Source organism: Actinosynnema sp. CA-299493 (assembly GCF_050946825.1).
In the GTDB taxonomy this organism is placed as follows: Bacteria; Actinomycetota; Actinomycetes; order Mycobacteriales; family Pseudonocardiaceae; genus Actinosynnema.
The window spans coordinates 4118356-4176026 of record NZ_CP191993.1; the positions used below are offsets into that span (position 1 = coordinate 4118356).

The 57671-nt window shown below is 73.8% G+C and carries 5 protein-coding genes (2 of these 5 only partly in view); all 5 read left to right on the forward strand.

The annotated features are described in order from the left end of the window. On the forward strand, positions 1-7040 hold the 3' portion of the coding sequence (locus ACQPYE_RS17630; RefSeq protein WP_498722422.1) for an SDR family NAD(P)-dependent oxidoreductase. 11542 nt of this gene lie to the left of the window's left edge; the window shows 7040 of its 18582 coding nt (coding positions 11543-18582); its start codon lies off the left edge, out of view; the stop codon is at positions 7038-7040. A 60-nt stretch (positions 7041-7100) separates the two neighbouring features. After that, entirely contained in the window at positions 7101-22955 is a 15855-nt protein-coding gene (locus ACQPYE_RS17635) for a type I polyketide synthase (protein ID WP_498722935.1), read from the forward strand. Positions 22956-22992: 37 nt separating this feature from the next. Next, a complete protein-coding gene (locus tag ACQPYE_RS17640) occupies positions 22993-31899 on the forward strand; it encodes a type I polyketide synthase (protein ID WP_498722936.1) in 8907 nt (2968 codons plus the stop codon). 53 nt (positions 31900-31952) lie between these two features. Then, complete coding sequence (locus tag ACQPYE_RS17645; protein WP_498722423.1) at positions 31953-45293, forward strand: type I polyketide synthase; 13341 nt, start codon at positions 31953-31955, stop codon at positions 45291-45293. 273 nt (positions 45294-45566) lie between these two features. Continuing rightward, positions 45567-57671 carry the 5' portion of an SDR family NAD(P)-dependent oxidoreductase gene (locus ACQPYE_RS17650; protein WP_498722424.1) on the forward strand. It continues 2514 nt past the right edge of the window, so 12105 of the gene's 14619 nt are visible here — the first part of the coding sequence; the start codon lies at positions 45567-45569; the stop codon falls past the right edge of the window.

Consider the following 57671-nt stretch of genomic DNA (forward strand, 5'->3'; position numbering starts at 1 on the left):
TGCCGCTGTACTCCACTCTGACCGGTGAGGTGGAGGACGGGTCGGCGTTGGATGCGGACTACTGGTTCCGCAACCTGCGTTCGACGGTCGGCTTCGCGGACGCGGTGGAAAGTCTGGTGGGCAACGGTTTCGGTGTGTTCGTGGAGTGTTCGCCGCACCCGTTGCTGACGATGGCGGTGCAGGAGCAGGCCGAGGACGTGATCGCGGTCGGCTCCCTGCGCCGTGACGACGGCGGGCTGAACCGGATGCTGCTGTCCCTGGGCGAGACCGTCGTGCGCGGTGTCGCCCCGAGGTGGCCGGATGTGATCCCCGGCGGTCGGCGGATCGACCTGCCCACCTACGCCTTCCAATCGACCCGTCACTGGCCCTCGCCGAAGCCGGTCTCCGGTGACGTCACGGCAGCCGGGCTCACCGCGCCGGACCACCCGATGCTCGGGGCGGTCGCGGTCCTCGCCGGTGACCGGGGGGCGTTGCTCACCGGCCGGCTGGCGCTGGACACCCACCCGTGGCTGGCGGACCACGTCGTGTCCGGCCGGGTCGTCGTGCCCGGCACGGCGCTGCTCGACATCGCGCTGCACGCCGCCGGGAAGGTGCGCGCCCCGGCGCTGGCCGAACTGACGTTCAACACGCCGCTGGTGCTGCCCGAGCACGGCGCGGTGCACGTCCAGGTCTCCGTTGACGAACACGGCTCCCTGCAGGTCCACTCCCGTGCGGCGGACGTCGCGGACGGCACGCCGTGGACCCTCCACGCGACCGGTTCTCTCGATGACCGGGCCGACACCGTGACCCACGACCTCGCGGTCTGGCCGCCGGTGGACGCCGAAGAACTGCCGCTGGACTCGCTGCACGACGACCTGGTCCGCGCCGGCCTGGTGTACGGGCCGGCGTTCCGAGGGCTGCGCCGGGTGTGGCGGCGCGGCGACGAGGTGTTCGCCGAAGCCAGGCTCCCCGTCGAGGCGGACGCCTTCGGCCTGCACCCCGCGCTGCTCGACGCCGCGCTGCACGCGGCGGGCCTCGGCGCGTTCGTCCCCGCCGGGGAGGATGCGTGGCTGCCGTTCTCGTGGCAGCGGGTGACCCTGCGCGCGACGGGCGCCGACCGGCTCCGGGTGCGGCTGGCGCCCGCTGGGGACCACGCCTTCAGCGTGCTGGCCGTCGGCGAGGACGGCACGCCGGTGCTCGCCGCGGAGTCGCTGGCCCTGCGCCCGCTGGGTGTGCTGCCGGTGGCCGCCCCGGATCCGCTGTTCCGGCTCGACTGGGTGCCGGCGCCGCGTCGCACACCGGTGCGCTCCTTCACCACCGCCGACCTCGGTGAGGCGATCAGCGGCGCGACCGCCGTGGTGCGGTGCCCCGACGAGGACGACGCGGTCGCCCGCGTGGCCGGGCTGCTGGCCGACCGGCTCGCCACCGACACGCGCCTGGTCCTGCTGGTCGACGCGACCACCGAGGCCGGCGCCGCCGTGGCGGGCCTCGCCCGGTCCGCCGCCGCCGAGCACCCGGGCCGCGTCTCGGTCGTGGACGCGGGAGCCTTCGACGCGCTCGACACCGAGGTGTTGGGACAGGCGCTCGCGGCCGACGAGCCGTGGGTGCGGGTCCGTGACGGCGCGGTCGAGCTGCCCCGCCTGGCGGTTCACCCCGAAAACGGGGCACGGCAGGTGTTCTCCGCGCGGGACCGCGTGCTGATCACCGGTGGGACCGGGACGCTCGGCGCCGCGCTGGCCCGGCACCTGGTGACCGCGCACGGCGTGCGTGAACTGGTGCTCACCAGTCGTCGGGGTCCGGCGGCGCCGGGTGCCGGTGCGCTGGCCGCCGAGCTGGCCGGGCACGGCGCCACAGCGCACGTGCTCGCCTGCGACGTGGCCGACCGCGACGCGGTGGCGCGGCTGCTCCGCGAGCACCCGGTGACGGCCGTCGTGCACGCGGCGGGCGTCCTGGACGATGGTGTGGTCACCGCCCTCACCCCCGAGCGCATCAGGGCCGTGTGGGCGCCGAAGGTCGAGGCCGCGCGGCACCTGGACGAGCTGACCCGCGATCACGACCTGTCGGCGTTCGTGGTGTTCTCCGCCGCGGCGGGCCTGTTCGGCAACGCGGGGCAGGGCGCCTACGCCGCCGCCAACTCCGCGCTGGACGCGCTGGTCGCGCGCCGGCACGCGGCCGGGCTGCCCGGCCTGTCGCTGGCCTGGGGCCTGTGGGAGTCGGCCAGCGGGATGACCGGCCACCTCGCCGACCGCGACCGGCGCAGGCTCGCCAGGTCCGGGGTGCGGCCGGTGCCCACCGACGTCGCCCTCGACCTGTTCGACCGCGCGCTGGCCGGTGACGAACCCCTGCTGGCGCCTGTGGGGCTGGACCTGCCCGTGATCCGCGCGTCGGCGCTGTCGGAGGGCGTGCACCCGCTGCTGCGGGGTTTGGTCCCGCCTCCGCCGCCCCGCGTCCCCGCCGCCCCGTCCGCCCCGTCCGACGGACGCGAACTGCTCGACCTCGTCCGGCAGCACGTCGCCGCCGTCCTCGGCCACGCCTCGGCCGACGCGGTGGACGACGACCGCGCGTTCAAGGACCTGGGGTTCGACTCGCTGACGGCGGTGGAGCTGCGCAACCGGCTCGCCGCGGCCACCGGGCTGCGGCTGCCCGCGACCCTGGTCTTCGACCACCCGACCCCGCGTGCGCTGGCGGACCTGCTGGCCACCGGGCTCACCGGCCCGGCGCCCGCTCCCGCGCCGGTCCACTCGTCCGAGCCGATCGCCATCGTCGCCATGTCCTGCCGCTACCCCGGCGGGGTCGACGACCCCGAGCAGCTCTGGCGGCTCGTGGCGGACGGCACCGACGCGCTGTCCGGTTTCCCCGCAGACCGGGGTTGGCGGGTGCGCGGCGACTACTCGCAGGTCGGCGGCTTCCTGCAGGACGGAACCGGGTTTGACGCCGAGCTGTTCGGCATCAGCCCCCGCGAGGCGCTGGCGATGGACCCGCAGCAGCGCGTCCTGCTGGAGATCGCGTGGGAGGCGTTCGAACGGGCCGGGATGGACCCCCGGTCGCTGCGCGGCAGCCGCACCGGTGTGTTCGCCGGCGTGATGTACTCCGACTACGCCTCCAGGCTGACCGAGGTGCCGGAGGACCTCGCCGGGTACCTCGCCACCGGCAGTTCCCCCAGCGTCGTGTCCGGCCGCTTGGCCTACGCCTTCGGCCTGGAGGGGCCGACGGTCACCGTGGACACCGCGTGCTCGTCGTCGCTGGTCGCGCTGCACCTGGCCGCGCAGGCGCTGCGCGCGGGGGAGTGCGACCTGGCCCTGGCGGGCGGCGCGACCGTGCTGTCCACCCCGCAGGTGTTCGAGGAGTTCTCGCGGCAGCGCGGGCTCGCGTCGGACGGGCGGTGCAAGTCGTTCGCCGCCGCCGCCGACGGCACCGGGTTCGGCGAGGGCGCCGGGCTGCTGGTGCTGGAACGGCTGTCCGAGGCGCAGCGGCTCGGGCACCCCGTGCTGGCCGTGGTGCGCGGCTCCGCGATCAACTCCGATGGCGCGTCCAACGGCCTCACCGCCCCGAACGGCCCTTCGCAGCAGAGGGTGATCATGGCGGCCCTGTCCGTCGCGGGTCTGCGGCCGTCCGATGTGGATGTGGTGGAGGCGCACGGTACGGGTACGACCCTGGGTGATCCGATTGAGGCGCAGGCGTTGCTGGCTACTTATGGTCAGGAGCGCGAGGTGCCGTTGTTGTTGGGGTCGGTGAAGTCGAACATCGGGCATACGCAGGCTGCTGCGGGTGTTGCTGGTGTGATCAAGATGGTGCAGGCGATGCGGTACGGGACCGCGCCGCGCACGTTGCACGTGGACGAGCCGTCACCGCACGTCGACTGGACGCAGGGAGAGGTGCGGCTGCTCGCGGAGACGACCCCCTGGCCGGAAGTGGACCGGCCGCGTCGGGCGGGCGTGTCGTCGTTCGGCATCAGCGGCACCAACGCGCACGTGGTCCTGGAGCAAGCCCCGGTCCCCGCCGTCCCGCCGAGCACCGCCGAGGCGCCGGTCCTGGCGTGGCCGGTGTCCGGTCGCACCGAGGGCGCGGTTCGCGACCAGGCCGCCCGGCTCGCCGCCTTCGCCGCCGAAACCCCGGACCTGGTGGACGCCGGGTTCTCCCTGGCCACCACCAGGGCCGCCTTGGAGCACCGGGTCGTGGTGACCGCGCCGGACCGCGACGCGCTGGTCACGGCGCTGCGCCGGGTGGCCGACGGTGGCCCGGTCGGCGAAGCGACCACCGGCCGGACGGCGTTCCTGTTCACGGGTCAGGGTTCGCAGCGGGTGGGCATGGGTCGTGGGCTGGCCGAGGTGTTCCCGGTGTTCGCCGAGGCGTGGGCTGAGGTGTTGTCGTACTTCCCGGCGGAGGTGCGGGAGGTCTTGTCCTCCGATGACGTGCGGATTGACGAGACGGAGTTCGCCCAGCCGGGGTTGTTCGCGGTTGAAGTCGCGCTGTCGCGGTTGTTCGCGTCGTGGGGTGTGACGCCCGATGTGGTGGTCGGCCACTCGATCGGTGAAGTCGCCGCTGCCCACGTCGCGGGTGTGTTCTCGTTGGAGGACGCGTGCCGTGTGGTGGTGGCGCGTGGTGCGTTGATGCAAGCGCTGCCCACCGGTGGGGCGATGGTCGCCGTGGAAGCGTCCGAGGATGAGCTTTCGCTGTCCCAGGGTGTGTCGTTGGCGGCGGTGAACGGTCCGCGTTCGGTGGTGCTGTCCGGCGACGAGGAGCCGGTGCTCGCGTTGGCGGCGGAGTTCGCTTCTCAAGGGCGCAAGACCAAGCGGCTCACCGTGAGCCACGCGTTCCACTCGGCGCGCATGGACGCCATGTCGGACGACTTCCGGGCTGTGGTGGAGTCGGTGACCTTCGTCGAGCCTCAGGTGACCTTCGTGTCCACAGTGGATGAAGGGGCGATCACGGACCCGGAGTACTGGGTTCGGAATGTTCGGCAGACGGTGCGGTTCGCGGATGCCATTGCCCGGTTGCAGGGTGTGGCGCGGTGCGTGGAGATCGGGCCGGACGGCGTGCTGACCGCCGTGGTCAGGACCGCCGCGGACCTGGACTGCGTCGCGACCCTGCGGGCGGACCGGGACGAGGCGACGACCGCCGTCACGGCTCTCGGCGCGGTCCACGCCGGTGGCGGCTCGGTGGACTGGCACGCGTTCTACGCCGGTGCGCGGACCGTCGAACTGCCCACCTACGCGTTCCAGCACACCCGCTACTGGCTCGACGCCACCCCGACCGCGCGGCGGGACGACTGGCGGCACGGGATCACCTGGCTGCCCGTGGACCTGCCCGCCGGTCCGGCGGACCTCGGGCACGTGGTCGTCCTCGGCAGGCACCGGGCGGCCGCAGCCCTGGCGGCGCGCGGCGCACGCGTGGTGGACCCGGTCGGGCACCGCGCGCTGTCCGACGAGCTGGCCAAGGCCGACGCGGACGGTCGGACCGCGGTGCTGGCCGTCGTGGACCACCCGGCCGCCGTCGCGGACCTGCTGCGGGCGCACCGCGCCGTCGACGCCACCACGAAGGTCTGGGTGCTGACCAGCGGCGCTGTCGCGGTGGACGCGACCGAACGACCCGGCCCGGCGGGCGCCGCGGTGTGGGGCGCGGGCCGTGCCGCCGCGCTGGAGCACCCCGACGTGTGGGGCGGGCTGGTCGACCTGTCCGCCGACACCGACGAACTGCCCGCCTCGGTCCTCGCGTGCGGTGAGGACCAGGTCGCGGTCCGGGCGTCCGGGGTGTTCGCCCGTCGCCTGGTCCGGACCGCCGGCCAGGGCGCGGTGTGGCAGCCGAGGGGAACCGTGCTGGTCACCGGCGGCACCGGCGCCCTCGGCGCGCAGGTCGCCCGCTGGGCCGCGACCGCCGGCGCCCGGCGACTGGTGCTGACCGGCCGACGCGGTCCGGACGCACCCGGTGCGGTCGCCCTGCGCGACGAGCTGGTCGGTGCCGGGGTCGAGGTCGTCGTGGTGGCGGTGGACGTCGCCGACCGGTCCGCGATGGCGGACCTGGTCGACCGCTACCCGCCGGACGCCGTCGTGCACACCGCGGGATCGGCCGCACGCCTGCCGCTGCTGGACGCCGACCCGGCGCACTTCGACGAACTGCGCCGCGCCAAGGTGGAGGGGGCTCACGTGCTCGACCAGGTGACCAGGGGCCGTGACCTCGACGCCTTCGTGCTGTTCTCGTCGGTCTCGGGGGTGTGGGGCAGCGGCGGCCAGGCCGCCTACGCCGCCGCGAACGCCGAGCTCGACGCGCTGGCCGAGCGGCGTCGCGCGAACGGGCTGCCCGCCGTGTCGATCGCCTGGGGACCCTGGGCCGGCGCGGGCATGGCCGGCGGTGACGCCGGAGCGGACCTGGCCCGCCGCGGCCTGCGGCCCATGCCGGCGGCCGACGCGCTCGCCGCGCTGGCCGCGAACGCCACCGCCCGCGGTGCCGTCGTGGTCGCCGACGTGGACTGGGCGAGGTTCTCGGCCACGTTCACCACCGGCCGCCCCAGCCCGCTGCTGGTCGGCCTGGTCCCGGCGCAGGACGAGCCCGCCGAAGGGCCCGGGACGGCGCTCGCCGACCGGCTCACCGCGCTGCCCGCCGCCGAACGGCAGCCGCACCTGGTGCGGCTGGTGCGCGGCCTGGCCGCCGAGGTGCTCGGGCACGGCTCGTCCGACGCGGTGCCGGCCGGGCGTTCCTTCCGCGACCTGGGTTTCGACTCCCTGAGCGCGGTGGAGCTGCGCGACCGGCTCGGCCGCGCCACCGGGCTGGCGCTGCCCGCGACGGTCGTGTTCGACCACCCCACGGCGACCGCCCTGGCCGCCCGGTTGCTCGCCGACCTGCTGCCCGACGACCTCCCGGACGGCGAGGAGGCCCGGTTGCACCGCGCCATCGCCGCCATCCCGCTGGACCGGCTGCGCGAGGCCGGCTTGCTGGACACCCTGCTCGACCTGGCCGGCCACCGACGACCGGACGACGACCCCGACGACGTGGATCCGGACTCCATCGACGAGATGGACGCGGACCGGCTCATCCAGCTCGCGCTGGACCACTCGGACTCCTGACACCGCCCGGACCTCCTGGAGCTCATGATGACCACGTCGAACGACAAGCTCGTCGAGGCGCTGCGGTCCTCCGTCAAGGAGACCGAGCGGCTGCGCAAGCACAACCGCGCGTTGCAGGCCAAGGCGTCCGAGCCGGTGGCGATCGTGTCGATGGCCTGCCGCTTCCCCGGCGGCGTCGCCTCACCGGAAGACCTCTGGGAGCTGCTGAGCAGCGGCGGCGACGCGGTGTCGGCGTTCCCGACCGATCGCGGCTGGGACCTCGGCGCGCTGTACGACCCGGACCCGGACCACCCGGGCACCTCGTACGCGCGCAGCGGCGCCTTCCTGGACGACGTGGCGGGGTTCGACGCGGACCTGTTCGGCATCAACCCGCGCGAGGCGCTGGCGATGGACCCCCAGCACCGCCTGCTGCTGGAGACCTCGTGGGAGGTCTTCGAACGCGCCGGGCTCGACGCGGAGGCGCTGCGCGGCAGCCGCACGGGCGTCTACGTCGGCACCAACGTGAACGACTACCCCGAGGTGCTGCGCGGCACCTCGGAGGACCTGGGCGGCTACATCGCCACCGGCAACGCGGCGAGCGTGGTGTCCGGCCGGCTGGCCTACACGTTCGGGCTGGAAGGCCCGGCGGTCTCGGTGGACACCGCCTGCTCGGCATCCCTCGTGGCCCTGCACCTGGCGGCGCAGGCGCTGCGGTCGGGGGAGTGCGACCTGGCCCTGGCGGGCGGCGTCACGGTGATGTCCAGCCCCGCCGCGTTCGTGGAGTTCTCCCGGCAGCGGGGTCTCGCCGCCGACGGCCGGTGCAAGCCGTTCGCGACCGGCGCGGACGGCACGGGCTGGGGCGAGGGCGTCGGCCTGCTGCTGGTGGAGCGGCTCTCGGACGCCCGCCGCAACGGCCACCAGGTGCTGGCCGTGGTGCGCGGCTCCGCGGTGAACCAGGACGGCGCGTCGAACGGGTTGACCGCGCCCAACGGACCCGCCCAGCAGCGGGTCATCCGCGCCGCGCTGGCCAACGCACGCCTGAGCGCCGCCGACGTCGACGTGGTGGAGGCGCACGGCACCGGCACCACCCTGGGCGATCCGATCGAGGCGCAGGCGCTGATCGCGACCTACGGGCAGGACCGCGAACGGCCGTTGCTGCTGGGCGCGGTGAAGTCCAACATCGGCCACACCCAGGCCGCTGCGGGCGTCGCGGGCGTGATCAAGGCAGTGCTGGCGATGCGGCACGGCGTGCTGCCCAAGACCCTGCACCTGGACGAGCCCAGCCCCCGCGTCGAGTGGTCCGCGGGCGCGGTGGAGCTGATCACCGACACCATGCCGTGGCCCGACTCCGGGCGCGAACGCCGTGCCGGTGTGTCGTCGTTCGGCATGAGCGGCACCAACGCGCACGTCATCCTGGAACAGGCGCCCGAGGACGCCGCCGAACCCACGCCGCACGAACCCGCGCCCGACGCCGGACCCGTCCTGCCGTGGTTCCTCTCCGCCGCCACGCCGGAGGCCCTGCGCGCGCGGGCCGTCGACCTGCTCGCCACCAACGGCGGCTCCGCCGTCGCCGTCGCCCGCTCACTCGCCACCACGCGCACCGCCCTGCGCTCTCGCGCCGTCGTCGTGGGCCGTGACGAGAACGCGCTGCGCGCCGCCCTCACCGCCTTCGCGACCGGCGTCGACCACGCCGCTGTGGTGACCGGCACGGCCGACGACACCGGCCGGGTGGTGTTCGTGTTCCCTGGTCAGGGTTCGCAGTGGGTCGGTATGGCGTTGGGGTTGGTTGATCAGTCTCCGGTGTTCGCGGAGCGGTTGAACGAGTGCGCTGCCGCGTTGGCACCGTTCTGTGACTGGTCGTTGGATGATGCTTTGCACGGTCGGGTGTCGTTGGATCGTGTGGATGTGGTGCAGCCGGTGTTGTTCGCGGTGATGGTGTCGTTGGCGGCGTTGTGGCGTTCGTGGGGTGTTGAGCCTGCTGCTGTGGTGGGTCATTCGCAGGGTGAGATCGCTGCGGCGTGTGTGTCGGGTGCGTTGTCGTTGGAGGATGCGGCGCGGGTGGTGGCGTTGCGTTCTCGGGTGTTGCGGCGGTTGGCGGGTCGGGGTGGCATGGTCTCGGTCGCTGCCGCCGAGGTCGAGGTGCGTGCGCGGATCGAGCCGTTCGGTGAGCGGATCTCCGTGGCTGCGGTGAACGGGCCGTCTGCGGTGGTGGTGTCTGGTGAGCCTGGCGCGCTGGACGAGCTGGTCGCGGCTTGTGAGGCCGAGGGTGTTCGGGCGAAGCGGATCGCGGTGGACTACGCGTCGCACTCGGCTCAGGTGGAGGAGTTGCGTGAGGAACTGGCCGACGTATTGGCACCTATCGCGCCCCGCGTGGGTGACGTGCCGCTGTACTCCACCCTGACCGGTCGGGTGGAGGACGGGTCGGCGCTGGACGCCGACTACTGGTTCCGCAACCTGCGTTCCACGGTCGGCTTCGCGGATGCCGTGGACGAGCTGGTGGCCGATGAGTTCGACGTGTTCGTGGAGTGCTCACCGCACCCGATCCTGACGATGGCCGTCCAGGAGCAGGCCGAGGACGTGATCGCGGTCGGCTCCCTGCGCCGTGGCGACGGCGGGCTGGACCGGATGCTGCTGTCGCTGGGTGAGGCCGTCGTGCGCGGTGTCACCCCGAACTGGGCGGACGTCATCCCCGCCGGTCGGCGGGTCGACCTGCCCACCTACCCCTTCCAGCACCGCCGGTTCTGGCCCGCCCGCAGTGGCGTCGCCGGCGACCTCACCGCCGCCGGCCTGGTCGGCACCGGCCACCCGCTGCTCACCGCGGCGATCACCGTCGCGGCCGACGACGGGTTGCTGCTCACCGGCAGGCTGTCCGTCGCCGGCGCGCCCTGGCTGGCCGACCACGCCCTGGGCGGCCAGGCCGTGCTGCCCGGCACCGCCTGGTTGGACCTGGTGCTGCGCGCCGGTCTTGAGGCGGGCCACGCCCGGGTGGAGGAACTGACCCTGCAAGCCCCGCTGGTCCTGCCCGCGGACCGGGCCGTCGCGGTGCAGGTCTCCGTCGCACCGCCAGTGCAGGGCACCCGCCGCGTGGAGGTGTTCGCCCGTCCGGTCGACGGCGACGAGCCCTGGACGCGGCACGCCACCGGCGTGCTGGCCGAGGACACCGCCACCGCGCCGGCCGGGCCGGGGGAGTGGCCGCCCGCCGACGCCGAAGAGGTCGCGCTCGACGGCCTCCACGAGCGGTTCGCCCGTGAGGGCGTCGAGTACGGACCCGCGTTCCGCGGTGTGCGCCGGGCTTGGCGGCGAGGCGACGAGACCTGGGTCGAGGCGACCTTCGAGGACGACGTGACCGGGTTCGGCGTGCACCCCGCGCTGCTGGACGCCGTGCTGCACGCCATCGCCGCCACGGGTGCCCAGGGCGCCTCGATGCCCTTCGACTGGCAGGGCGTGTCCCTGCACGCGACCGGCGCCCGCCGCGTCCGGGCCGGGATCACCCCGGCGGGGCAGGACGCCGTCTCACTGGTCGTGACCGCGGACGACGGCACCCCCGTGGTGACCGTGGAGCGCTTGGCCTTCCGCCCGGCGACCGCGCCCGCGGCACCGTTGCACCGGCTCGACTGGTCGCCGGTCGAGGCGACCACCGGAGTGGTGCTCGACGTCGCCGACGCGCTCGCGTCGACCGGTCCCGGCGCGGGCACCGTCGTGGTGCGCGGCACCGCCCTCGACACCGCGACAGAGCTGCTGCGCGACTGGGCGGCTCGGGTCGGAGGACGGCTGGTGCTCCTCGTCGAGGGTGACGACCCGATCGGCGCGGCAATCGGTGGACTGGTCCGCTCCGCCGCGAACGAGCACCCCGGCCGGTTCGCGGTCGTGGAGACCTCCGGTCCCGTTCTGCTGCCCACCGGCGACGAGCCGTGGACGCGGGTGCGCGGTGACGAACTCCTGGCGCCCCGACTGGTCCGTGTGACGGACGAGGCAGCCGCGCACGAGCCGTTCCCGGCGGGTTCGCGGGTGTTGATCACCGGTGGTACCGGGACTCTCGGTGTCGTGCTGGCGCGGCATCTGGTGGCGGTGCATGGTGTGCGGGACTTGGTGTTGGTGGGTCGTCGTGGTGGGGAGGTGCCTGGGCTCGCGGGGTTGGATGCGCGGGTCGAGGTGGTGGCGTGTGATGTCTCGGATCGTGTGGCGGTGGCGGAGTTGTTGGCGGCGCATCCGGTGACCGCTGTCGTCCACGCCGCCGGTGTGCTGGGTGATGGTGTGGTGACGTCGTTGACGTCCGACCGGGTCGAAGAGGTGCTGCGACCGAAGCTGGGTGCGGCGTTGGTGTTGGACGAGTTGACGCGTGGGTTGGATCTGACCGCGTTCGTGGTGTTCTCGGCTGCGGCGGGTTTGTTCGGGAACGCTGGTCAGGGTGCTTATGCGGCGGCGAACGCCGCGGTGGACGCGTTGTGCGTCCGTCGTCGCACGGAAGGGCTGCCCGCGTTGTCGCTGGCGTGGGGTCTGTGGGACCAGGCGAGTGGGATGACCGGCCACCTGGGCGAGCAGGACCTCACGCGACTGAGCCGCGCCGGGGTCCGCCCGCTGACCACGTCGACCGCGCTCGCGCTGTTCGACGCCGCCGTGGTCCGCGACGAACCGCTGCTCGTGCCGGTCGGGCTCGACCTCGCCGCGGTGCGCTCCGCCGCGGGCGGGGTGCCGCCGCTGCTGCGCGGCCTGGTCGCCCCGTCACGCGCCCGGCTGCGGTCCGTCAGCGACACCGCGCCCGCCGAAGGCCTGGCGGCACTGCCCGCGGCCGAGCGGGAGCGCCGGGTGCTGGAGCTGGTGCGCGCCCAGGTGGCGGCCGTTCTCGGGCACGTCTCGGCCGACGCCGTCGAAGCGGGTCGGGCGTTCAAGGAGATGGGCTTCGACTCGCTGACCGCGGTGGAGCTGCGCAACCGGCTGACCGCCGCGACCGGCGCCCGCCTGCCCGCGACCGCGGTGTTCGACCACCCCACGCCCCGGGCACTGGCGGGCTTCGTCTCCGCCGCGCTGTCGGGGAGCGCGAACGCGGCACCGGCGGTCGTCCCGGTGGTGGCCGCCACCGACGAGCCGATCGCGATCGTCGCGATGGCCTGCCGCTACCCCGGCGGGGTGCGCGACCCCGAGGAGCTGTGGGAGCTGGTCCGCTCCGGCACCGACGCCATCGGCGCGTTCCCCACCGACCGGGGCTGGGACCTCGCGGGCGGGTTCGACCCGACCGGCGAGCGTTCCGGCACGTTCTCCGCGCGGGAGGGCGGGTTCCTGCACGACGCGGCGGAGTTCGACGCGGAGTTGTTCGGTATTTCGCCGCGTGAGGCGTTGGCGATGGATCCGCAGCAGCGGCTGCTGCTGGAGACCGCGTGGGAGACGCTCGAACGCGCGGGCATCCCGGCCGAACGGGTGCGCGGCAGCCGCACGGGGGTTTTCGCGGGTGTCATGTACTCCGACTACGCCGGCAGGCTCACGGAGGTGCCGCGGGACGTCGAAGGCCACCTCGGCACCGGCAACTCCGGCAGCGTGGCATCCGGCCGCATCGCTTATGCGCTGGGGTTGGAGGGTCCGGCGATCACGGTCGACACGGCGTGTTCGTCGTCGTTGGTGGCGTTGCACCTGGCTGCTCAGGCGTTGCGTTCGGGTGAGTGTGATCTGGCGTTGGCCGGTGGTGTGACGGTGATGTCGACGCCGGGCCTGTTCGTGGAGTTCTCGCGGCAGCGGGGGCTGGCGCCGGACGGGCGCTGCAAGGCGTTCAGCTCCTCCGCCGACGGGACGGGCTTCGCCGAGGGCGTCGGCGTGCTGTTGGTGGAGCGGCTGTCGGACGCCCGCCGCAACGGGCATCCGGTGCTGGCGGTGCTACGAGGCAGTGCGGTGAACCAGGACGGAGCATCGAACGGACTCACAGCGCCGAACGGTCCGTCGCAGGAGCGGGTGATCCGGCAGGCTCTGGCCAATGCGGGTCTGCGGCCTTCCGATGTGGATGTGGTGGAGGCGCACGGGACCGGCACCACCCTGGGCGACCCGATCGAGGCGCAGGCGTTGCTGGCCACTTATGGTCAGGAGCGCGAGACGCCGTTGTTGTTGGGTTCGGTGAAGTCGAACATCGGGCACACGCAGGCTGCGGCCGGTGTCGCCGGTGTGATCAAGATGGTGCAGGCGATGCGGCACGGGGTGCTGCCCAAGACCCTGCACGCGGACGAGCCCAGCACCCACGTCCACTGGGACGCCGGTGCCGTGGATCTGATCACCGAATCCGTGCCGTGGCCGAAGACGACCCGTCCGCGCCGTGCCGGGGTGTCCTCGTTCGGCGTGAGCGGCACCAATGCGCACGTCATCATCGAGGAGGTCGCCGAACCCGCCGTCACCGAGCGTCCCGAACAGGCCGCCGGTCCGCTGCCGTGGTCGCTGTCGGCCCGGTCGGACGCGGCGCTGCGGGCGCGGGCGGCGGGCCTGCTCACCGCGCTGGACGGTGACCTCGCCGACGTGCCGGACCGGGACGTCGCGCACTCCCTGGCCACCTCTCGCGCCGCGCTGCTCGTGCGGGCTGTCGTCGTGGGTCGTGACGGTCTGCGTGCGTTGGCCGATGGGGTGGAGCATCCGGCCTTGGTGCGTGGGACGGCTTCGGACCCCGGTCGTGTGGTGTTCGTGTTCCCGGGGCAGGGTTCGCAGTGGGTCGGTATGGCGTTGGAGTTGGCGGAGCAGTCGCCGGTGTTCGCGGAGCGGTTGAACGAGTGTGCTGCTGCGTTGGCTCCGTTCTGTGACTGGTCTTTGCGGGATGCCTTGCGTGATCCGCTCGCGTTGGAGCGGGTTGATGTGGTTCAGCCGGTGTTGTTCGCGGTGATGGTGTCGTTGGCGGCGTTGTGGCGCTCGTGGGGGATTGAGCCTGCTGCGGTGGTGGGTCACTCGCAGGGTGAGATCGCGGCGGCGTGTGTCTCGGGTGCGTTGTCGTTGGAGGACGCGGCGCGGGTGGTGGCGTTGCGCTCGCAGGTGCTGCGTCGCCTGGCGGGTCGCGGCGGCATGGTGTCGGTGGCCGCCTCCGAGAGTGAGGTGCGGTCCCGGATCGAGCGGTTCGGTGAGCGGATCTCGGTGGCGGCGGTCAACGGTCCGTTGACGACGGTGGTCTCCGGTGAGCCGGGCGCGTTGGACGACCTGATCACGGCCTGTGAGGCCGAGGGTGTTCGGGCGAAGCGGATCGCAGTGGACTACGCCTCGCACTCGGCGCAGGTCGAAGAGCTGCGCGAAGAGTTGGCGGAGGTGCTGGCACCTATCGCGCCCCGTGCCGGTGGCATCCCGTTGTACTCGACGTTGACCGGTCAGGTGGAGGACGGGTCGGCGTTGGACGCCGGTTACTGGTTCCGCAACCTGCGTTCGACAGTCGGCTTCGCTGACGCGGTCGAGAAGCTGGCCGATGACGGTTTCGGGGTGTTCGTGGAGTGCTCGCCGCACCCGATCCTGACCATGGCGGTGCAGGAGCAGGCCGAGGACGTGATCACGGTCGGCTCCCTGCGCCGGGACGGGGGCGGGTTGGACCGGATGCTGCTGTCCCTGGGTGAGACCGTCGTGCGCGGTGTCACCCCGAACTGGACGAACGTGATCCCCGGCGGTCACCGGGTCGACCTGCCCACCTACCCGTTCCAACGCCGCCGCTACTGGCTCGACGCGGGAACCGCGGTCAGCGCGGGCACGGATGGCGACTTCTGGGACGCCGTCACCCGCGGCGACCTCGATGCCCTGGCCGGCACCTCCGACGAGGCGGCAAGGGGTGCGCTGCGCTCCGCGCTGCCCGTGCTGGCGTCCTGGCAGGACCGCCGCCGGGACCGGGCCGTGCTCGACTCCTGGCGCTACCGCCTGGGCTGGGAGACCGTTCCCGACCCGGCCGCGCCCGCCCGCCTGGACGGCCGGTGGCTCGTCCTCGTCCACGAAAACCACGTCGAGGACCCCTGGGTGCTCGCCGCGGCCGACGCGCTCGCCGCGCACGGCGCCACCGCGACCACCCTCGTGCTGCGCGACGCCGACGCCGACCGCGCCGTGCTGCCCGACCTGTCGGCGGAGCCGTCCGTCGGGGTGCTGTCCCTGCTCGGCCTCGCCGAACACCCGCACCCCGACCACCCGGAGCTGTCCGCCGGGCTCGCGCTGACCCTCACGGCGGTGCAGGCCCTGCACGACGCGGACCTCCGGACCCGCTTCTGGTGCGCCACCCGCGGCGCGGTCGCCACCGCGCCGTCCGAGCCGCCGGGCAGTCCGGTGCAGGCGCAGTTGTGGGGGCTGGGCAAGGTCGTCGCGCTGGAGCACCCCGCGCTGTGGGGCGGTCTGGTGGACCTGCCCGCGCACCCGGACGAGCGCGCCACCCGCAGGCTCGGCCACGTCCTGGCCGGGCTCGGTGACGAGGACCAGCTCGCCGTGCGCGGTGCGGGCGTGTTCGCGTCCCGGCTGCTGCGCGACGCGACCGGCGGCACGGCTCCCGCGTGGCGGCCCGGCGGCACCGTGCTGCTCACCGGCGGCACCGGGGCGCTCGGACCGAACGTCGCCCGCTGGCTGGCCCGCGCCGGGGCGGAACGCGTGGTGCTCACCAGCCGCAAGGGCGCCGACGCGCCCGGCGCGGTGGAGCTGACCGCGGAACTGGCCGGGCTCGGCACCACCGTCACCTTCGCCCGTTGTGACGTCACCGACCGCGACGACGTGCGGAGGCTGGCCGCCGACCTGGACGCCGCGGGCACACCGGTCCGGGTCGTGCTGCACGCCGCCGCGTTCATCAAGCTCAGCTCGGTCACCGCCACCGACCTCGCCGAGTTCGCGGAGGTGCTGCGGCCCAAGGTGCTCGGCGCGCAAGTGCTGGACGAGGTGTTCCAGGACTCGGTCGACGCCTTCGTGCTGTTCTCCTCCATCGCCGGGGTGTGGGGTAGCGGCGACCACGCCGCCTACGCCGCGGCCAACGCCCACCTCGACGCGCTCGCCGTGCACCGCCGCGCCCGCGGCCTGGCCGGGACGTCCATCCCGTGGGGCGTGTGGGCCGCGGCCAACGAGTGGGACGACGGGCACGTGCACGAGGGCGTCGACCCCGAGCGGGTGCGCCGGCAGGGACTGCCGTTCCTGGATCCGGCGCTGGCCGTCGAGGCGCTGGGCGAGGTCCTGGCCGCCGACGAGACCGTCACGGCCGTCGCCGACGTCGCGTGGGACCGGTTCGTCCCGGTGTTCACCTCGCTGCGCCCCAGCCCGCTGCTGTCGCGCGTCCCGGAGGTCGCCGCGCTGGTCGAGGCCGAGGCGCGGCGACCCGCCCCGGCCGCCACCGGCGGTCTGCGCGCCGAACTCGCCGGCCTCGACCCGGCGGAGCGGTCCCGGCACCTGGTCGAGGTGGTGCGCGTGCACGCCGCCGCCGCCCTGGGCCACGACGGCGTCGCGGCCATCGCACCGCGCACCGCGTTCCGCGACCTCGGCCTGGAGTCGCTGACCGCGGTCGACCTGCGCAACCGCCTCAACACCGCCACCGGGCTGCGCATCCCCACCACGGTGGTGTTCGACCACCCCAACGCGGTCGCGCTCGCCGCACACCTGGACGCCGAGCTGTTCGGCGGCCAGGTCGTCACCGCGGCGCCGGCGCGGTCCGCCGTCGCCGGGGACGAGCCCATCGCCATCATCGGCATGGCGTGCCGGTTCCCCGGCGGCATCACGAGCCCCGACGAGCTGTGGCAACTGCTCGCCGAAGGCGGGGAGGGCATCACCGGCCTGCCCACCGACCGCGGTTGGGACGTCGAGACCCTCTACGACCCGGATCCGGACAACCTCGGCACCACCTACGTCCGCGAAGGAGGTTTCCTGGCCGGGATCGCCGACTTCGACCCCGCGTTCTTCGGCATCAGCCCGCGCGAGGCGGCGGCGATGGACCCCCACCAGCGACTGCTGCTGGAGGTGGCATGGGAAGCGGTCGAGCACGGCGGCATCGACCCGGCGTCGCTGCACGGCACCCGCACCGGCGTGTTCGCCGGGGTCAACCACCAGGACTACGTCGGCAGGCTGCGCGGCACCGACGACGTGTCCGAGGGCCACTTGCTGGTCGGCAGCGCCGCGAGCGTCGTCTCCGGCCGCGTCGCCTACGTGCTCGGGCTGGAAGGCCCCGCCGTCACCGTCGACACGGCGTGCTCGTCGTCACTGGTCGCGCTGCACATGGCCGCCCGGTCGCTGCGCGCCGGCGAGTCCGACCTCGCCCTCGCGGGCGGTGTGGCCGTCATGTCGACGCCCGGCGCGCTCATCGGCTTCAGCAGGCAGCGCGGCCTGGCCGCGGACGGGCGCTGCAAGGCGTTCGGCGCGTCCGCCGACGGCATGTCGCTGGCCGAGGGCGTCGGCGTGGTGCTGGTCACCAGGCTCTCCGAGGCCCGGCGACGCGGCTACCGGGTGCTGGCCGTGGTGCGCGGCTCCGCGGTGAACCAGGATGGCGCGTCGAACGGCCTCACCGCACCCAACGGGCTGTCCCAGCAGCGGGTCATCCGGGAGGCGCTGGCCGATGCCGGTCTCGTCGCGGCGGACGTGGACTACGTCGAGGCGCACGGCACCGGCACCTCGCTGGGCGACCCGATCGAGGCCCAGGCGCTGCTGGCCACCTACGGCCAGGACCGCTCGACCCCGCTGCTGCTGGGTTCGGTGAAGTCGAACATCGGGCACACCCAGGCCGCCTCGGGTATCGCCGGCGTCGTCAAGGCCGTCCTCGCGCTGCGGCACGGCGTGCTGCCCAGGACCCTGCACGCCGACGAACCCAGCCCGCACGTGGACTGGTCGGCCGGCGCGGTGTCGCTGGTCGGGGCCACCACGCAGTGGCCGGCCGCCGACCGGCCCCGCCGTGCCGGTGTCTCGTCGTTCGGCATGAGCGGCACCAACGTCCACCTGGTGCTGGAACAGGCGACCGAACCCGAACCCGAACGTCCCGGCGACACCGGCGCGCCCGTGCCGTGGGTGCTCTCCGGGCGCACCGCCGGTGCACTGCGGGAGCAGGCCGCGCGGCTGCGCGACCACCTCGACGGCACCGACCACCGGCCCGCGGACGTCGCCCTGTCCCTCGCGACCACCCGCACCGCGTTCGACCAGCGGGCGGTCATCGTGGGCGGTGACCACGACGCCCTGCGCGCCGGCCTCGACGCCTTGGCCGAGGACCGTCCCGCCGCGCACCTGGTGCGGGGGACGTCCTCGGACACAGGTCGGGTGGTGTTCGTGTTCCCGGGTCAGGGTTCGCAGTGGGTCGGCATGGCCCTGGAACTGGCCGAGCAGTCTGCGGTGTTCGCTTCACGGTTGGCTGAGTGCGCTGCTGCTTTGGAGTCGTTCTGCGACTGGTCCTTGGACGATGCTTTGCACGGTCGGGTGTCGCTGGATCGTGTGGATGTGGTTCAGCCGGTGTTGTTCGCGGTGATGGTGTCTCTCGCCGCGTTGTGGCGTTCGTGGGGTGTTGAGCCGGCTGCTGTGGTGGGTCACTCGCAGGGTGAGATCGCGGCTGCTTGCGTCTCGGGTGCGTTGTCGTTGGAGGATGCGGCGCGGGTAGTGGCGTTGCGGTCGCGGGTGTTGCGCCGTCTGGCGGGTCGTGGCGGCATGGTGTCGATCGCGGCCTCTGAGGCTGAGGTGCGTGGGTTGATCGCGCCGTTCGGTGAGCGGATTTCGATCGCTGCGGTGAACGGGCCTACGGCGGTTGTGGTGTCGGGTGAGCCGGACGCGTTGGACGAGTTGGTCACGGACGGCTTGCGGGCGAAGCGGATCGCGGTGGACTACGCCTCGCACTCCGCGCAGGTCGAGGAACTGCGTGAGGAACTGGCCGAGGTGCTCGCGCCGGTCCGGCCGCAGGTCGGTGGCGTGCCGCTGTACTCGACGTTGACCGGTGGGGTGGAGGACGGGTCGGGGCTGGACGCCGACTACTGGTTCCGCAACCTGCGTTCGACCGTGGAGTTCGCGGACGCGGTCGAGAAGCTGGCGAGTGACGGTTTCGGTGTGTTCGTGGAGTGCTCGCCGCACCCGCTGCTGACCATGGCGGTGCAGGAGCAGGCGGACGAGGTGATCGCGGTCGGCTCGCTGCGGCGTGACGACGGCGGGTTGGACCGGATGCTGCTGTCGTTGGGTGAGGCCGTGGTGCGCGGTGTCACTCCGAAGTGGACGGATGTGGTCTCCGGCGGACGGTTGGTCGAGCTGCCCACCTACGCCTTCCAGCACGAGCGGTACTGGTTGGACGCGGCGGTCACCGGGACGGGTGACGTATCGGCCACCGGGCTGCGTGCTGCGGAACACCCGCTGCTGGGCGTCAGCGTCCCCCTGGCCGACGGTGGGGGGATCGTGCTGTCGGGCAGGATCTCCACCGCCACCCACCCGTGGCTGGCCGACCACACCCTGCGGGGTCGCGTCCTCGTGCCAGGCACCGGGATGCTGGAACTCGCCCTGCGCGCCGCCGACGAAGCAGGCTGCCCGCACGTCGAGGAACTGACCCTGGCCACACCGCTGGTGCTGCCCGCGCACGGGGCGCTGGACGTGCAGGTCGCGGTGCGGGAAGCCGACGAGGACGGTCGGCGTCCGCTGGCCGTGCACTCCCGTCCCGCGGGCGGCGACGGGCGGTGGACCGAGCACGCCACCGGCATGCTGGCCGCGCAGACGCCCGACGTGCCGGCGGTCGACCCGGTGTGGCCGCCGGCGGGCGCGACCCCGATCGGGCCGGACCCGCTCGACGCGGACGAGATCTACGCGGCGTTCGCCAGGGCGGGCTTCGGGTACGGCCCGGTGTTCCGCGGCCTGCGCGGCGCGTGGCGCTCCGGCGACGCGATCCACGCCGAGGTCGTCCTGCCCGACGGGGCTCGCGGCGACGCCGCCGCGTTCGGCGTGCACCCGGCACTGCTGGACGCGGCGCTGCACGCGGCCCTCCTCGACGTCCTCGACGGCGCGGGCGGCGGACTGCCGTTCGCGTGGAGCGGGGTGACCCTGCACGCCACCGGTGCCACCGCGTTGCGCGTCACCCTGCGCCCCACCGGTCGTGACGCGATCTCGCTGGTCGCCGCGGACCCCGCGGGCAAGCCGGTGTTGACCGTCGAGTCCCTGGTGTCGCGCAAGGTGTCGGAACGGGCGCTCGCGGACGCCGCGGTGCCGGACTCGCTGTTCCTGCCGACCTGGGCGACCACGCCCGCCGTGCCGCTCGACCCGGCCACCGCGATCGCCGACCACGCCGACGCGGACGCCCTGCTCGCCGCGCTCGACGCGGGCTCGGCCGCGCCCGGGGTGGCGCTGTTCCGCCGGGGTCACGACCGGGCGGGCGTCGCGGCGGACCTGCCCGTCCGTGCCCGTGACGCGGTGGTGGATGCGGTGGACCTGCTGCGTCGCCTGCTCGCCGACGACCGGCTCGCCGGCACCCGGCTCGTGCTGGTGACCTCACGGGCCGTCGCGGTTCGGGCGGGGGAGGACGTGCTGGACCTGGCGCACGCCCCGCTGTGGGGTCTGGTGCGCTCGGTGCAGGCCGAACACCCCGGTCGGGTGGTGCTGATCGACGTGGACGACCTCGACGCCGACGTGACCGGCGTGCTCGGAGTGGCCGACGAGCCGCTGATGGCCGTGCGCGACGGCGAGGTGCTGGTGCCGCGCCTGGCCCGCGGCACGGCGGGCGCGGCCCTGGTGCCGCCCTCGGGCGACGCGTGGCGGTTGGAGGCACCAGTTCGCGGCACCCTGGAGTCCCTGACCCTGGTCGACTGCGCCGACGAGGTGGCCGAACCGGGTCCGGGGCAGGTGCGCGTCGCCGTCCGGGCGGCGGGCCTCAACTTCCGCGACGTCCTGATCGCCCTGGACATGTACCCGGAGGACGCGCAGCTCGGCGGCGAGGGCGCGGGCGTCGTCACCGCGGTCGGCAGCGACGTCACCGGGTTCGCACCCGGTGACCGGGTGCTGGGCATGTTCACCGGCGGGTTCGGCACCACCGCCCTCGCGGACGCCCGGATGCTCGCGCCGATGCCGCGCGGCTGGTCGTTCGAGCAGGCCGCGGCCGTGCCCGTGGTCTTCCTGACCGCGTACTACGCGTTGCGCGACCTGGGCGGCCTGCGAGCCGGTGAGTCGGTGCTGATCCACTCCGCCGCCGGTGGCGTCGGGATGGCCGCGGTGCAGCTCGCGCGGCACTGGGGCGCGGAGGTCTACGGCACGGCGAGCCCCGGCAAGTGGGACGCGGTGCGGGCGCTGGGCGTGGCCGAGGACCACCTGGCGTCGTCGCGCACCCTCGACTTCGCCGACCGTTTCCCGCGGGTGGACGTGGTGCTGAACTCGCTAAGCGGCGACTTCGTGGACGCCTCGCTCGGCTTGCTGGCCGAGGGCGGCCGGTTCCTGGAGATGGGCAAGACCGACGTCCGCGACGCCGCCGGGCTCGGTGTCGCCTACCGGGCGTTCGACCTGCTCGCCGACGCCGGACCCGAACGGGTCGGTGGGATCCTGGCCGAGGTGCTGGACCTGTTCGCCGCGGGCGTGCTCGCCCACCTGCCCACCACGACGTTCGACGTCCGCCGGGCCCGCGACGCGTTCCGGTGGGTCAGCCACGCCCGGCACACCGGCAAGGTGGTGCTCACCACCCCCGCGCCGCTCGACCCCGCCGGCACGGTCCTGATCACCGGCGGCACCGGCGCCCTCGGCGGGCTGGTCGCCCGGCACCTGGTCACCCGCCACGACGTCCGGCACCTCCTGCTGGTCAGCCGCTCCGGCGGCGGGGCACCCGGCGCGGACGCCCTGGCGGCAGAACTGCGGGAGCTGGGGGCGCAGGTCCGGGTGGCGGCGTGCGACGTCGCCGACCGCGCGGCACTGGCCGCCCTGCTCTCCGAGGTGCCGCCGGCGCACCCGCTCACCGCGGTCGTCCACGCGGCGGGCGCGCTCGCCGACGGCACGCTCGACTCCCTCACCCCGGAACGGGTCGAGGTGGTCCTGCGGGCCAAGGTGGACGCGGCGGTCGCGCTGCACGAGCTGACCGCCGACGCCGACCTGTCCGCGTTCGTGCTGTTCTCCGCGGCGGGCGCCACGCTGGGCAGCCCCGGTCAGGGCAACTACGCGGCGGCGAACGCCTTCCTCGACGCCTTGGCCGTGCACCGGCGGGCGCACGGCCTGCCCGCCCAGTCCCTGGCCTGGGGCCTCTGGGACCGGGTCGGCGGGCTCACCGCCGGCGTGGACCGCGGCAGGCTCGCCCGCGGCGGCGTGCTGGCGCTGTCCGACGCCGACGCGCTCGACCTGTTCGACGCGGCGGTGCGGCTGGACGAACCGGTGCTGGTGCCCGTGCGGCTCGACCTGTCCCCGCGCGACACCGTCGCCCCGGCGTTGCGCGGCCTGGTCCGCACCCGGTCCGGCCGCCGGGCCGCCGAGGCCGCCGCCGGCGACGGCTCCCTGGCGCAGCGGCTCGCCGGGCTGGCACCCGGACCGCGGTCGGCACTGCTGCTGGACCTGGTGCTGGACCACGTCGCCACGGTGCTCGGGTTCGCCCACCGCGCCCAGGTCGACCCCCTGCGGCCGTTCAAGGACGTCGGGTTCGACTCGCTGACCGCGGTGGAGCTGCGCAACCGCCTCAACGCCGAGACCGGGCTGCGGCTGCCCGCGACCCTGGTCTTCGACCACCCGACACCGCGGGAACTCGCCGACCACCTCCTCACCGAGCTGTCCGACACCTCCGGACCGGCGACCGCCGTGCCCGCCCGGGACGCGGCGGCCCTGCTCGCCGACCTGGACCGCGTCGAGGCCGTCCTCGACGGCGCGGCGCTCGACCTCGGACCGGAAGCCGGCGTCGAGGTCACCGCGCGGCTGCGGGAGCTGCTGTCGCGGTGGACCGCGGCCGTCGAACCCGTCGACGACCCGGACCCGGACTCCGACCTCGCCGCCCGACGCCTGGAAGACGTCGGCGACGAGGACATCTTCGACTTCATCGATCAGCGCTTCGGTCGCTCGGAAAGCGTGTGAGGCAACCATGACCGACCAGAAGAAGCTGCACGACTACCTGCGCCGGGTCACCGCGGAGCTGGAGCAGACCAGCGACCGCCTCCGCGAGGCCGAGCTGCGCGACGGCGAGCCGATCGCGATCGTCGCCGCTGCCTGCCGCTACCCCGGCGGTGTCCGCTCGCCGGAAGACCTGTGGCGGCTGGTGGCCGAGGGCGGCGACGCGGTGACCCCGTTCCCCGAGGACCGGGGCTGGCCCGCCGACCTGCACCACCCCGACCCGGACCACCCCGGCACGTCCTACGTGCGCCACGGCGGCTTCCTGCACGACGCCGCCGGGTTCGACCCCGGCCTGTTCGGCATCAGCCCTCGCGAGGCGCTGGCGATGGACCCGCAGCAGCGACTGCTGCTGGAGGTCACCTGGGAGGTCTTCGAACGGGCGGGCATCGACCCGCTGTCACTGCGCGGCAGCGACACCGGCGTCCTCGTCGGCGCGGCCTACTCCGGCTACGGCTCGGCCGCCTACGACGTGCCCGAAGGGGTCGAGGGGCACCTGCTCACCGGCAACGCGGGCAGCGTCGTGTCCGGTCGCCTCGCCTACACCTTCGGCCTGGAGGGACCCGCCGTCACCGTCGACACGGCGTGCTCGTCGTCGCTGGTGGCGCTGCACCTGGCGGTCACCGCGCTGCGTCGCGGTGACTGCTCCCTGGCCGTCGCGGGCGGTGTCGCGGTCATGCCGACGCCGGAGGTGTTCACCGCGTTCAGCAGGCAGCGCGGGCTCGCCGCGGACGGCCGCTGCAAGTCCTTCGCCGCCGCCGCCGACGGCACCGGCATGGGGGAGGGCGTCGGTCTGCTGCTGCTGGAACGGCTGTCGGTCGCCCGCCGCAACGGGCACCGGGTCCTCGCCCTGGTGCGCGGCACCGCCGTCAACTCCGACGGCGCGTCCAACGGCCTCACCGCGCCCAACGGGCCGTCGCAGCGCAGGGTCATCCGCAAGGCGCTGGCCTCGGCCCGGGTGCCCGCCAGCCAGGTCGACCTGGTGGAGGCGCACGGCACCGGCACGGTCCTGGGCGACCCGATCGAGGCGCAGGCGCTGCTGGCCACCTACGGTCAGGAGCGGGACGAGCCGCTGTGGCTGGGGTCGGTGAAGTCCAACATCGGGCACACCCAGGCCGCCGCGGGCGTCGCCGGGATCATCAAGGTCGTGGAGGCGGTGCGCCACGGTGTGCTGCCCGCCACGCTGCACGTGGACGAGCCGTCCCCGCACGTGGACTGGAGCAAGGGGAACATCCGGCTGCTCGCCGAGGCCAGGCCGTGGCCTGAACTCGACCGGCCGCGCCGGGCGGCGGTGTCGTCGTTCGGCATCAGCGGCACCAACGCGCACGCCGTGATCGAGCAGGCACCGGCACCGAAGCCGCTGCCGGACAGCCCCGAGTCCGCCGGGGTGGTGGCGTGGCCGCTGTCCGGCCGCACCGCGCAGGCCCTGCGCGACCAGGCGTCCCGGCTGGCCGCGCACCTGCGGGCCAATCCCGACCTGGACCCGCGCGACGTGGGTTTCTCCCTGGCCACCGGCCGCGCCGCCCTCGCGCACCGCGCGGTGGTGGTGGGTTCGTCGCGCGAGGAGCTGGCGGCCGGGCTGGACGCCGTCGACAGCCGGGGCGAGGCCGTTCGTGGCGGGACCGCGTTCCTGTTCACGGGTCAGGGTTCGCAGCGGGTCGGGATGGGTCGTGGTTTGGCGGCGTCGTTCCCGGTGTTCGCCGAGGCGTGGGCCGAGGTGTTGTCGCACTTCCCGGCTGAGGTGCGGGAGGTGCTGACTTCCGATGACGATCGGATCGACCAGACTGCTTTTGCCCAGCCTGGTTTGTTCGCGGTCGAGGTGGCGTTGTCGCGGTTGTTCGCGTCGTGGGGTGTGACGCCGGATGTGGTGGTGGGTCACTCGATCGGTGAGGTCGCCGCTGCTCACGTCGCCGGTGTGTTCTCGCTTGCCGACGCTTGCCGGTTGGTGGTGGCGCGGGGCGCGTTGATGCAGGCGCTGCCCACCGGCGGTGCGATGGTCGCGGTGGAGGCATCGGAGGACGAGATCACCCTGTCCGACGGTGTGTCGTTGGCGGCGCTGAACGGGCCTCGTTCGGTGGTGTTGTCCGGTGATGAGGAGCCGGTGCTTGCGTTGGCGGCGGAGTTCGCGGCGCGGGGTCGGCGGACGAAGCGGCTGACGGTGAGTCACGCGTTCCACTCGGCGGGGATGGACGCGATGCTGGACGACTTCCGGGCTGTGGCGGCGTCAGTGTCGTTCGGCGAGCCTCAAGTGACCTTCCTGTCCACTGTGGATGATGGTTCGGTCGCGGATCCGGAGTACTGGGTTCGCAATGTGCGGCAGACGGTGCGGTTCGGCGATGCCGTCGCGCGGTTGCAGGGTGTGGCGCGGTGTGTGGAGGTCGGGCCGGACGCGGTGTTGACCGCGTTGGTGCCGGACTTGCCGTGTGCTCCCGCTTTGAGGGCGGACGGGGATGAGGTGGTTACGGCCGTCTCGGCTCTGGGCGCGGTGTACGCCACGGGCGGGGTGGTGGACTGGTCGAGCCTGCACGCAGGTGGCCGGACCGTCGACCTGCCCACCTACGCCTTCCAGCACGAGAGGTTCTGGCTCGACCCCCTTCCCGCACGCACCGCCGCGCCGTCGGGGGCGGAGACCTGGCTCTACCGCACCACCTGGCACACCACGTCCGTCCCCCCGACGCGTTCCCTGCCCGCCGGGTGGGTCGTGCTCCACCACGACGCCGACGCCGACTCGGTCCGCGCCCTGTGCGACCGCGGCGCGACGGCACTCCCGGTGCCCCGGGACGCGGATCGGGCGGCGCTGGCCGACGTGCTGCGCCAAGCGGGTCAGGTCACCGAGGTCGTGGCCCTGCCCGGCACGTCTGCCGAGGCGCTTGCCCTCGTCCAGGCCGTCGGCGACGCCGGCGTGGGCGCACGGCTGTGGTGCCTGGTGACCGATGACGACTCCGACGCCACCGAGGCCGTGGCGGGGCTGGGACGATCGGCCGCGATCGAGGTCCCGGACCGCTGGGGCGGGCTGGTGCGGGTGCCCGGCGCGCCGGACGCGCGTGCCTGGGACCTCCTCGTCGCCGTTCTGGGTGGCGACGAGGACGAGGTGGCCGTCCGCGCGGGCGAGGTCGTGGCACGTCGCCTCGTGCGGGCGACCGGTGTGAACGAGCGGTGGACGCCGCGCGGCACCGTGCTGGTCACCGGCGGCACCGGCGCGCTGGGCGCGGAGGTGGCTCGCTGGGTGGCCGGCGCGGGTGCGCAACGGCTGGTGCTGGTCAGCAGGCGCGGGCAGGCCGCACCCGGTGCGGCCGAACTGGCGGCGGAGCTGTCGGCGACCGGTGTCGACGTGGTGATCCGCTCGGCGGACGCCGCGGACCGCGACGCCCTCGCGGCCGTGGTCGCCGAGTTCCCGCCCGACTCCGTGGTGCACACGGCGGGCGTGCTGGACGACGGCGTGCTGGACGGGCTCACCGCCGAGCGGTTGGCCACCGCGTCCGCCCCGAAGCGGGACGCCGTCCGCGTGCTGGCCGAGCTGACCGGCGACTTGGACGCGTTCGTGGTGTTCTCGTCGGCCGCGGCCACCTTCGGCGCGGCCGGTCAGGGCAACTACGCCGCCGCGAACGCGGAACTCGACGCTTTCGCGCGCCGCAGGACCGCCGACGGCCACCCGACGACCTCGGTCGCGTGGGGGCCGTGGGCGGGCAACGGCATGGCGGCCGACCGCAAGGCCGCCGAACGCACCGCGCGAAGCGGGTTCACCCCCATGTCCGCCGGAGCGGCGCTGGACGCGATGGCCGTCGCGGTCGGCTCCCGGCTGCCCTCGGTCACCATCGCCGACGTCGACTGGGACACCTTCGCGCCCGCGTTCACCGCCACCCGCCGCTCGCCGCTGCTCGACGGCGTGCGCGAGGCGCGTCGTGCGCCCGCCGCCACCTCTGCCTGGGCGGACCGGGTCGCCGGCCTGCCCGAGGCCGAACGCGGTCGCGCGGCGCTCGACCTGGTCCGCGAGATGGCGGCGGCCGTGCTGGGTCATGCCTCCGCCGCCGCGGTGCCCGCCACCACGGCGTTCCGGGACCTCGGTTTCGACTCGCTGACCGCGGTGGAGTTCCGCAACCTGCTGGGCGCGGCCACCGGCCTGTCCCTGCCCGCGACGCTGGTCTTCGACTTTCCGACCCCCGCGGACCTCGCGGACGAGCTGGTGCGCTCGACCCGCGGCGCCGCACGGGTCGAAGCGCGGGCCACGACCCGTTCCGACGACGAGCCGATCGTCATCGTCGGCATGGCGTGCCGGTTCCCCGGCGGGGTCGCCGACCCCGAACAGCTCTGGGACCTGCTGGCCGCGGGCGGTGACGCCGTTTCCGGGTTCCCGGCCGACCGGGGCTGGGACCTCGACCGGCTGTTCCACCCCGATCCCGACCACCCCGGCACCTCCTACGTCCGCGAGGGCGGGTTCCTGCACGGCGTGGCGGAGTTCGACGCGGAGTTGTTCGGTATTTCGCCGCGTGAGGCGTTGGCGATGGATCCGCAGCAGCGGTTGCTGTTGGAGACGTCGTGGGAGGTGTTCGAACGCGCCGGGATCGACCCCCGCTCGGTGCGCGGCGCCGCAGGCGGTGTGTTCGTCGGGACCAACGGCCAGGACTACCTCCCCCTGATCACCGGGTCGAACGAGATCGTCGACGGCTACATCGCCACGGGCATCGCCGCGAGCGTGGCGTCCGGCCGGCTGTCCTACGCGTTCGGGTTGGAGGGTCCGGCGATCACGGTCGACACGGCGTGTTCGTCGTCGTTGGTGGCGTTGCACTTGGCGGCTCAGGCGCTGCGGTCGGGTGAGTGCGACCTGGCGTTGGCCGGCGGCGTGACGGTCATGTCGACACCGGGTTCCTTCGTGGAGTTCTCGCGGCAGCGCGGGTTGGCCACCGATGGCCGGTGCAAACCGTTCGCCGCTGCGGCGGACGGCACCGGCTGGGGTGAAGGCGTCGGAATGCTGTTGGTGGAGCGGCTGTCGGACGCCCGCCGGTTGGGTCATCCGGTGCTGGCAGTGCTGCGAGGCAGTGCGGTGAACCAGGACGGAGCATCGAACGGACTTACGGCGCCGAACGGTCCGTCGCAGCAGCGCGTGATCCGGCAGGCGTTGGCGAACGCGGGCCTGGAACCGTCCGAGGTGGACGTGGTGGAGGCGCATGGCACCGGTACGACGTTGGGTGATCCGATCGAGGCGCAGGCGTTGTTGGCCACTTATGGTCAGGAGCGGGAAACCCCGTTGTGGTTGGGGTCTGTCAAGTCGAACATCGGGCACACGCAGGCTGCGGCCGGTGTCGCCGGTGTGATCAAGATGGTGCAGGCGATGCGGCACGGGGTGCTGCCCAAGACGCTGCACGTGGATGCGCCTTCGCCGCATGTGGACTGGTCCTCGGGTGCGGTGGAGCTGATCACCGAGTCCCGTCCGTGGCCTGTGGTGGACCGCCCGCGCCGCGCCGCCGTGTCGTCGTTCGGTGTGAGCGGCACCAACGCACACGTGCTGCTGGAACACGTGGACGATGTGGAAACGGCCGTTGAGGAACGACCGGAGCCGTCCGCCGTGCCGTGGGTGCTGACCGCAGGGTCACCGACCGCGCTCGCCGAGCAGGCCGCCCGACTGCGGGCCGCGCTCACCGCCGACCTGCCGTCGATCGACGTCGCCCACACCCTCGCGACCGGTCGGGCCGCGATGCCGCACCGAGCCGTGGTCATCGGCCGCGACCGGGACGCGCTCCTGGACGGCCTGTCGGCCCTCGCCCGCGACGAGGCGTCACCCGCGTTGGTGCGTGCTGTGGCGGGTGAGCCGGGTCGGGTGGTGTTCGTGTTCCCGGGTCAGGGTTCGCAGTGGGTCGGGATGGCGTTGGAGTTGGCGGAGCAGTCTTCAGTGTTCGCGGAGCGGTTGGCGGAGTGCGCTGCCGCGTTGGAGCCGTTCTGCGACTGGTCCTTGCACGAGGCTTTGCGTGGTGAGGTGTCCCTGGACCGGGTTGATGTGGTTCAGCCGGTGTTGTTTGCGGTGATGGTGTCGTTGGCGGCGTTGTGGCGTTCGTGGGGGATCGAGCCTGCTGCTGTGGTCGGCCACTCGCAGGGTGAGATCGCGGCTGCTTGCGTGTCGGGTGCGTTGTCGTTGGAGGATGCGGCGCGGGTGGTGGCGTTGCGTTCTCGGGTGTTGCGGCGTCTGGCGGGCCGGGGCGGCATGGTGTCGATCGCGGCCTCTGAGTCCGAGGTGCGGGCGCTGATCGGGCCGTTCGGTGAGCGGATCTCGATCGCGGCGGTGAACGGGCCGTCGGCGGTCGTCGTCTCGGGTGAGCCGGACGCGTTGGACGCGTTGGTCACGGATGGCCTGCGGGCGAAGCGGATCGCGGTGGACTACGCCTCGCACTCCGCGCAGGTCGAGGAACTGCGTGAGGAACTGGCGGAAGTACTGGCTTCGATCACACCTCGTACGGGTGAGGTGCCGTTGTACTCGACGCTCACCGGCGAGGTTGAGGACGGGTCGGGGCTGGACGCCGACTACTGGTTCCGGAATCTGCGTTCGACGGTCGAGTTCGCTTCGGCGGTGGAGCGGTTGGCGGGTGACGGTTTCGGTGTGTTCGTGGAGTGTTCGCCGCACCCGTTGTTGACGATGGCGGTGCAGGAGCAGGCCGAGGACGTGATCGCGGTCGGCTCGCTGCGCCGGGACGACGGCGGGCTGGACAGGATGTTGCTGTCGCTGGGTGAGGCCGTCGTGCGCGGAGTTACCCCGAACTGGGCGAACGTGATCCCCGGCGGTCGGCGGGTTGACCTGCCCAGCTACGCGTTCCAGCGGCGTCGGTACTGGCCTGGCGCCACTCGCGCCGCCGTCGGGACCGATCCGGTGGACGACCTGTTCTGGGAGACGGTAGAGCGCGAAGACCTCGACGCCCTGTCCGGCGCGCTGCACGTGGATTCCGATGCCGGCTTGGCCGACGTGCTCCCCGCGCTGGCGGCCTGGCGGCGTCGCGGGCGCGAGCTGTCCGCGCTGGACTCCTGGCGGTACCGCACGACCTGGCACGCGCTGCCCGACACCGCCTCCGGGCTCACCGGCCGGTGGCTCGTGGTCGCCCCGGCCGGGACCGATGACGACTGGTGCGGGCAGGTCGTGGCCGCGCTGGACGCGGGTGGAGCCGAGGCCGTCCGCATCGACGTGACGCCCGGTGCGGAGTCGACGGCGGCGGTCGAGGGCTCCTGGGTCGGAGTGGTGTCCCTGCTGGCGCTGGACACCGCTCCGCTCGCGGACCACCCGCAGGTGCCCGCCGGTCTCGCCGGAACCACCGCGCTGATCCGCGCGCTCGCCGAGGTCGACGCGCCGCTGTGGTGCCTGACCCGGCAGGCCGTGGCCACCGGTCCCGGAGAGGCGCCGGACCCCGTCGCCGCGCAGGTCTGGGGTCTGGGCCGGGTGGCCGCGCTGGAGCACCCGCGCCGCTGGGGCGGCCTGGTGGACCTCCCGGGGACCGTCACCGGCCGGATCGCCGAACGCCTCGTCGGTGTCCTCTCGCGGGGTGACGGCGAGGACCAGCTCGCCGTCCGCACCTCGGGGGTGCTCGCACGCCGACTGGTGCGCGCCCCGCTCGGTGCGGTGCCCCCGCGGCGGCAGTGGAAGCCCACGGGCACCGTGCTGGTGACCGGTGGCACCGGCGCGCTCGGCGGGCACGTCGCCCGCTGGCTCGCCGGACGCGGCGCGCCGCACCTGCTGCTGGTCGGCAGGCGGGGCGAACAGGCTCCCGGTGCCGCCGAACTCGCCGCCGAGCTGCGCGGGCTCGGGTCGGAGGTCACCGTCGCCGCCTGCGACACCGCCGACCGCGCCGCGCTCGCCGCCCTCCTGGACCGGCACCCGGTGACCGCGGTGTTCCACGCCGCCGGGGTGCTGGACGACTGCGTGCTCGACGGCCTCACCCCGGAGCGGCTGGCCACGGTGCTGCGACCCAAGGTCGACGCCACCCGCGCCCTGCACGAGCTGACCCAGGACCTCTCGGCGTTCGTGCTGTTCTCCTCGTTGGCCTCCACCACCGGCGGCGCGGGGCAGGGGAACTACGCCGCCGCCAACGCCTACTTGGACGCGTTCGCCGAGTGGCGGCGCGCGCAGGGGCTGACCGCCACGTCCGTCGCGTGGGGCGCGTGGGGCGGCGGTGGGCTGGCCGAGGAAGGGGTGCGTGCCCAGCGGATGCGCCAGGGCGGCTTGGCCGCGATGGCGCCCGAACCGGCCGTGGCGGCGCTGGAGCAGGCGCTCGACCACGACGAGGCGGTGCTGACCGTCGCGGACGTGGACTGGTCGCGGTTCGTGCCCGGGTTCACCGCCGCCCGGCCCAGCAGGTTGATCGCGACCATCCCGGAGGCCGCCGCGATCGAGGCCGGTCCGGCGGAGCGGCGTGAGGCCGAGGTCGGCGGACTGCGCGCCCGACTGGCCGGGGTTCCGGTGGAGACCGCGACTGAGCTGGTGCTCGACGAGGTGCGCGACCAGATCGCCGCCGTGCTCGGGCACACCGGCAGCGACCGCATCCCGCCCGAGCAGGCCTTGAAGGACCTCGGCTTCGACTCGCTCACCGCCGTCGACCTGCGCAACCGGCTGGGCGCGTCCTGCGGTCTCGACCTGCCCAGCACGCTGGTGTTCGACCACCCCACCGCGAACGCCATCACCCGGTTCCTGTGCGCGCGGCTCGTGGACGGAGCCGATCCGTCGGTCGCCGCGCTGCGCGACCTGGCCGGGCTGGAATCGGCGCTCGGCGCGGACGCGCTGGACGAGACCACCCGCACCCGCATCCTCATCCGCCTGCGCGCCCTGCTCGCCGACGACACCACGACCGAGGTCGGCGAAGGCACAGCGGACGCGCTCGACGACGCCACCGACGACGAGATGTTCACCCTGCTCGGGACCAAGTTCGGCATCTCCTGACCGCACCGCCGCAGTCCAGGACCAGCCCGAGCGATTAGCTGAAGGAACCGCCGATGTCGAACGAAGAGAAGCTCCGCCACTTCCTCAAGCGCGCCACCGCGGAACTCGACGCCGCGCACGAGAGGCTGCGCATCGCGGAGGGCCGCTCCAGCGAGCCGATCGCGATCGTCGGCATGGCGTGCCGCTTCCCCGGCGGGGTGCGCACCCCCGAGCAGCTGTGGGACCTGGTCGCGACCGGCTCGGACGCGCTGTCGGACCTGCCCGCCGACCGGGGGTGGGACGTCGAGGGCCTCTACGACCCCGACGGTGACCGCCCCGGCACCTTCTACGCCCGGCACGGCGGTTTCGTTCACGACGCGGCCGAGTTCGACCCGGCGTTCTTCGGCATCTCGCCGCGCGAGGCGGTCGCGATGGACCCCCAGCAGCGGTTGCTGCTGGAAACGTCCTGGGAAGCCCTGGAGCGGGCCGGGATGGACCCGGTGTCGTTGCGGGGCAGCGACACCGGCGTGTTCGTGGGCACCAACGGGCAGGACTACACCAGCCTGGTCGTGGCCGCGGGCACCGCCGTGGACGGGCACCTGCTCACCGGCAACGCCGCCAGCGTGGTCTCCGGCCGGGTCGCCTACACGCTCGGCCTGGAGGGGCCGACGGTGTCGGTCGACACCGCGTGCTCGGCGTCCCTGGTATCCCTGCACCTGGCCGTGCAGGCATTGCGCGCGGGGGAGTGCTCGCTCGCGCTCGCCGGCGGCGCGACGGTGATGGCGACCCCCGCCCTCTACGTGGAGTTCTCCCGGCAGCGCGGCATGTCCGGTGACGGCCGCTGCCGCGCGTTCGCCGACGCCGCGGACGGCACCGGGTGGGGTGAGGGCGCGGGGATGCTCGTGCTGGAGCGGTTGTCGGACGCGGTTCGCAACGGTCACCAGGTGTTGGCGGTGGTGCGGGGTAGTGCGGTGAACCAGGACGGCGCGTCGAACGGGTTGACCGCGCCCAACGGTCCCGCCCAGCAACGCGTGGTCCTCCGCGCCCTGGCCAACGCACGTCTGCGCCCGGCGGACGTGGACGTGGTCGAAGCACACGGGACCGGCACGAAGCTGGGCGACCCGATCGAGGCGCAGGCCCTGCTGGCGACCTACGGCCAGGACCGCTCGACCCCGTTGCTGCTGGGGTCGGTGAAGTCGAACATCGGTCACACCCAGGCAGCGGCGGGTGTCGCCGGTGTCATCAAGATGGTCATGGCGCTGCGGCACGGCGAACTACCGCGCACCCTGCACGTCGATCGGCCCACCACGCAGGTCGACTGGACCGCCGGTGCCGTCGAACTGCTCACCGAACACCGGCCCTGGCCCGCGATCGACCGCCCGCGCCGGGCCGGGGTGTCCGCGTTCGGCGTCAGCGGCACCAACGCCCACGTCGTGCTCGAACAGGCACCGGTCGCCGAGGCCGCTTCCCCGCCCGACTCCCGGACCGGGGTCGTGCCGTGGCCGCTGGCGGCGCGTTCCCCGGAAGCGCTGCGGGCACAGGCTGCCGCGCTGCGCGCGTCGCTGACCGGCCGTGACGACTGGTCGCCGGTGGACGTCGGGTTCTCGTCGGCCACGACCCGGTCTGTTTTCGAGCACCGTGCGGTGGTGGTGGGTTCGTCGCGCGAGGAGCTGTTGGCGGGGCTGGACGCCGTCGACAGCCGGGGTGCTGTGGTTCGTGGTGGGACGGTGTTCCTGTTCACGGGTCAGGGTTCGCAGCGGGTGGGCATGGGTCGTGGGCTGGCCGAGGTGTTCCCGGTGTTCGCCGAGGCGTGGGCTGAGGTGTTGTCGTACTTCCCGGCGGAGGTGCGGGAGGTCTTGTCGTCCGAGGATGCGCGTATTGATGAGACCGCTTTTGCCCAGCCCGGTCTGTTCGCGGTTGAAGTCGCGCTGGCCCGGCTCTTCGCGTCGTGGGGCGTCATCCCGGATGTGGTGGTGGGTCACTCGATCGGTGAAATTGCCGCTGCCCATATCGCGGGTGTGTTCTCGCTGGAAGACGCGTGTCGTGTGGTGGTGGCGCGTGGTGCGTTGATGCAGGCGTTGCCCACTGGTGGGGCGATGGTGGCCGTGGAGGCGGCCGAGGACGAGGTCACCTTGTCCGAGGGTGTGTCGTTGGCGGCGGTGAATGGTCCGCGTTCGGTGGTGTTGTCCGGTGATGAGGAGCCGGTGCTGGCGTTGGCGGCGGAGTTCGCGGCGCGGGGTCGGCGCACGAAGCGACTTACGGTGAGTCACGCGTTCCACTCGGCGCGGATGGACGCGATGCTGGACGAGTTCCGTGCTGTTGTGGCGTCGGTGTCGTTCGCCGAGCCTGAAGTCAATTTTCTGTCGACTGTGGATGATGGTTCGGTTGCGGATCCGGAGTACTGGGTTCGGAATGTGCGTCAGACGGTGCGGTTCGCGGATGCGGTTGCCCGGTTGCAGGGTGTGGCGCGGTGCGTGGAGATCGGGCCGGACGCGGTGTTGACCGCGTTGGTGCCGGACCTGCCCTGTGCCCCTGCTCTGCGTGCCGATCGGGACGAGGCGGTCACGGCTGTCTCCGCTCTGGGCGCTGTGTACGCCACGGGCGGGGCGGTGGACTGGTCGAGCCTGCACGAGGGCGGCCGGGTCATCGACCTGCCCACCTACCCCTTCCAACGCCGCCGCTACTGGGTCGAACCCGAGGCGGCGGCGCCCGTCGCCGACCCGCTCGACGCGGCGTTCTGGACCGCCGTCGAGCAGACCGACCTGGACGCCCTCGCGGGCACCCTCGACGTGCCCGCCGAGTCCTTGCACGACGTGGTCCCGGCCTTGGCCACCTGGCGACGTCGCCGACACGAGGACGCGACGGCGGACGGCTGGCGCTACCGGGTGTCGTGGACGTCCGTGACCGTGCCGCCGACCGCGCTGTCCGGGACGTGGCTGCTGCTCGCCCCCAGCGGGCACGACCTCACGTCGGCCGTCGCCGACGCCCTGCGCTCGGCGGGGGCCGACCCGGTCGTGCTCGACGTGCCGACCGACGCCGACCCGGACCGGGCGCTGCGGGCCGCCCTCGCCGGCGCACCGAGCCCGACCGGCCTGCTGTCGCTGCTCGCCCTGGACGAGACCCTGGTGGCGGAGCGCGGGTCGCTCACCCGGGGTCTGCGCGCCACCCACGCCCTGGTGCGGGTGCTCGTGGACGAGCAGGTGACGGCACCGCTGTGGTGCGTCACCAGCGGCGCGGTGGCGAGCACGGCCGCCGATCCCGCGCCGTCCCCGGCCGCCGCGGCGGTGTGGGGGTTCGGCCGGGCCGTCGCCCTGGAGCAGCCCCGGTCCTGGGGTGGGTTGATCGACTTGCCGGGCGGCTTGGACGGTCGCGTCGCCGCCGACTTGGGCGCGGTCCTGGCCGGCGGTGACGAAGACCAGGTCGCCCTGCGTGCGAGCGGGGTGCACGCCCGCAGGCTCCTGCGGGCCGCATCGGTTTCCCGGAGCACCTGGCAACCGGCGGGCACCGTGCTGATCACCGGTGGTCTCGGTGCGGCGGGCGCGCACGTCGCCCGCTGGTGCGCGGACCACGGTGCCGAACATCTCTTGCTGCTCGGCAGGCGCGGCGAGGACACCCCCGGCGCGGAGGAGCTGCGCGCCGAACTGGTCGCGGCGGGCACGCGGGTCACCATCGCCGCCTGCGACGCCGCCGACCGCGACACCCTCGCCGCCGTCCTCCGCCAGCACCCGGTGGACGCCGTCGTGCACACGGCGGGTGTCCTGGACGACGGCGTGGTCACCTCGTTGACCGACGACCGGGTGGAGGCGGTGCTGCGGCCGAAGGTGGCGGCGGCCCACGTGCTCGACGAGCTGACCCGTGACCGCGACCTGTCGGCGTTCGTGCTGTTCAGCTCGTTGTCCGGGGTCACCGGCAGTGCCGCCCAGGCGCACTACGCCGCCGCCAACGCCGCCCTGGACGCGCTGGCCGAGCGCCGCCGCGCCGAAGGGCTGCCCGCGACCGCGATCGCCTGGGGCGCCTGGGGTGGGGGTGGCATGGCCGCGGCGGGCGCCGCGGCGACCAGGGTCGACCGGGGCGGCCTCACCCCGATGCCGCCCGCCGAGGCCGTGCACGTCCTGGCCCGCGAGGTTGCCGGCGGGGACGCCTGCGTCGTCGTCGCCGACGTGGACTGGTCCCGGCTGGCACCCGGCTTGGCCGCCGTGCGCCCCAGTCCGCTGCTGGCCGACCTGCCCGACGCACGAGCCGTCCTCGGCGAGCGCCGGCCCGCGACCGACGACCTGGCCACCGCGTCCCCCGAGCGCCGCGCCGCCCGGCTCCACGACCTGGTCCGCGAGCACACCGCGACCGTCCTGGGCTACGACTCGGCCGACGCCGTGCCCGCCGACCGGGTGTTCCGCGACCTGGGCATCGACTCGCTCACCGCCGTGGAGCTGCGCAACGCCCTCACCGGCAGCACCGGTCTCCCCCTGCCCGCGACCGTCGTCTTCGACTTCCCGACCCCCGGCGACCTGGCCCGCCACCTCGCCGGGCTGTTCACCGGCGCCGACGCCGCCGAGGTCGTCGACCGACCGCGCCACGACTCGGACGAGCAGATCGCGATCGTCGCCATGAGCTGCCGGTTCCCCGGTGGCGTCGGTTCGCCGGAGGACCTGTGGCGGCTGGTGGAGTCCGGGGTCGACGCCCTGTCCGGGTTCCCGGCTGACCGGGGTTGGGACCTCGACCGGCTGTTCCACCACAACCCCGACCACCCCGGCACCTCCTACACCGCCGAGGGCGGGTTCCTGCACGACGTGGCGGAGTTCGACGCGGAGCTGTTCGGTATTTCGCCGCGTGAGGCGTTGGCGATGGATCCGCAGCAGCGGTTGCTGCTGGAGACGTCGTGGGAGTCGTTCGAACGCGCCGGGATCGACCCGCGTTCGGTGCGGGGGAGTGCGACGGGGGTGTTCGTCGGCACCAACGGCCAGGACTACGCCATGCTCTTGGGCGGCGACCTGATCGAGCACGGCGGTTACCTGGCCACCGGCAACTCGGCGAGCGTGGTGTCCGGTCGGCTGTCCTACGCGTTCGGTCTGGAGGGGCCTGCCGTCACGGTCGACACGGCGTGTTCGTCGTCTTTGGTCGCGTTGCACTTGGCGGCGCAGGCGTTGCGTTCGGGTGAGTGCGATCTGGCGTTGGCCGGCGGCGTGACGGTGATGTCCACCCCGGCGGTGTTCGTGGAGTTCTCGCGGCAGCGCGGTTTGGCGACCGATGGTCGGTGCAAGGCGTTCGCCGCTGCGGCGGACGGCACCGGCTGGGGTGAAGGCGTCGGCGTGCTGTTGGTGGAGCGGTTGTCGGACGCCGAACGCCTCGGGCACCCGGTGCTGGCAGTGCTGCGAGGCAGTGCGGTGAACCAGGACGGAGCGTCGAACGGACTTACGGCGCCGAACGGTCCGTCGCAGCAGCGCGTGATTCGGCAGGCGTTGGCGAACGCGGGCCTGGAACCGTCCGAGGTGGACGTGGTGGAGGCCCATGGCACGGGTACGACGTTGGGTGATCCGATCGAGGCTCAGGCGTTGCTGGCCACCTATGGTCAGGACCGGGAGACCCCGCTGTGGTTGGGGTCCGTCAAGTCGAACATCGGGCACACGCAGGCTGCGGCCGGTGTCGCTGGTGTGATCAAGATGGTGCAGGCGATGCGGCACGGGGTGCTGCCCAAGACGCTGCACGTGGATGCGCCTTCGCCGCATGTGGACTGGTCCTCGGGCGCGGTGCGGCTGCTCACCGAGTCCCGGCCGTTCGAGCCGGTCGACCGGCCGTGGCGGGCGGGCGTGTCGTCGTTCGGCGTCAGCGGCACCAACGCCCACGTCGTCATCGAGCAGGCACCCGCACCGACTCCCGCGCCCGACCTGGAAGTCCCGTCGGCCCACCCGGTCCCGTGGGTGCTGTCCGGGCACACCGCCGAGGCGGTGCGCGAGCAGGCAGCCCGACTGGCCGCTACCGTCGATCCCGCCGACGACCGCGCACCGCTCGACGTGGGCCTGTCGCTCGCCACGACGCGGGCCGCGCTGGAGCACCGCGCCGTCGTGGTCGGCTCGACCGCCGGCGACCTGCTCGACGGACTGCGCTCGGCGCACGTCACGGCTGCTGCCACCGGGCGCACCGCGTTCCTGTTCTCCGGTCAGGGTTCGCAGCGGGTCGGCATGGGCCGTGGTCTGGCGGCGTCGTTCCCGGTGTTCGCCGAGGTGTGGGCCGAGGTGCTGTCGTACTTCCCGACCGAGGTGCGGGAGGTGCTGACCTCCGACGACGATCGGATCCACCAGACCGCTTTCGCCCAGCCCGGCCTGTTCGCCGTGCAGGTGGCGCTGTCACGGCTGTTCGCCTCCTGGGGCGTGCTGCCGGACGCGGTGGCCGGTCACTCCGTGGGTGAGATCGCCGCTGCCCACATCGCGGGCGTGTTCTCGCTGGAAGACGCCTGTCATGTGGTGGTGGCGCGTGGTGCGTTGATGCAGGCGTTGCCCACCGGTGGGGCGATGGTCGCGGTGGAGGCGTCCGAGGACGAGGTCACCCTGTCTGAGGGCGTGTCGTTGGCAGCGGTGAACGGTCCTCGTTCGGTGGTGTTGTCCGGTGATGAGGAGCCGGTGCTGGCGTTGGCGGCGGAGTTCGCGGCGCAGGGCCGTCGTACGAAGCGGCTCACGGTGAGTCACGCGTTCCACTCGGCGCGGATGGACGCGATGCTGGACGACTTCCGCGCCGTGGTCGGGACGGTCTCCTTCCGGCCGCCGACCCTGACGCTGGTGTCCACCGTGGCGGGCGGTTCGGTGGCGGACCCGGAGCACTGGGTGCGGCAGGTGCGTGAACCGGTCAGGTTCGCCGATGCCGTGGCCGACCTGGGCGGGACGGGTGTCCGCCGGTTCCTGGAGGTCGGCCCGGACGCGGTGCTGACGGCGATGGCGCAGGACGTCATCACCGACGACCGCGCGGTGTTCGTCCCCGCGCTGCGGTCCGCGACCGCCGAGCCGACCGCCGTCGTCACCGCGCTGGGCGCGCTGCACGCCGCCGGCTGCGAGGTCGACTGGGCGGCGTTCTTCACGGGCACCGGCGCCCGGACGGTTCCGCTGCCCACCTACGCCTTCCAACGCCGCCGCTTCTGGCCGGAACCGCACACCCCGGAACCCGCCGGTGATGCCGAGTTCTGGGCCGCGGTCGAGCGGGGTGACACCGAGGCCCTCGCGGCTTGGCGGTTGCGCAACCGGACCGGTCGGCAGGACCGCGCCTGGCACTACACCGAGAGCTGGACGCCCGTACCGGCGGCACGACCCCGTGCTCTGGACGGCTGGGCCGTGATCCACGTCGAGGACGACGAACGCGGGGTGGCGGCGCTGTGCGGGAAGGGCGCCACAGCCGTGCCGGTGCCCGCCGACGCCGACCGCGAGCACCTGGCCGGGCTGCTGCGCGAGGTGGACGCGCACGCCGGGGTGGTGTCGCTGCTGCCGTCCGCCGCGGACGTCCTCGTGCTGCTGCAAGCCGTCGGTGACGCCGACCTGGGCGGTCGGCTCTGGTGCGTGACCGACGACGACGGCGCGGCGGGGCTCGGCCGCACCGCCGGGCTGGAGCTGCCCGACCGCTGGGGCGGTCTGGTCCGCCTCGAAGGGGCGGACGACTGGGAGCTGGTGGCCGCGGCGCTGGGCGGTGACGAGGACGAGGTGACGGTGCGCGACGGTGGCCTGGTCGCCCGCCGGGTGGTGCGCGTGTCGCCGCCTGCTTCCGGGTGGACGCCGCGCGGCACGGTCCTGGTCACCGGTGGCACGGGCGCGCTGGGTGCGCACGTCGCCCGGTGGGCTGCCGGCGCGGGAGCCGAACGACTGGTGCTGCTCAGCCGCCGGGGCGCCGAGGCGCCCGGCGCGGCCGACCTCGCCGCCGAGCTGTCGACGGCGGGGACGGAGGTGGTGCTGCGGGCGGTGGACGTGCTGGACCGCGCCGGGTTGGCCGCGGTGGTGGCGGAGTTCCCGCCGGACGCGGTGGTGCACGCGGCCGGTGTGCTGGACGACGGTGTCCTGGACGGGTTGACGCGGGAGCGCCTGGCGTCGGTGTCCGCGCCGAAGGCGGGTGCGGCGCGGGTGTTGGACGAGGTGACCCGGGACCGGGACCTGGACGCCTTCGTGCTGTTCTCCTCGGCGGCGGCCACGTTCGGTGCGGCGGGCCAGGGCAACTACGCGGCGGCGAACGCCGAGTTGGACGCGTTGGCGCGGTCCAGGCACGCGCAGGGGTTGCCGGCGACGTCGATCGCGTGGGGACCGTGGGCCGATGACGGGATGGCGGCGGGCGCGGGCGTCGCCGAGCGCGGTGACCGCACCGGGATGCGCCCGCTGGCAGGTGGTCCGGCGTCGACCGCCCTGTCCGCCGCGGTCGGCTCCGGGTTGCCCGTGGTGACGGTCGCGGACGTGGACTGGGAGCGGTTCGCCCCGGCCCTGTCCGCGCTGCGCCCCCGACCGTTGCTGGAAGGCATCCCCGAAGCACGCGAAGCGCTGCGTGCCGGCCCGGGACGCGTCGACCTGCGCGATCAGCTCGCTTCGCGGTCCGCCGCCGAGGCTGACCGCATCGTGCTCGCCCTCGTGCGTGACACGGCGGCGGCCGTGCTCGGCCACGGAACCGCTGCCGCCGTCCCCGCCGACCGGGCGTTCCGCGACCTCGGGTTCGACTCGCTGACCGCGGTGGAGCTGCGCAACCTGCTCGCCGCCGCCACCGGGCTGTCCCTGCCCGCGGCGCTGGTGTTCGACCACCCGACCCCGACCGAGCTGGCCGGGGAGCTGCTGCGGCTGCTCGGCGCGCGCGAGGCGGCGACCGCCGAGGTGACCGCGCACCGCGACTCCGACGAGCCGATCGCCGTCGTCGCGATGGCGTGCCGGTTCCCCGGCGGTGTCGACACCCCAGAGCAGTTCTGGGAGCTGCTGCGCTCGGGCGGTGACGCGGTGAGCGCGTTCCCCGCCGACCGCGGCTGGGACACCGCGCTGCTGCACGGAACCGGGGACGGTGACGGCCTGTCGCACACCGCCGAGGGCGGGTTCCTGCACGACGTGGCGGAGTTCGACGCGGAGTTGTTCGGTATTTCGCCGCGTGAGGCGTTGGCGATGGATCCGCAGCAGCGGTTGCTGTTGGAGACGTCGTGGGAGGTGTTCGAGCGGGCGGGTGTCGATCCGCGTTCGGTGCGGGGGAGTGCGACGGGGGTGTTCGTCGGCACCAACGGCCAGGACTACGCGTCGCTGCTCATGGACGCCCCGCAGGACGTCGGCGGGCACATCGCCACCGGCAACGCGGCCAGTGTCGTGTCCGGTCGGCTGTCGTACGCGTTCGGTCTGGAAGGGCCTGCCGTCACGGTCGACACGGCGTGTTCGTCGTCGTTGGTGGCGCTGCACTTGGCGGCTCAGGCGCTGCGGTCGGGTGAGTGCGACTTGGCGTTGGCCGGCGGTGTGACGGTCATGTCCGGACCCGGCGCGTTCATCGAGTTCTCGCGGCAGCGCGGTTTGGCGACCGATGGTCGGTGCAAGGCGTTCGCCGCTGCGGCGGACGGCACCGGCTGGGGTGAGGGTGTGGGCGTGCTGTTGGTGGAGCGGCTGTCCGATGCCGAACGCCTTGGACACCCGGTGCTGGCAGTGCTGCGAGGCAGTGCGGTGAACCAGGACGGAGCATCGAACGGACTTACGGCGCCGAACGGTCCGTCGCAGCAGCGCGTGATTCGGCAGGCGTTGGCGAACGCGGGCCTGGAACCGTCCGAGGTGGACGTGGTGGAGGCCCATGGCACGGGTACGACGTTGGGTGATCCGATCGAGGCTCAGGCGTTGCTGGCCACCTATGGTCAGGACCGGGAGACCCCGCTGTGGTTGGGGTCCGTCAAGTCGAACATCGGGCACACGCAGGCTGCGGCCGGTGTCGCTGGTGTGATCAAGATGGTGCAGGCGATGCGGCACGGGGTGCTGCCCAAGACGCTGCACGTGGACGAGCCGACCCCGCACGTGGACTGGTCCTCGGGCGGACTCCGCCTGCTCACCGAGCCCGTCCCCTGGACGGAAGGGGACCGGCCGCGCCGCGCAGGGGTGTCGTCGTTCGGGTTCAGCGGCACCAACGCTCACGTCGTGCTCGAACAGGCACCGCCCGCGGCGCCCCGGCCGACCGGAGGCGTGCCGCGCCATCCGCTGCCGTGGGTGCTCTCGGCGGCTTCGGCGCAGGCACTGCGCGCGCAGGCAGCCGGCCTCGACGCGCACCTCGCCGCAGGTCATGCCCCGGAGCCCGCCGCCGTGGCCATCTCGCTCGCCACGACCCGCGCCGCCTTGGAGCACCGCGCGGTTGTGGTGGGCTCCGGTCTGGACGACCTGCGGTTCGGGCTGTCGCGCGTTGTCTCGGGCATCGCGCCCACCGGCACCGCGTCCACCGCCGGTTCCACCGCGTTCCTGTTCTCCGGTCAGGGTTCGCAGCGGGTCGGCATGGGTCGTGGGTTGGCCGAGGTGTTCCCGGTGTTCGCTGAGGCGTGGGACGAGGTGCTCTCGCACTTCCCGGCGGAGGTGCGGGAGGTGCTGACCTCCGATGACGATCGGATCGACCAGACCGCTTTCGCCCAGCCGGGGTTGTTCGCGGTCGAGGTGGCGTTGGTGCGGTTGTTCGCCTCGTGGGGTGTGACGCCCGATGTCGTCGCCGGCCACTCGGTCGGCGAGATCGCGGCTGCGCACGTCGCGGGTGTGTTCTCGTTGGAGGACGCGTGCCGTTTGGTGGTGGCGCGTGGTGCGTTGATGCAGGCGTTGCCCACTGGTGGGGCGATGGTGGCGGTCGAGGCGTCCGAGGACGAGGTCACCTTGTCCGAGGGTGTGTCGTTGGCTGCGGTGAACGGTCCGCGTTCGATCGTGTTGTCCGGTGATGAGGAGCCGGTGCTCGCGTTGGCGGCGGAGTTCGCGTCCCAAGGCCGCCGTACGAAGCGGCTCACGGTGAGCCACGCGTTCCACTCCGCGCGGATGGACGCCATGCTCGACGACTTCCGCTACGTCGTCACCGGGCTGTCCTTCGACCCGCCGGTCCTGCCCGCCGTGTCCGCCGTGACCGCGCGGCCGGTGGACCTGCTGTGGTGCGAACCGGAGCACTGGGTGCGGCAGGTGCGCGAACCGGTCAGGTTCGCCGACGCCGTGCTCGACCTGGCGGACTCCGGCGCACGCCGGTTCCTGGAGATCGGCCCGGACGCGGTGCTGACCGCGATGGCGCAGGACGTGGTGACCGACGACGACGCGGTGTTCGTCCCCGCCCTGCGCGCCGGGACCGCCGAGCCCGAGGCGGTGGTCACCGCGCTGGGCGCACTGCACGTCCACGGCGTTCCGGTGGACTGGCAGGCCTTCTTCGGCCACGTCCCGGCTCCGTCCGCCGACCTGCCGACCTACCCGTTCCAGCGCCGCCGCTACTGGCCGGAACGCGTGGTGCGGGCGACGTCGGTCGACCCGGTGGACGCCGAGTTCTGGGCCGTGGTCGACCGCGGCGACCTGGACGCCGTCGCCGACACGCTCGCCGTGGACGCGGAGCAGCTCAGCGTCGTCGTGCCCGCCCTGTCCGACTGGCGCAAGCGCAGGCGGGAGCAGCGGCCCGACCCGGTGCACTACGCCGACTCCTGGCTGCCCGTCGTGCTCGCCGGAGAGGCGGACGCCGTCGGCGTCACCGTGCTGGCGCCCGCCGGGTGGTCGGTGGCCGACGCCTTGCGCGACCGCGGTGCCGCCGTCGTGGACGACCTGACCGACCTCCCGGCGGGGACGACGTCGGTAGTCGTCCGGGCCGGCTCGGCCGCGGTCCTGCTGGCCGCCCTGCACGCCGTGCCCGCGGGCGTCCGGGTGTGGGCGGTCACCACCGGCGCGGTGTCCACCCGTGCCGGTGACCCGGTGCGGGACGCCGCCCAGGCCGCCTGCTGGGGTCTCGGCCGCGTCGCCGCGCTCGAACTGCCGGACCGCTGGGGCGGGCTGGTCGACCTGCCCGGCGACACCGGCGACACCGATCACCGGGTCGCCGCCGCGCTGGCCTCCGTGCTCGCTTCCGGCGACCACGACGAGGTCGCGCTGCGGGCGAACGGCGTCCTGGCCCGTCGCGTGGTGCGGGCCGAACCGACCGGGACGTGGACGCCGCGCGGCACGGTCCTGGTCACCGGTGGCACGGGCGCGTTGGGTGCGCACGTCGCCCGGTGGGCTGCCGGCGCGGGAGCCGAACGACTGGTGCTGCTCAGCCGCCGGGGCGCCGACGCGCCCGGCGCGACCGACCTGCTGGCGGAGTTGACCGCGCTCGGGGTGCGGGCGCACGCGGTGGCGTGCGATGTCGCGGACGGCGACGCCCTGGCCGACGTGGTGGCCCAATTCCCGCCGAACGCGGTGGTGCACGCGGCCGGTGTGCTGGACGACGGTGTTCTGGAAGGTATGACGGCGGACCGCCTGGCGTCGGTGTCCGCGCCGAAGGCGGGTGCGGCGCGGGTGTTGGACGAGGTGACCCGGAACCTCGACCTGGACGCTTTCGTGCTGTTCTCCTCGGCGGCGGCGACCTTCGGTGCGGCGGGTCAGGGCAATTACGCGGCGGCCAATGCGGAATTGGACGCGTTGGCCCGGTCCAGGCACGCGCAGGGGTTGCCGGCGACGTCGATCGCGTGGGGGCCGTGGGCCGAGGACGGCATGGCCGCCGGGGACGGGCTCGACCGGCGCTTCGGCCGCAGCGGGCTGATCCCGCTCGACCCGGACCGCGCCCTGCGCGCGCTGGCCCGCTGCGTGGCCTCCGGCCTGCCCGCGGTGACGGTGGCCGACGTGGACTGGGGGCGGTTCGGCCCGGCCTTCACCGCGGCCCGGCGCGGCAGGCTGCTCGACGCCATCCCGGAGGCCCGCACCGAGGCGCCGGCCGACCAGGCGGCTGCGCCGACCCTGACCCGGCGGCTCGCCGACGCGCCTGCCGGCGACCACGAGCGGATCGTCCTGGAACTGGTCCGGGACACCGCCGCCGCCGTGCTCGGCCACGACTCCACCGCCGCGGTGCCGCCCGGCAAGGCGTTCCGAGACCTGGGGTTCGACTCGCTGACCGCGGTGGAGTTCCGCAACCTGCTGGGCGTGGCCACCGGGCTGGCCCTGCCCGCCACGGCCGTCTTCGACCACCCCACGCCCCGGGACCTCGCCCGGTTCACCCTGTCCGCCCTGGCACCGGAGGGGACCGCCGGGGTGCCCGAGCTGCTGCGCGAACTGGACCGGCTGGAGCGCTCGCTGACCGACGCGGCGACCGACACCCTCGACCGGGCCCGGGTGGCGCTGCGGCTGCGCTCCCTGCTCGACGCCTGGACCGAGCACGACCCCGAACCCTCCGACGAGGACGCCGAGAACGCTCTGTCGGTCGACACCGACGAGGAGCTGTTCGCGCTGATCGAGCGCAACATCGGCAAACCGTGAAAACCCCGGCGCCACCCCCGATCGGCGGGGTGGCGCCGGGCAGGTCCCGTCCGGGTTCAGGGGGTTCGCATCCGGGGGGTCTAGGGGTTGTCGGTGCATTTCGGCGTCCATAGTGTGATGGCGAATCCGGAATCGGGCGCGGCCGGTTCCCCGCGAGGAATGGGGTGCTCGCGAGCATCGCCTTGTGCTCGAAACAGGGGTCCGCCCCTTGTCCATCCCTGTAGGGGCCACTGCGGTGGCATTGTGAGGCTCCATTGCGGAGGGTGTCGCGGGATGGCGAACGAAGAAAAGCTCCGTGACTACCTGAAATTGGTCACGGCTGATTTGCAGCGCACTCGCCGGCAGTTGCGCGAACACCAGGAGGCGGACTCCGAACCGATCGCCGTCGTCGCGATGGCGTGCCGCTTCCCCGGCGGTGTCCGGTCGCCGGAGGACCTCTGGGACCTCGTCGCGCGCGGCGGTGACGCCCTCGGCCCGTTCCCGGACGACCGCGGCTGGGACCTCGACGCGCTCGGCGACCCCGACCGGCCCGGCGCCTCCCTGACCGGGGAGGGCGGGTTCCTCGACGCCGCCGGCGCGTTCGACGCCGACCTGTTCGGCATCTCCCCGCGCGAGGCTGTCGCCATGGACCCCCAGCAGCGGATCCTGCTGGAGGTCTGCTGGGAGGCCTTCGAGCGCGCCGGGGTCGACCCGCGCGGCGTGCGCGGCGAGCGCGTGGGCGTCTTCGCCGGCACCAACGGCCAGGACTACGCCACCCTGCTGCTCAACTCGCCCGCCGACGCCGAGGGCTACCTGGCCACCGGCAACTCCGCCAGCGTCCTGTCCGGTCGGGTCTCCTACTGCTTCGGCGTCGAGGGACCCGCCGTCACCATCGACACCGCCTGCTCGTCCTCGCTGGTCACGCTGCACCTCGCCGCGCGGTCGCTGCGCGCGGGCGAGTGCACGATGGCGCTCGCGGGCGGCGTGACGGTCATGGCAACCCCCAACGGCTTCATCGAGTTCTCCCGCCAGCGAGGCCTGGCCGCGGACGGTCGCTGCAAGGCGTTCGCCGACGCCGCGGACGGCACCGGCTGGGGCGAAGGCGCCGGTGTGCTGCTGCTGGAACGCCTCTCCGACGCCCGCCGCAACGGCCACCCGGTCCTGGCGGTCGTCCGCGGCAGCGCGGTCAACCAGGACGGCGCGTCCAACGGTCTCACCGCACCCAACGGGCCCTCCCAGCAGCGGGTCGTCCTCCAGGCGCTCCGCGACGCCGAACTCGGCCCCGGCGACGTGGACGCCGTCGAGGCGCACGGCACCGGCACCACCCTCGGGGACCCGATCGAGGCGCAGGCCCTGATCGCCACCTACGGCCAGGACCGCAACCCCGAGCGACCCCTGTGGTTGGGGTCGGTGAAGTCGAACATCGGGCACACCCAGGCCGCGGCCGGGGTCGCGGGCGTGATCAAGGTGGTCGAAGCACTGCGGCACGCTGTGCTGCCCAAGACGCTGCACGTGGACCGGCCCAGCACCCACGTGGACTGGTCCGCTGGCGCGGTGGAGCTGCTCACCGAGTCCCGCCCGTGGCCCGAGGTGGACCGGCCGCGGCGGGCCGGTGTGTCGTCGTTCGGCGTGAGCGGCACCAACGCGCACGTCATCCTGGAACAGGCACCCGAGCCGGAGACCCCGGAACCGGCGCCGGTCCGCGCCGGCGGGCCCGTGCCGTGGGTGCTGTCGGGTCGCACCGCCGCCGCGCTGCGCGACCAGGCCGCCCGACTGCTCGACCGGATCGCCGACGAACACCCCGAGGACGTCGCGTCCACCCTGGCCGGCGCGCGGGCCGCGCTGGACCGCCGGGCCGTGGTGGTCGGCTCCGACCTTGCCGAGCTGACCGCGGCGGTGCGGGCGCTGGCGGAGGACGCCGAGCACCCGGCGCTGGTGCGCGGGACCGCTTCGGATCCCGGTCGGGTGGTGTTCGTGTTCCCTGGTCAGGGTTCGCAGTGGGTCGGTATGGCTTTGGAGTTGGTTGATCAGTCTCCGGTGTTCGCGGCCCGGTTGGCGGAGTGCGCTGCCGCGTTGGCACCGTTCTGTGACTGGTCGTTGGATGACGTTTTGCACGGTTGGGTGTCGTTGGATCGTGTGGATGTGGTGCAGCCGGTGTTGTTCGCGGTGATGGTGTCGTTGGCGGCGTTGTGGCGTTCGTGGGGTGTTGAGCCTGCGGCGGTGGTGGGTCATTCGCAGGGTGAGATCGCTGCGGCGTGTGTGTCGGGTGCGTTGTCGTTGGAGGATGCGGCGCGGGTGGTGGCGTTGCGGTCGCGTGTCCTGCGCGGGTTGGCCGGTCGGGGTGGCATGGTCTCGGTCGCCGCCGCCGAGGTCGAGGTGCGTGCGCGGATCGAGCCGTTCGGTGAGCGGATCTCGATCGCGGCGGTGAACGGTCCGTCTGCGGTGGTGGTGTCGGGTGAGCCGGGCGCGCTGGACGAGCTGGTCGCGGCTTGTGAGGCCGAGGGTGTTCGGGCGAAGCGGATCGCGGTGGACTACGCGTCGCACTCGGCGCAGGTGGAGGAGTTGCACGCCGAGCTGGCAGAGGTGTTGGCCCCGATCCGGCCGCGTGTCGGCGAGGTGCCGCTGTACTCCGCTCTGACCGGCGAGGTGGAGGACGGTTCGGGGCTGGACGCCGACTACTGGTTCCGGAACCTGCGTTCGACCGTGGAGTTCGCCTCGGCGGTGGAGAAGCTGGCGGGTGACGGTTTCGGTGTGTTCGTGGAGTGTTCGCCGCACCCGTTGCTGACGATGGCGGTGCAGGAGCAGGCCGAGGACGTGATCGCGGTCGGCTCGATGCGCCGTGATGACGGCGGGCTGGATCGGATGCTGCTGTCGCTGGGTGAGGCCGTGGTGCGCGGTGTCACTCCGAAGTGGACGGACGTGGTACCCGGTGGTCGGTTGGTCGAGCTACCCACCTACGCCTTCCAGCACCGGCACTTCTGGCTGCCGACCGGTCGCGCGGGCGGCGATGTCACCGCCGCGGGCCTCACCTCCGCCGACCACCCGCTGCTCGGCGCGGCCCTGGCCCTGGCGCACGACGACGGCGCGATCCTGACGGGACGCCTGGCCGTCGACGGCCAGCCCTGGTTGGCCGACCACGTGGTCGCCGGCCGGGTCGTGGTTCCCGGCACCGCCCTGCTCGAACTGGCCCTGCGCGCCGCGCACCAGGTCGGCTGCGACGCCGTCGCGGACCTGACCTTCGAGACCCCGCTCGTGCTGCCACCGCGTGGCGGGGTCCACGTGCAGGTCGCAGTGGGCGCGGATGACGGCACCGGGCACCGCGAGGTGCACGTGCACAGCCGCTCCGACGACTCGGCCGCCGACGACCCGTGGACCCGTCACGCCACCGGCGCGGTCCTCGCCGCGACCACTCCGTCCGACCCCGCTCCGCTGGCGGGCCAGTGGCCGCCGGCCGGGGCGCGACGGGTCGACATCTCGACGTGCTACGACTCGTTCGACGCCGCCGGCATCGCCTACGGGCCGGCGTTCCGCGGTCTGCGGGCCGCCTGGCGCCGTGGTGACGAGGTCTACGCCGAGGTCGCCCTGCCCGCCGCGCAGGCCGACCAGGCCGACCGGTTCGGCCTGCACCCGGCACTGCTGGACGCGGCCCTGCACGCCACCGGGTTCGGCACGTTCGTCGGCGACCCCGACACCGGCTGGCTGCCCTTCTCCTGCACCGACGTCCGGCTGCTGGCCACGGGCGCGACGGTGCTGCGCGTGCGGCTCACCCCCGCCGGAACGGACGCGGTCACCGTCACCGTCGCCGACCCGTCCGGAGCGGCGGTCGCCGAGATCGGCGCACTGGCGCTGCGCCCGCTGCCCTCCTCGCTGGACACCGACCCCACCGCCGCGGCGGACGCGCTGTTCGGCCTGGACTGGACGCCGCTGCACGCACCCGACCTCGTACCCGGAGACGGCGCACGCCCCGACGACACCGTGCGGATCACCGCGGGCGACGCCCGCACCGCCGTCCTCGACACCCTGGACCTGCTGCGGCGCACGCTCGCCGGGGACGGCCGCCTCGTCGTGGTCATGGACGGCGACGATCCCGCGGGTGCCGCGGCGGGCGGGCTGGTCCGGTCCGCGCAGGCCGAGCACCCCGGCCGGTTCGTGCTCGTGGACTGCCCCGACGACGACCCGGCCACCCTCGGGCGGGCGGTGGCGACCGGTGAGCCCGTGCTCCGCGTGCGCGACGGCGTGATCAGCGCCCCTCGCCTGGCACCGGTCACCGGCGGATCCGCCGAATCGCCGTTCGGTCCGGACAGCCGGGTGTTGATCACTGGTGGTACGGGGACGTTGGGTGTTGTGCTGGCTCGGCACTTGGTGTCGGTGCACGGTGTGCGGCAGTTGGTGCTGGTGAGTCGGAGTGGTCCGGGTGTGGCGGAGTTGGCGGGGCTTGACGCGCGGGTGGATGTGGTGGCGTGTGATGTCACCGATCGTGACGCGGTGGCTGGGTTGTTGGCTGAGCACCCGGTGACGGCGGTGGTGCACGCGGCGGGTGTGCTGGACGACGGCGTGATCACCGCGCTGACCCCGGAACGCGTCGCCGGTGTGCTGGCACCCAAGCTGGACGCGGCCCTGTTGCTGGACGAGCTGGCCGGTGAGTTGGACGCGTTCGTGGTGTTCTCGTCGGCGGCCGGTGTGTTCGGTGGTGCCGGTCAGGGTGCTTACGCTGCCGCGAATGCCGCGGTGGACGCTCTGGTGGCCCGCAGGCGTGCCGCGGGTCGGTCGGGGTTGTCGTTGGCGTGGGGGTTGTGGGAGCAGGCCAGCGGCATGACCGGCCACTTGGACGCGGACGAGCACCGCAGGCTCAGCCGGTCCGGCATGACGCCTTTGTCCACTCAGGACGGTCTCGCCCTGTTCGACCGCGCGCTGGGTCTCGACGTCCCGCTGCTGGTGCCGATCAAGCTCGACCTCGCCGCCGCTCGCGCCCGAGCCCGCACTGACGGGGTCCCGCCGTTGCTGCGCGGCCTGGTCCGCGCGCCCCTGCGCCGCGTCGCGCCGGCCGAAGCCGCCGGCGACGGCCTCGCGGGGACCCTCGGCGCACTGCCCGAGGCCGAACGCGAGGCGCACGTCCTGGAACTGGTCCGCGCGCACGTCGGCGCGGTGCTCGGCCACGACGACGGCGCCGGTGTGGAACCGACCCGGGCGTTCAAGGACCTCGGGTTCGACTCGTTGACCGCCGTGGAGCTGCGCAACCGGCTCGCCGCGACCACCGGCCGCAGGCTGCCCGCGACCCTCGTCTTCGACCACCCGACGCCGTCGGCGCTGGCCAGGCACCTGCTCGCCGACCTCCTCGACGCGCCCGCGCGACCGGCGGTCCAGGCCGCGTCGGTGAGCACCGCTGAGCCGATCGCGATCGTGTCGATGGCCTGCCGGTTCCCCGGCGGGGTGGACTCGCCCGAACAGCTCTGGGACCTCGTCGCGGCCGGTCGCGACGTCATCGCGGACTTCCCCGACGACCGGGGCTGGGACATCGAGCGGCTGTTCTCCGGGGACGGGCCCGGCACGAGCGCCACCCGCCAGGGCGGGTTCCGCTACGACGCGGCGGACTTCGACGCCGCGTTCTTCGGCATCTCCCCGCGCGAGGCGTTGGCGACCGACCCCCAGCAGCGGCTGCTGCTGGAGACCACCTGGGAGGCGCTGGAGCGGGCGGGCCTCGACCCGGCCGGGTTGCGCGGGAGCCGCACCGGTGTGTTCGCGGGTTTGATGGGCCAGGACTACACCGCCCGCCTGCTGGGCAGCCCCGACACCCTCGCCGAGGTCGAAGGCCACCTCGGCGCCAGTGCGGGCAGCGTCGCGTCCGGCCGCATCGCCTACACGTTCGGCTTCGAGGGCCCGGCGGTCACCGTGGACACGGCGTGCTCGTCGTCGCTGGTGGCGATGCACCTGGCGGCGCAGGCGCTGCGCGCGGGCGAGTGCGACCTGGCGTTGGCGGGTGGCGCGACCGTGCTGTCCACCCCAGGTCTGTTCATCGACTTCACCCGACAGGGTGGTCTGGCGCCCGACGGGCGGTGCAAGGCGTTCGCCGGCGCGGCCGACGGCACCGGCTTCGGCGAGGGCGCGGGCGTGCTGCTGCTGGAGCGGCTGTCCGATGCCGAACGCCTCGGGCACCCGGTGCTGGCAGTGCTGCGAGGCAGTGCGGTGAACCAGGACGGAGCATCGAACGGACTCACAGCGCCGAACGGTCCGTCGCAGCAGCGCGTGATCCGGCAGGCGTTGGCCAACGCGCGGCTGGAGCCGTCGGACGTGGACCTGGTGGAGGCGCACGGCACCGGCACCACCCTCGGCGACCCGATCGAGGCGCAGGCGTTGTTGGCGACTTACGGTCAGGACCGCGAGTTGCCGGTGTTCCTCGGGTCGGTCAAGTCCAACATCGGCCACACGCAGGCGGCGGCCGGCGTCGCGGGTGTGATCAAGGTCGTGCTGGCGATGCGGCACGGCGTGCTGCCCAAGACCCTGCACGTGGACGAGCCTTCTCCGCAGGTGGACTGGGAGTCGGGTTCGGTGCGGCTGATCACCGAGTCCGCCGCGTGGCCTGAGCTGGACCGGCCGCGCCGGGCGGCGGTGTCGTCGTTCGGCATCAGCGGCACCAACGCGCATGCCGTCCTGGAGCACGCACCCATCCCACGCCCCACCCAGCCTCCCGCCCCCGACATCCACCTTGCCCCAGCTGCCACCAGCCCTGCCGCCGCCACCAGCCCTGCCGCCATCCCGCGCCCGGCCGGCGACTCCAGCCCGGCCCCGACCGACACTCCGCACCTCGCCCCGGCCGCCGCCGCTCGTCCGATTCCGTTGCCGTTGCCGTTGAGCGCGGCTACCTCCGCTGCGCTGCGCGAGCAGGCCGCCCGCCTCGCCGACCACCTGCGCGACCACCCCGACCTGCCCCTGGCCGACGTGTCCTGGTCGCTGGCCACCACCCGGGCCACCCACGACCACCGCGCCGTGCCGGTCGCCGCCGACCGCGAAGAGGCGCTGGCCGCGCTCGCCGCCGTCGCCGGCGCCACCGAACCCGCCGCCGGTCCGGCCGCGCTCGCCTTCCTGTTCACCGGGCAGGGCAGCCAGCGCGCGGGCGCGGGGCGTGAGCTGCACGCCGCGTTCCCCGTCTTCGCCACCGCGTTCGACCAGGTCTGCGCGCGGCTCGACCCCGGCCTGCCGGTGCCGCTGCGGGAGGTCGCGTTCGCCGACCCCGGCACCGAACGGGCCGCGCTGCTGGACGACACCGGCTTCACCCAGCCCGCGCTGTTCGCGTTGGAGGTGGCGCTGGCGGCGCTGCTGGCGGACTGGGGTGTGCGACCCGCCGCGCTGCTGGGCCACTCCATCGGCGAACTCGCCGCCGCCCACGTCGCCGGCGTGTTCGACCTGGACGACGCCTGCCGCCTGGTCGCCGCCCGCGCCCGCCTCATGGCCGCGCTGCCCGCCGGCGGCGCGATGGTGGCGGTGGCCGCGGCCGAGGACACCGTGCGCGCGGCCCTGAGCGGCCGGGAAGCGGCGGTCTCGATCGCTGCGGTCAACGGCCCGGAGGCCGTCGTGCTGTCCGGTGACGAGGACGCCGTCCTCGCCGCGGCCGAGGAGCTGGGCCGTGCCGGGCATCGCACCAGGCGCCTCACCGTCAGCCACGCGTTCCACTCCGCGCACGTCGACGCCGTGCTGGAGGAGTTCCGCGCCGTCGCGCGGACCGTGACCTTCCACCCGCCGCGGGTGCCGCTCATCTCCAATGTCACCGGCACGCCGAACGACGACCTGGTGGTGACCGCGGACTACTGGGTGCGGCACGCGCGGGAAGCGGTGCGCTTCGCGGACGGCGTCGCCGCGCTCGCCGAGCGCAACGTGACGCGACTGCTCGAACTCGGTCCGGACGGCGTGCTGCTGGCCCTGGCCCGGGACACCTCCGCCACCGCGACCGGGGCACCCGCCCTGCACCGCGACCGGCCCGAGGCCCACACGCTGCTCACGTCCCTCGGCGTGCTCGCCGCGGCGGGCGTCCCGGTCGACTGGCGCGCCGTCGTCGGCGGCGGCCGGGTGGTGGACCTGCCGACCTACCCCTTCCAGCGGGAGCGCTTCTGGCCCGCCGAGCCCGCCCGTGCCGGTGACCCGACGGCACGGGCCGCCGACCCCGCCGACGCGCTGCTCTACCGGTCGCGGTGGACGCCCGTCGCGCCGGGCCGGCCCGCCCGGCTGGACGGGTGGTCCGTGCTCACCACCGCCGAACCCCGGTCCTGGCAGTCCGAGGCGGTCGCGGAGCTGGTCGGACGCGGCGCCCACGTCACCTCCGAACCCGCCGCGGACGCGGCCGGCGTGGTGGTGGCGGTGTCCGACGCCGAGGAGCTGCTGGACGCGCTGCACCGCACGCCCGCCGCCGTGCCGCTGTGGGCGTTGACCCGCGGTGCCGCCGAGGCGGGGGGCGCCGCGACCGCGTGGGGCTTGGGCCGGGTCGCGGCCCTGGAGGTCCCGGACCGGTGGGGCGGGTTGATCGACCTGCCCGACGACGGCTCCGGTTGGGACGCCGTGACCGCCGTGCTGGGCGGCGACGAGACCGAGGTGTCCATCCGCCCCGGGGGCGTCTTCGCCCGCCGGCTCGTGCGCGTGCCCGCGCCGGGACGGTCGTGGACGCCGCGCGGCACCGTGCTGATCACCGGCGGGACCGGCGCGCTCGGTGCCGAGACCGCCCGCTGGGCGGTGCGCTCGGGCGCCCGGCGACTGGTGCTGACCAGCAGGCGCGGCCCGGACGCTCCCGGTGCGGCCGACCTCATCGCGGAGCTGTCCCCGGACGCCGAGGTCGTGCTGCGAGCGGTGTCGTCCACCGACCGCGACGGCATGGCCGCCGTCCTGGCCGAGTTCCCGCCCGACGCCGTGGTGCACGCCGCCGGGGTGCTGGACGACGGTGTCCTGGACCGCCTCACCCCCGCCGGGCTGCGCGCCGCGGCCGAGGCCAAGGGCGACGCGGTCCGGGTGCTGGACGAGCTGACCCGCGGTTCGGACCTGGACGCGTTCGTGGTGTTCTCCTCCGCGGCGGCCACCTTCGGCGCGGCCGGTCAGGGCGCCTACGCCGCCGCCAACGCCGAACTCGACGCGCTTGCCGAACGCCGGCGCTCCGAAGGGCTGCCCGCCACGTCGATCGCCTGGGGGCCGTGGGCCGGGGGCGGCATGGCCACGAGCGGGAAGGCCGCCGCCCGGATCGCCCGCGGCGGTCTGCTCCCGATGGACCCGAGAGTCGCCACCGAGGCGCTGGGTGCCGCCGTGGCGTCCGGGCTGCCCGCCGTGACCGTCGCGGACGTAGACTGGACGACCTTCGCGCCCGTGCTCACCGCGACCCGCCCGACCCGGCTGCTCGACCACCTCCCCGAAGCCCGCCGCGCCGCCGTCCAGGGCTCGCGGGACCCGGGGCTCGCGCTGCGCGACGCCTCCGACGCCGACCGGCCCGCCCTGCTGCTGGACCTGGTGCGCCGGACCGCCGCCGCCGTCCTCGGGCACTCGGGGATCGACGCCGTGCCGTCGGACAAGGCGTTCCGGGACCTGGGTGTCGACTCGCTGACCGCCGTCGAGCTGCGCAACCTGCTGGGCGCGGCGACCGGGTTGGCCCTGCCCACGACCGCGGTGTTCGACCACCCGACGCCCGCCGACCTGGCCGCGCGGCTGGACTCGCTGTTCACCGGGACCGAGCGGCCCGCCGCCGCACCACGTGCGCTGCCCGTGGACGAGCCGATCGCGATCGTGGGGATGGCGTGTCGGTTCCCGGGTGGTGTGGCCTCGCCTGAGGACTTGTGGCGGTTGTTGGTGGAGGGTCGGGATGCGGTGGGTGCGTTCCCGGATGACCGGAATTGGGACTTGGGTGGGTTGTTCGATGCTGATCCGGACAATCCGGGTACGTCGTATGCGGTGGAGGGTGCGTTCCTGAGGGACGCGTCGGGTTTCGACGCTGATTTCTTCGGTATTTCGCCGCGTGAGGCGTTGGCGATGGACCCGCAGCAACGACTGCTGCTGGAGACCTCGTGGGAGGCGTTCGAACGCGCGGGCATCGCGCCCACCGCGCTGAAGGGCAGCGCGACCGGCGTGTTCGTCGGCACCAACGGCCAGGACTACGCCACGTTGTTCCTGGGCGGGAACGAGAGCGTCGGCGGGTACCTGGCGACCGGGAACGCGGCCAGCGTGGTGTCGGGTCGGTTGTCCTACACCTTCGGTCTGGAGGGGCCTGCCGTCACGGTCGACACGGCCTGCTCGGCGTCACTGGTGGCGCTGCACCTCGCCGCGCAGGCCCTGCGCTCGGGGGAGTGCGACCTCGCCCTCACGGGCGGTGCCACCGTCATGTCGACGCCTGGCGCGTTCATCGAGTTCTCGCGGCAGCGGGGACTGGCCGCGGATGGTCGGTGCAAGGCGTTCGCGGCCGGTGCCGACGGCACGGGTTGGGGTGAGGGTGTCGGTGTGCTGGTGGTGGAGCGCTTGTCGGACGCCCGCCGCAACGGCCACCAGGTGTTGGCGGTGCTACGAGGCAGTGCGGTGAACCAGGACGGCGCGTCGAACGGGTTGACCGCGCCGAATGGGCCGGCTCAGCAGCGGGTCATCCGGGCCGCACTGGCGAACGCGGGTCTCGAACCGTCCGATGTCGACGTGGTCGAGGCACACGGCACCGGCACCACCCTGGGCGACCCGATCGAGGCGCAGGCGCTGTTGGCGACCTACGGCGAAGACCGCGAAGAGCCGTTGTTGCTGGGGTCGGTGAAGTCGAACATCGGCCACACCCAGGCCGCCGCCGGTGTCGCCGGGGTGCTCAAGATGATCCTCGCGCTGCGCGACTCGACGGTGCCGGCCACGCTGCACGTGGACGCGCCTTCACCGCACGTGGACTGGTCCTCAGGCGCGGTGGAGCTGGTGACTGCCGCACGGTCCTGGCCCGAGGTCGACCGCCCGCGTCGCGCGGCGGTGTCGTCGTTCGGCGTCAGCGGCACCAACGCCCACATCATCCTGGAGCAGGGCGACCCGGAGCCCGACCCGGCGCCGAGCCCGGTCGGGCCGGCCGTCCCGCTGCTGCTGACGGCCAAGTCCGAGGCCGCCCTGCGCGAGCAGGCCGCCCGGCTCGTCGCGGCGGACCTGCCGCCCGCCGACCTCGCGATGTCCCTGGTCACCTCCCGGTCCGCGTTCGAGCGCCGGGCCGTCGTCGTGAGCCGTGACGGGCTGCGTGCGTTGGCCGATGGGGTGGAGCATCCCGCTTTGGTGCGTGGAACGGCTTCGGACACCGGCCGGGTGGTGTTCGTGTTCCCTGGTCAGGGTTCGCAGTGGGTCGGCATGGCCCTGGAACTGGCTGATCAGTCGCCGGTGTTCGCTTCACGGTTGGCGGAGTGTGCTGCCGCGTTGGAGCCGTTCTGTGACTGGTCGTTGGCTGACGCGTTGCACGGTCGGGTGTCGCTGGATCGTGTGGATGTGGTTCAGCCGGTGTTGTTCGCGGTGATGGTGTCGTTGGCGGCGTTGTGGCGTTCGTGGGGGATTGAGCCTGTGGCGGTGGTGGGTCACTCCCAGGGTGAGATCGCTGCTGCGTGCGTCTCCGGCGCCCTCTCTTTGGAGGACGCGGCGCGGGTGGTGGCGTTGCGTTCCCAGGTGTTGCGTCGGCTGGCGGGCCGGGGCGGGATGGTGTCGATCGCCGCCTCCGAGGACGAGGTGCGGGCGCTCGTGGAACCGTTCGGCGAGCGGATCTCGATCGCGGCGGTGAACGGACCTACGGCGGTTGTGGTGTCCGGTGAGCCGGACGCGTTGGACGAACTGGTCGTGGGTGGTCTGCGGACGAAGCGGATCGCGGTGGACTACGCGTCGCACTCGGCCCAGGTGGAGGAGTTGCGCGAGGAGTTGGCGCAGGTGCTGGCACCTATCGCGCCCCGCGCGGGTGACGTGCCGCTGTACTCCACTCTGACCGGTCAGGTGGAGGACGGGTTGGCGTTGGATGCGGACTACTGGTTCCGCAACCTGCGTTCGACGGTCGCGTTCGCCGGCGCGGTGGAAAGTCTGGTAGCCAACGGTTTCGGTGTGTTCGTGGAGTGCTCGCCGCACCCGTTGCTGACGATGGCGGTGCAGGAGCAGGCCGAGGACGTGATCGCGGTCGGTTCGCTGCGCCGGGACGACGGCGGCCTGGATCGGATGTTGCTGTCGCTGGGTGAGGCCGTGGTGCGCGGTGTTACTCCGAAGTGGACGGATGTCCTCCCCGAGGGTCGGCGGGTCGACCTGCCCACCTACCCGTTCCAGCACCAGCGCTACTGGCCGCAGCGGGTCGCGATCCGGGGTGACGTGACCGCGGCCGGTCTCGCCGACGCGGGCCACCCGTTGCTGGGCGCCGCCGTCGTGCTCGCCGACCAGCGGGGCGCGCTGCTCACC

Coding starts and splice junctions, on each gene's coding strand:
- ACQPYE_RS17645 (WP_498722423.1), top strand. CDS start 31,953: ATGTCGAACGAAGAGAAGCTCCGCCACTTCCTCAAGCGCGCCACCGCG.